The following is a 56,171-nucleotide window of genomic DNA, read 5'->3' on the forward strand; positions in this document are numbered from 1 at the left end:
TGACGGCCAGCACCGGACGGTCGCCCATGGCGGCGCGGACCTCGGCGGGAGGACGGCGCAGCCGCGCGAAGGGGCCGTGCTCGGGCTCGCCCAGCGAGGTCACCGGGCCCGCGACCAGCCCGTCGGCCGTTCGCTCCGTCACCTTCATCACGGCCACGGCCGCGCCCTCGGGGTCGCGCAGCGTCAGTTCCTGCCCGGCGGACACCGGATGGTCGTGCGGTACGGTCAGCGTCACCGGGTCGGGCCAGGGGGTGCCGTCGGCGAGCCGGCCGCTCTCGACCACCGAGGCCAGGTCGGCCGAGCCGAGGAACCCGGTCAGCGGGGCGAAGGCCCCGGACAGCAGCAATTCGAGGTCGGCGAGCTCGTGGGCGCGGGGCACCCAGTCGAGGACGGGGCCGGCGGCGGTCTCCTCTGCGTTTCCCACCGGCCCAGGATATTGGCGCGCCGCCCCCGCCACGGCCAGGGGAAGGCATAGCGGGAGGTCGTCCGCCGCGTCCATGGGCTGACATTCGACCCCCGGAGGTGATCGTGGACGTTGCCGAGGAGCGACGGTTCCGCGAGTTCGTGTCCGCGCGCTCGCCCGCGCTGATTCGGTTCGGGTTCCTCCTGACCGGCGGCGACCAGCACGCCGCGGAGGACCTGCTGCAGACGGTGCTGGTCAAGACGGCGGCCAGGTGGAGCCGCGTCGACGACCCCGAGCCGTACGTGCGGCGCGCGATGTACCGGCAGCAGGTGAGCTGGTGGCGTCTGGCCTCGCACCGGCGCGAGACCACCGTCGCCGACGCCCCCGAGGCGCCCGGCCCGTCGGCGCGCGACCACGCGGACGCGGCCGAGGTGAAGCTCGTGCTGCGCCACGCGCTGGCCCGGCTGACCCCGCGCCAGCGCGCCGCCCTGGTGCTGCGGTACTTCGAGGACCTGCCCGAGGCCCAGGTGGCCCAGATCATGGGCTGCTCGGTCGGCACCGTGCGCAGCACCGTCCACCGCTCCCTCGCCCGCCTGCGCGTCGCCGCGCCCGAACTCGCCGACCTGCGCGCCCCGCGCGACTCCTTCGAGGAGGTTCCCCGATGACTCCCGAATCGCTGCTTCCCGACACGCTCCGCGAGTGGGCCGGGGAGGCCCAAGTGCCCCACGACCTGGCCGACCGCGTCCTGCGGCGGCGCGGGCGGCGGCGTCTCACCACGGTCGTGCTGGCCACGGGGGCCACGGCCGCGGTGGTCGCCGCGGGAGTGCTGGCGCCGGTGATCGTGCGCGGCGCGGGCGGGCGTGAGGACAGGACCGCGACGGCGGTCACGCCCACCGCGTCGGCGTCCGTCTCGCCCACCGCGGTCTCGCTCGCCACGCCGCCGCCCGACCCGCTGCCCGAGGGGCCGCCGCCCCGGCCGTCCCCCGTGGAGGCCGGCGCGCTGCCCGCCTCCCTGGACGTGCGCGCGGACCCGGGGCAGGCGCCGCCGCGTGGCCTGATCGCCGCGGGCCGGATGGCCGTCTCTTCGTACTTCGTGTCGGGGTACGAGAAGACGGGCGCGCGGTCCGACCGCCGTCACGACACCTGGTACCTGTACGACCCCCGGACGGACGGGTACGAGCGGACGGACTGGTCGACGGTGGACGTGGCCCCCGGCATGCGGCTCGCCGCCGTGCTGGAACGGGACCTGCCCGCCTCCAGGGTCGGCATCCTCGACATGGCCACGCGCCAGGTGAGGTGGGTCCCGCTGGACCACCCGGTGGCGCGGGTCGCCTGGTCGCCCGACGGCACGAAGGTGCTGGCCACCGCGTACGAGAAGAACCCCGACGTCCGCGAGAAGGTGTCGGCGGACGGGACGAGCTGGGAGGAGTCCGACCCGGTCCGCACCGGGTTCCACATCGTGGAGGCGTCGTCGGGCACGGCCGCGTTCCACGCCGTGGACAAGCCGTCCGAGGCACTTCCCGGGCCGCCGGACGCCGCCTTCCAGTGGTCCTCCGACGGCACGCTGATCTCGGAGCCCAACGACCGGAGGTTCCGCGAGGAGGATCCCCAGCGGCTGTACTACGGCCTCGACGGACGCCGGGCCGGGACGCCCGCGACCGAGGAGCTCGACATCGAGCAGGCGGGGACGTCGCCGGACGGCAGGCTTTACGCCGGTCGCCGCGTCTACCCGCGCGGACCGAAGACGATGACGCCGGAGAAGGCCGAGGAATTCGTGGCCCAGCGGGTCGATGGGCCCGAGACCGTCGTGCGGGACACCGCCACCGGGAAGATCGTCGGACGGCAGTGGATGCTCCAGCTCCTGGCATGGGCGGACAACGATCATCTGATCGCGCTGCAGTGCCTCGGCGGGTGCGAGAACGAGTTCGACTCCTACCTGGCGCTGGTCACCGTGGACGGACGGCAGAGCGTCCGGCTCTCCGGCGACATGAAGGACAGTCAGCGGCCGGGAAGCTGGCACCCCGTGCTGACCTCGCGCTGACCGTGCCGGCCTCGCGACGGCCTCGCGCCGGCGCCCGCGGCCGGGGTCAGATCAGCCGGGCGAAATGGTTCTGGGGCTTGCGGATCACCAGCGTGATCTCGTCCCGCGTGGCGGGCAGGCGGTCGCCGGACAGGCGCGCCACCACCTTGCACGCCACGCGGACGAGCCGCGCGTGCGGCCCGCGCAGCGCGGGGCCCGACGTGCCCGAGTAGTCCTCGGCGATCATGAGCCCGCGCATGAGGCAGTAGGAATGGATGCCCTCGCGGGAGGCGACCTGCTCGTAGATCGCCGGCAGCGGGCCGACCGCGCCCGCGGGGGCGAACCGCGGCCACAGCAGCGCGCGGCACCAGCCGGGCAGGAGACGGTCGCAGAAGCCGTACGCCGAGGCGCGGTCGCGCATGCGGATCAGCAGGAGCCCGCCGGGACGCAGGGCGTTGACCATGCGGTCCAGCACGAGCTCGGTGTGGCGCAGGCGCTCGAGCAGGAACGCCGCGTGCACGACGTCGAACGTGCGCGGCAGCAGCGGCGCGTCGCGCAGGTCGCCGAGGAAGCGGGCGTCCAGGTCGGCGCGGTGCTCCAGCGCGGCGCGCAGCACGGGGAGGTCCTCGTCGATGCCGGTGATCCGGGTCTCGACGCGCTCCAGATCGATGCCTCCGCCGCGGCCGCATCCGGCGATCAGGATGTCGAGCCTGCGGCCGAGCTGCTCGGTTCTCAGCTCGCGGATCCGGAGGCTGAACACGTCGCCTTGGGTGGCGGGCCACCATCGAACCTCTGACATGTCACTCAGGGTAGTCATTGAACCCCCTTCTGTAGTGGATTTACTTTGCGAAAGGACGCTCCGGGGAACCGGGCCGCCGCCACAGGGGGGCGGCCGGCGCCCGGAAGGGACATTCACCGCGAGATCCGCCGTAGCGGGCGGACGGGTGGTTCCCGGCATGCCGGCCCCGCGAGGGAAGTAGCCTTGAGGGTGACCCCGGACGCGACGAACCGGGGTCGCGCGCGTCGTCGTATAGTGCGCAAGGCACCCGCGAGGGTCGTCTCCGGGTGCCGCCTGTACCGGTGCGGTGCGCGAGGTGGGTCGCCGCGTGGGGTGTTCGAACGAGCAGGGCCCCGAGGCGAACGAGAAGCCGGACCTGACCACGTGGGGGCATTTCTGATGAGTCTTTCCGGACTGCTCGACCTTGTCATCGCCGAACCGCGCCTGGCCGGGGCCCTGGAGCGGTCCGCCCAGGACGTCGACCTGATCGCCGCCCCCGCCCTGCGGCCCTTCGTGGTGGCGGCGCTGGCCCGCGAACGTCCCGTGCTGGCCGTCACCGCCACCGGGCGCGAGGCCGAAGACCTGGCCGCGGCGCTGACGGGCCTCGTCGGGGACGACGCCGTCGCCGTCTTCCCCGCCTGGGAGACCCTTCCGCACGAGCGCCTGTCGCCGCGCAGCGACACCGTCGGCCAGCGCCTGGCCGTGCTGCGCCGGCTCGCCCACCCCGTCGCCGGGGACGCCGCCGCCGGCCCGCTGTCGGTCGTCGTCGCGCCGGTGCGCGCCGTGCTCCAGCCGCTGGTCACCGGCCTCGGCGACCTCATGCCCGTGCGCCTGCGCGCCGGGGACGACGCCGACCTGGACGAGGTCGTCGAGCGCCTGGTCGCGGGCGGCTACCACCGGGTGGACATGGTGGAGAAGCGCGGCGAGGTCGCCGTGCGCGGCGGCCTGCTGGACGTCTTCCCGCCCACCGAGGAACACCCGCTGCGCCTGGAGTTCTGGGGCGACACGGTCGAGGAGATCCGCTGGTTCAAGGTCGCCGACCAGCGCTCGCTCGAGGTCGCGCAGGACGGCCTGTTCGCCGCGCCCTGCCGCGAGCTGCTGCTCACCGACGAGGTCAGGCGGCGCGCCCGCGACCTCGGCGAGCTGCACCCGGCGCTGAGGGAGACCCTCGACCAGCTCGCCGACGGCATCCCCGTCGAGGGCATGGAGGCGTTCGCCCCCGCGCTCGTGGACGGCATGGACGTGCTGCTCGACCACCTGCCCGCCCTCGCCGCCGTCCTCGTCTGCGACCCCGAGCGCATCCGCGGCCGCGCCGTCGAGCTCGTCCACACCAGCCAGGAGTTCCTGGAGGCGTCCTGGATCAACGCCGCCGCCGGGGGCGCCGCGCCGATCGACCTCGGCGCCGCGGCGTTCCGCGGCCTCGCCGAGATCCGCGACCACGCCCGCGAGCTCGGCCGGCCGTGGTGGACGGTCGCGCCGTTCGCGGCCACCGACCAGGCCGGTGACGGCGGCACGTCGCTGCCCGGCGACGACGAACTGTACGGCGCGGGCGAGGCCGTCGAGCTGCCCGCCCGCGAGGCCGAGTCCTACCGGGGCGACACCCAGCGCGCGCTCGCCGACATCAAGGGGTGGCTCGGGGACGGCCGCGCGGTCGTCCTGCTGAGCGAGGGGCACGGCCCGGCCGAGCGCATCGTCGAGCTGCTCAAGGGCGTGGACGTCGCCGCCAGGCTCGTGCCCTCGCTCGACGAGGCCCCCGGCAGGGACGTCGTCAACGTCACCACCGGCCGCGTCGAGCACGGCTTCGTCACCGACACGGTCGCCGTCCTCACCCACCTGGACCTGGTGGGGCAGAAGGCGTCCACCAAGGACATGCGCCGCCTGCCCTCCCGCCGCAGGAACATGGTGGACCCCCTGCAGCTCAAGGTCGGCGACCACGTCGTGCACGCCCAGCACGGCGTGGGGCGGTACGTCGAGATGGTGCAGCGCGCCGTCCAGGGCGCCACCCGCGAGTACCTGGTGATCGAGTACGCCAAGGGCGACCGGCTGTACGTCCCCACCGACCAGCTCGACGAGGTCACCCGCTACGTCGGCGGCGAGTCCCCCACGCTGAACCGCATGGGCGGCGCCGACTGGGCCAAGGCCAAGTCCCGGGCGCGCAAGGCCGTCAAGGAGATCGCCGGCGAGCTGATCCGCCTCTACAGCGCCCGCATGGCCTCGCCCGGCTACGCGTTCGCCGCCGACACCCCCTGGCAGCGCGAGATGGAGGACGCCTTCCCCTACGCCGAGACCGGCGACCAGCTCGCCGCCATCGACGAGGTCAAGCGCGACATGGAGCGCCCCGTCCCGATGGACCGCCTGATCTGCGGCGACGTCGGCTACGGCAAGACCGAGATCGCGGTGCGCGCGGCGTTCAAGGCCGTGCAGGACGGCAAGCAGGTCGCCGTGCTCGTCCCCACCACCCTGCTCGTCCAGCAGCACCTGTCGACCTTCGGCGAGCGCTTCGCGAGCTTCCCCGTCGTGGTGAAGCCGGTGTCGCGCTTCCAGTCCGACGGCGAGGTCAAGGCGACCCTGGACGGGCTCAGGGACGGCGGCGTCGACATCGTGATCGGCACGCACCGCCTGCTCAACCCCGACATCCGGTTCAAGCAGCTCGGCCTCATCATCGTCGACGAGGAGCAGCGCTTCGGCGTCGAGCACAAAGAGGCCATGAAGCACATGCGCACGCAGGTCGACGTGCTGGCCATGTCCGCGACGCCGATCCCCCGCACGCTGGAGATGGGCCTCACCGGCATCCGCGAGATGTCCACGATCCTGACGCCCCCCGAGGAGCGGCACCCGATCCTCACCTTCGTCGGGCCCTACGACGAGAAGCAGATCGCGGCGGCCGTCCGGCGCGAGCTGATGCGCGACGGCCAGGTGTTCTTCGTCCACAACCGCGTGTCCTCGATCAACCGGGTGGCCGGGCGCCTGCGCGAGCTGGTCCCCGAGGCCCGCGTCGCCGTCGCGCACGGGCAGATGAACGAGCAGCAGCTCGAGAAGATCATGGTCGGCTTCTGGGAGCGCGACTTCGACGTGCTCGTCAGCACGACGATCGTCGAGTCCGGCCTCGACATCCCGAACGCCAACACCCTCATCGTGGACCGCGCGGACAACTACGGCCTGTCCCAGCTCCACCAGCTCCGCGGCCGGGTCGGCCGGGGCCGCGAGCGCGGCTACGCCTACTTCCTGTACCCGCCGGAGGCCCCGCTCACCGAGACCGCGCACGAGCGGCTCGCGACGATCGCCCAGCACACCGAGATGGGCGCGGGCATGTACGTCGCGATGAAGGACCTGGAGATCCGCGGCGCCGGCAACATCCTCGGCGCCGAGCAGTCCGGCCACATCGCCGGCGTCGGCTTCGACCTGTACGTCCGCATGATGGCCGAGGCCGTGCAGGAGCAGAAGGCCAAGCTGTCCGGAGAGGCGGTCGCGGAGGACCACGCCGACGTCAAGGTCGAGCTGCCGGTCAACGCCCACATCCCGCACGACTACGTCACCTCCGAGCGGCTGCGGCTGGAGGCGTACAAGCGCCTGGCGGCGGTCGGCTCGCCCGAGGACATCGCCGCGGTGCGCGAGGAGCTGGTCGACCGGTACGGACGCCCGCCGCAGGAGGTCGACAACCTGCTGGAGGTCGCGCGGTTCCGCGTCCACGCCCGCAAGGCCGGGCTGACCGACGTCGCCCTGCAGGGCCAGCACATCAGGTTCGCCCCGGCGCGGCTGAGGGAGTCCCAGCAGGTCCGCCTGGACCGGCTGTACCCCAAGTCGATCTACAAGTCGGCCGCGGAGACCCTGCTGGTGCCGCTGCCCAAGACCAAGCCCATCGGCGGCCGTCCCCTGCGCGACCTCGAACTCCTCACCTGGTGCACGGACCTGGTGGAAGCCATGTTCCCTGCCCATGGCCTCGCTCCGCTCGGCGGCGAGGGGCGCTCTTGAGGCGGCGGTCTTCGTCGTCGTCCGGGTTCGTTCCTCACCCTCCCTCCTCCTCAGACCACCGCCGCGCCCCTGCCCATGGCCTCGCTCCGCTCGGCGGCGAGGGGCGCTCTTGAGGCGGCGGTCTTCGTCGTCGTCCGGGTTCGTTCCTCACCCTCCCTCCTCCTCAGACCACCGCCGCGCCCCTCGCGCGCAGAGTCCGTGACGAGGCGGCCGCCAGGTTTGAGTAGAGTAGGCCCGCCTCTGTTGAAGGGACCGCTTGTGAAGTCGATACGTGTGCGCGCGCCGCAGGCCGTCGCGGCCGCCGTGCTGGCGTGCCTCGCCATGACCGCCTGTTCCTCGCCCGTCCGGGTCGGCGAGGCCGCCACCGTCGGGAACGAGCGCATCAGCACCGGCGAGCTGAACGACAAGATCGCCGAGTTCCAGGCGGCGCTGAAGAAGTCGAACATCAACGAGTCGCAGCTCCAGATCCCGTCGATCCCGCGCGCGATCCTGCTCCAGCTCATCGCGATCCGCCAGTTCGACGGGTTCGCCCAGCGCAACGGCATCGCCGTCACCGACGGCGACGTCGACAAGCTGATCTCCGAGCAGGGCGGCTCCCAGCAGCTCGGCATGGCCGCGCTCGGCAAGGGCGTCGCCCCGTCGATGGCCCGCTCGTGGGTCCGCGGCGGCGTCATCTACCAGAAGGCGCTGGAGCGCTTCGGCGCCAACCTGACCGACCAGGCGTCGGTGCAGGCCGCCCAGATCAAGCTCGTCCAGCAGCTCGAGGCCGTCCCGGTCAAGATCTCGCCGCGCTACGGCGCCTGGGACAACCAGCAGGGCGGCATGGTCGACGAGGCCCGGTTCGGCAAGCCCGCCCCGAGCCCGAGCGCTCAGACCCAGCAGGACCCCTCCCAGGGAGGCGAGCTCCAGCAGGACCCGTCCCAGCAGCAGGATCCCACCGCCGGCCAGTGAGATGACCCTCGTCGTCGTCACGACCTCGCCCCGGGTGGCGCCGGGGCTGCTGAGCGGGCGGGCGTGGGCGGCCCTCGGCTCAGGCCGGGTGCTCACCGGCTCCGCCGGTCACCCGCTGCTGCCCTACCTCGCGGAAGAGGACATCCCCGTCGAGGTCGTGACGCCCGACCCGGTGGCGCTCGCCCGCGACGCCGTCGCCGAGACCATCGTGTGGGTCGCCGCCCAGGACGGCGACGAGCCCTTCATGCGGGCCGTCGGCCGCGCCGCGCTCGACCTGCCGGAGCCGCCCGTCATCGAGCTGGTCCCCGGCTCCTACGACCTGCCGGGCGCCCGCTTCCTCGACCTGGTCACCGTAATGGACCGGCTGCGGCGCACCTGCCCGTGGGACGCCGAGCAGACCCACGAGTCCCTGGTGCCGTACCTGCTGGAGGAGTCCTACGAGGTCCTGGAGACGATCGAGGAGGGCGACCACGCCTCCCTGCGCGAGGAGCTCGGCGACCTGATCTTCCAGGTCGTCTTCCACTCCCGCGTCGCCCAGGAGCGCGAGGAGGCCGACGGCGGCTTCGACGTGGACGACGTCGTGCAGGGCATCGTCGACAAGCTGGTCCGCCGCCACCCGCACGTGTTCGCGGGCGTCGAGGTGAGCGGCGCCGACGAGGTCAACGCCAACTGGGACGTGATCAAGGCGGCCGAGCGCGCCGCGAAGGGCCGCGTCTCGCTGCTGGACGGCGTCCCGATGGGCCAGCCGGCGCTGTCGCTCGCGCACGGCCTGCAGAGCCGCGCCGAGCGCGCCGGCGTCCCCGAGAGTTTGTCCCGCGCCGTCGGCCAGGGCGTCGGCCGCGAGCTGTTCGACCTGGTGCGCCGGGCCCGCGCGGCGGGCCTGGACCCGGAGGCCGAGCTGCGCGCCGCCGCCCGCGACTACCGCGACCGGGTGCGGGCCTGGGAGCGTTCGCGCGAGGCCCCCGAGAGCTGAGCCGTAGGGCGGGAGGGCGCGGCGTGCCGGGGGGCGGGGTCCCGATAGGCTCGGGAGGCAAACCGTCCGCAAGCCGCGCCGCGCACGACGCCGCGGTGATGGGTTCCGGGGGGCCCACCCCGGGCTGACAAACCTAGGAGCGCTTGGTGGCTGCCATCGAGGCCATTACCGCCCGCGAGATCCTCGACTCCCGGGGCAACCCGACGGTCGAGGTCGAGATCCTGCTCGACGACTACAGCACCGGCCGCGCGGCGGTCCCGAGCGGCGCGTCCACCGGCCAGTTCGAGGCCGTGGAGCTGCGGGACGGCGACGAACGGTACAACGGCAAGGGCGTCGAGAAGGCCGTGCTGAACGTCACCGACGAGATCGCGGAAGAGCTCGTCGGCTACGACGCCGAGGAGCAGCGCCTGGTCGACCAGGCCATGATCGACCTGGACGGCACGCCGAACAAGAGCCGCCTCGGCGCCAACGCCATCCTCGGCGTCTCCCTGGCCCTGGCCAAGGCCGCCGCCGACAGCGCCGACCTGCCCCTGTTCCGCTACGTCGGCGGCCCGAACGCCCACGTGCTGCCGGTGCCGATGATGAACATCCTCAACGGCGGCGCCCACGCCGACAGCAACGTCGACATCCAGGAGTTCATGATCGCGCCGATCGGCGCGGCCACGTTCTCCGAGGCCGTGCGCGTCGGCGCCGAGACCTACCACGCGCTCAAGAGCGTGCTCAAGCAGAAGGGCTACTCCACCGGCCTCGGCGACGAGGGCGGCTTCGCCCCCAACCTGCCGAGCAACCGCGACGCCCTCGACCTGATCCTCGTCGCCATCGAGAAGGCCGGCTACACCCCCGGCGAGGACGTCGCCCTGGCCCTGGACGTGGCCGCCACCGAGTTCCACTCCGACGGCGTGTACACCCTGGACGGCAAGGGCCACGGCTCCCAGGAGCTGATCGCCTTCTACGAGGACCTGGTGCGCTCCTACCCGCTGGTCTCCATCGAGGACCCGCTGGACGAGGAGGACTGGGAGGGCTGGAAGGCCATCACCTCCGCGCTGGGGAGCAAGGTGCAGCTCGTCGGCGACGACCTGTTCGTCACCAACCCCGAGCGGCTGGAGCGGGGCATCCGCGAGGGCGCGGCCAACGCCCTGCTGGTCAAGGTCAACCAGATCGGCACCCTGTCGGAGACCCTCGACGCCGTCGACCTGGCCCACCGCAACGGCTACCGCTGCATGATGAGCCACCGCTCCGGCGAGACCGAGGACACCACGATCGCCGACCTCGCCGTCGCCACCAACTGCGGCCAGATCAAGACCGGCGCCCCCGCGCGCTCGGACCGCGTCGCCAAGTACAACCAGCTCCTGCGCATCGAGGAACTTCTCGACGACGTAGCCCGCTACGCGGGTCGCGCCGCCTTCCCGCGCTTCCAGAGCTAGGTTTTTCCGTATGGCTTGCCCGTATTCGCGGGCAAGCCATACGGACCTGGGAGAAGCATGAACAAGAGACCGCAGCTCACGGGGAGGGCGGCGATCCTCGCGGTCGTGGTGTGCGCGATCGCGATGAGCCTCGCCTATCCTGTGCGGGAGTTCGTCGCGCAGCGGCGCCAGATCGCCCAGCTCGAACACCAGCAGGCCCAGGCGCTGAAAGACCTTCAGGAGCTCGGCGAGCGCGGCAGGCTGCTCTCCGACCCCGAGTACCTCGCGCGGCTGGCCAAGAGCAGGCTGCACTTCTGCGAGGCCGGCGAGAAGTGCATCGTCGTGCGGGACACCTCCAAGAAGGCGTCGAGCCCCAAGCCCGGCGCGACCCCGTCGCCGAGCCCTCCCTGGTACCAGACGCTGTGGGAGTCCGTCGAGGCCGCCGACCGGGGCACCGGCCGCCGCGCCGAGCCGACCCGCACCCCGGCGCCGTGACGGCGGGTACAGGCCGCACGGGCGTCGGCGCGACAGTCAGGGAGATGACGATGGTGGATCCGGCCGACCTGGCCGTGGTGGAACAGCAGCTCGGCAGGCCGCCGAGGGGGGTCCGCGCCGTGGCGCACCGCTGCCCGTGCGGGCTGCCGGACGTCGTGGAGACCACGCCCCGGCTGGCCGACGGCTCGCCGTTCCCCACGCTCTTCTACCTCACCTGCCCGAAGGCGGCCTCGGCGATCGGCACGCTGGAGTCGTCCGGGCTGATGAAGCGCATGCAGGCCCGCCTCGCGGACGATCCCGCCCTGGCCGCCGCCTACGCCCGGGCCCACGAGGGCTACGTCGAGGCGCGCGACAAGGCGGCCACCGAGGACGGCGTCGAGCCGCTGCCGCGCGGCATGCAGAGCGCGGGCGGCATGCCGGACCGGGTCAAGTGCCTGCACGCGCTCGTCGGCCACGAGCTGGCCGTGCCCGGCGCCAACCCCTTCGGCCGCGAGGCGCTCGACGCGCTGCCCGCGTGGTGGTGTGACGGCCCCTGCGTGGCCGGACCGGAAGAGGCCCACCCCGAACCCCCTCAGGAGGACGAATGACGCGGGTCGCCGCCATCGACTGCGGGACGAACTCGGTCCGCCTCCTCATCGCCGACGTCGCCGACGGCGGGCTCACCGACGTCGAACGCCGCCTGGAGATCGTCCGGCTCGGCCAGGGCGTCGACAGGACCGGCAGGCTCGCCCCCGAGGCCCTGGAGCGCACCTTCGGCGCCATGCGCGGCTACGCCAAGCTGATCAAGGAGCACGGCGCCTCGCCGGTGCGGGTGGTCGCCACGAGCGCCACCCGGGACGCCGCCAACCGCGCCGACTTCGTCACGGGCGTCCGCGAGATCTTCGGCGTCGAGCCGGAGGTCGTCACCGGCGCCGAGGAGGCCCGCCTGTCCTTCGTCGGCGCGACCACCGGGCTGACCGGCGTCGAGCCGCCCGTGCTGGTCTTCGACATCGGCGGCGGCTCCACCGAGTTCGTCCTCGGCGCCGAGACCGTCGAGAACGTGCTGTCGGTGGACATCGGCTGCGTGCGCCTCACCGAGCGCCACCTGGCCTCCGGCGTCACCCCGCGGGCGGTCGCGGCGGCGAGCGCCGACATCGACGCCGCGCTCGACCGGGTCGCGGCCGAGGTGCCGGTGGAGCGGGCGCGCACCGTCATCGGCCTGGCCGGTACGGTCACCACCATCGCCGGCATCGCCCTGGACGCCCCCGCCTACGACCCCGAGCGCAACCACGGCGCCCGTATCGAGGCCGCGCGCGTCCACGAGATCTCCCGGCGGCTGCTCGCCATGAGCCACGACGAGCGCGCCGCGATCCCGGTCATGCACCCCGGCCGCGTCGACGTGATCGGCGCAGGCGGCCTGATCCTCGACCACATCCTCGCCCGCTTCGGCTTCTCCGAGCTCCTCGTCAGCGAGCACGACATCCTCGACGGCCTGGCCTACTCCCTGTACGAGTCGTCGTCGCGCTGACCGCGCCGGGTCTCACGCCTCCCGCGCGCCGGCGTCGACGAGCGCCTCGAAGACCGGGCGCATGAGCCGCAGGACCTGGTCGGGTGACGCGTCGGACAGGTGGGCGAGCCCGAGGAGATCGCGGCCGATCCGCACGCCGAGCATGAGGGAGGCGGCCAGGTCGCCTCTCAGCCCCGCGTCGCCTCCCGGGAGCGCCGCCGCGATCCGCTCGGACTGGTGATCGAGGCCGACGCGGACCCGTTCGGTCGCCTCGGGGTGGGTCAGCATCGAGCGGAGCATCGCCATCCGCTCCCGGCCCTGGTCGTGCAGCTTGAACTCCAGGGTGTTCAGGAGCGATTCCAGGAGCGTGTCCGCTTCGGGCGTCGGCTCGGACTCGGCGGCCGTCGCGGCGTCGAACAGCCGTTGCTTGGAGCCGAAATGCTGCATGACCAAGGCGGGGTCCACGCCCGCCTGCGCGGCCACGGCTCTGATCGTGGTGCGTTCGAACCCCTTGGTCGCGAAGAGGGCGCGAGCGTGGGCCAGGATCCGCTCGTGGGTGTGGCGTCGTTGGTCCCGTCGCGGCGGGTGAGGCTCGGACATGTGGTCACTCTACGCTTGTTGAGCGGATGCCCGCTTCTGCTCTACGTTTGTTGAGCCGCCAGTCCGCGTCGAAGAAGGAGAAGGCATGCCCGAGACTCCGCGCCACCTGCTCGACCGCTTCCACCAGGCGATGCTGGACTTCTCGCCCGACTCGCTCGCCGATCTGTTCGCCGGCGAGGCGGTCTACGAGTTCGTCTTCTGGACGCCGCACCGGGGTCCGTCGCAGCGGTACGACGGACGCGAGGAGATCCGCGCCGGCTTCCGGGCGGCCTGGGCGTCGGTCTCCAGGCCGCCGCTGACCGGACTGCGCGAGGTGCGCGTGCACGAGACGGCCGACGCCGAAGTGATCATCTGCGAGGGCGAGATGGACGTCGTGAACCACGAGACCGGGCGGCCGTTCACCTCCCGCTACCTCCTGGTCCTGCGCGCCCGCGACGGCCGCATCGTCCACCTGCGGGACTATTCCGACGTGCTGCGGACCGCGGCGGGGCTCGGACGCCTGACCCGGCTCTTCGACCAGGCGCACGCCGCGTCCGCGCCGTGAACCCGGGCGCGGCCTCAGGAGCCCTCCGCCTCCCGCAGGCGGCGGCGCAGGTGGGCGCGGTCCGGCTCGGTGCCGGCCAGCCTCAGGGCCTCCCGGTAGGCCGCCGCCGCCTCGGCGAACCGGCCGAGCCGGCACAGCAGGTCCGCCCGCGCGGCCTGGTAGGGGTGGTGGCCGCGCAGCCGCGGGTCGCCCGCCAGCCCGTCGAGCAGGGCCAGCCCCGCCTCCAGGCCGTCGCGCATCGCCACCGCCACCGCGCGGTTCATCGCGACGACCGGCGACGGCGCGATGGCGAGCAGCACGTCGTAGAGCGCCACGACCTGCGGCCAGTCGGTGCCCGCGACGCCGGGAGCCTCGTCGTGCAGGGCGGCGATCGCGGCCTGGACCCCGTACAGGCCGGGCGGTCCGCCCGTCAGCGCGACGACCGCCAGCTCACGCCCCTCCTCGATCATCGGACGGTCCCACCGGCGGCGGTCCTGGTCGTCGAGCAGCACGACCTCGCCGTCCGGGCCGGTCCTGGCCGCGCGGCGCGCGTAGGTCAGCAGCATCAGCGCGAGCAGGCCCGCCACCTCCCGCTCGGCGGGCAGCAGGCGGCGCAGGATCCGTACCAGCCGGATGGCCTCCTCGGCGAGGTCCGGACGTTGCAGGTCGGGGCCCGCGCTGGCCGCGTACCCCTCGGTGAAGATCGAGTAGAGCACCTGGAGCACGCCCGGCAGCCGCCCGGGCAGCTCGTCCGCGCCCGGCACCCGGAACGGGATGCGCGCCTCGCGGATCTTGTTCTTCGCCCGCACGATCCGCTTGGCCATCGTCGCCGGAGGGACCAGGAACGCCCGCGCCACCTCCGGCGTCGCCAGCCCGGCCAGGCAGCGCAGGGTCAGTGCCGCGCGGTCCTCGTCGGGCAGCGCCGGGTGGGCGCAGGTGAAGAACAGTTGCAGCCGCTCGTCCGGCAGGTCCCCGTCGGCGTCGGCGGGCGCCGCCGGGCCCGCCCGGTCGGCCTCCACCTGCAGGACGGCGAGCCGCGCCGCGTAGACCCGGTCGCGCCGCAGCCGGTCCACGGCGCGGCGCCGCGCCGTGGTCATCAGCCACGCCCCCGGCTTGGGCGGGACGCCGTCGACGGGCCAGCGCACCAGGGCCGCCTCCATCGCCTCGGAGGCGACCTCCTCGGCCAGGTCCAGGTCGCCGAAGCGGCGGACGAGCGCCGCCAGCAGCCGCCCGCGCTCCTCGCGGAACATCGCCTCCACCGAGGCCGCGGCGCCGGCGGCCCGCTCGTCCATCGGGGTCAGCCCTCGAACTCGGCGACCGGGCGCACCACGACCGACCCGCCGTCCCGCGAGCCCGGGCAGCGCGCGGCCCATTCGAGCGCGGCGTCCAGGTCCGGCACGTCGATCACGTCGTAGCCGCCGAGGACCTCGCGGGTCTCGGCGAACGGCCCGTCGGTGGTGACCGTCCGCTCGCCGCCGGGGCCCACCCGCACCGTCGTGGCGGTGATCAGGTCCTTCAGCGCGTACCCGGACACCAGGACCCCCGCGTCCCGCAGCGCCTTGTCGTAGGCCACCCACTCCTCGTAGTCGCACCGGTCCGCCGCGTCGGCCGCGCCTGCGTAGATCAGCAGCATGTACTTCATGTCGGGCTCCTTGTCCTGTTCTCACGGCAGGGTCGCCGTACGGAACTACTACGAACGGGACACGGGCCTATGGACACGGCCCCGGAGACGTCTTCCAAACTACGGTGCCCGGCGGAGCCGCGATAACGTCACGGGCATCGCCGCGGAGCTGGCACGATCGAGGTATGAGTCACGTTCCCCCTGGTAGTGGATGGCCGGAGGACCCCGCGGAGCCGGGCACGCCGGTGGCGTCGAGCCCGGAGGAGGTGCGGGCGCTCGCGCGGGGGAGCCGCGACCTCGGGGAGCTGACCGCCCGCGAGTCCGTGTGCCGCGCCTGCCCGAGGCTCGTGGAGTGGCGCGAGGAGGTCGCGCGGGTCAAGCGGCGCGCGTTCATGGACGAGACGTACTGGGGCCGGCCGATCGCGGGCTGGGGCGAGGAGAAGCCCCGCGTCCTCATCGTCGGGCTGGCCCCGGCCGCGCACGGCGGCAACCGCACCGGACGGATCTTCACCGGGGACCGCAGCGGCGACTGGCTGTTCGCCTCGCTGCACCGCACCGGGCTCGCCGCGCGGCCGACCAGCACGCACGCGGGGGACGGGCAGCGGTTGATCGGCGCCCGCATGGTCGCCGCGGTCCGCTGCGCCCCGCCCGCCAACAAGCCGGCCGTCGAGGAGCGCGCCGCCTGCTTCCCCTGGCTGGCCCGCGAGCTGGAACTGGTCGCCGAGCCGCTGCGCGTGATCGTCGCGCTCGGCGGGTACGCCTGGCAGGCCGTCTGGCCCGCCCTGAAGGAGGCCGGCTACACGCTGCCGCGCGCCAGGCCGCCGTTCGGGCACGGCCGCGAGGCGGAGATCGCCTACGCGGGGGCCCCGATCCACCTGCTGGGCTGCTACCACCCGAGCCAGCAGAACACCTTCACCGGCCGTGTCACCGAACAGATGCTGGACGACGTCTTCACCCGCGCCGTCGAGCTGAGCGGCTGACCCGCCGCCGGAACCCACCTGCGCGCGGCCCGGGGCCGTCTCCGCAGAACGGGAGCTCAGGTGCGGACGAGCACGATCGCCTCGTTCACCGGAGGCTCCCCCTCCGCCCGCCGCTGCATCGCCGTCACCGCGGACGCGATCTCGCGGTACCTCTTGGCGACGTCCCCGCCGCCGGGCAGCCGGTCGAGCCTGCTCGCGAGCGCCAGCGCTCCGAGGCGCACGCAGGCGGCGAAGTCCGCGCCGAACGGCTCGCGCCCGTCGAGGACGGATTCTCCGATGGCCATGAGGCCCGTGGCCAGCTCCTGGACGTGACGCAGCCTTCGGTCCTCCTGGTTCGAGGCGCAGATCGACCGCACGGCCTCGGAGGTCTCGCCGAGCACCGCGACGAGGGCGGCGAACGTGGCGGGGCCGGGTGAGGAGGGCATGCGCGCGAAACAGGGGCCCATGAGCCATTCGAGCAGGACGGCCAGGGACGTATCGCGGGCGCGCCGTCCGGGCCATGGGGCGGTGGGCTGCAGCCCCAGCAGGATCGCCATGCTCCGCAGCAGGCAGTGCTTGCGCACGCGGCTGACGGCGCGGTCGATAGGGTGCCGGTGGCGGACGAACGGCGTGGGCTTCTGTCCTTCCTGGAGAGCCCGGGACAGGGCGTGGTCGAGCGTGAGGTTCAGCTTCCTGGTGGAGCTGAGCGGACGGTCCAGGGTGAGGGCGAGCGCGGTGTCCATGTCCAGATGGAACGACTCGTGGACCAGGTGCAGGTACTCCCTCAGAACGCTCTCGGCACGGTCGGCGACAGGCGTTCCCTGCTCGGCGGACTTGTTCCGCCCGGGCCGGCGGCCGGGGCCGGCGTGGTCGAGGGCCAGGTGGATCACCACGAACGCCGCGCTCGCGACCGTCAGGTCGCGCCAGTCCGCGACCACCTGGTCAAGGATCACGTCGCGGGTCGCACGGAACGGATCCGGCGCTCCGGGGGGCACCCGGGGCGCGGGAAGGCGTTCATGCGCGCTCTCCGCGCCCTTCTCGGCGTACCAGACGCCGCGCGTGCCGGTGTCGAGGACCAGGCGGAAGGCAGGATCCTCGACCTCGTCCCTGGTCGGCAGCCGGTACACCCGGTCGTCGCTGACGACGTCGTTCACCCATGCCACGAAACCGGCCACGTCGTCCGGCCACAGAGCGGCGGTGACGTCGCCGGGGTGGCGGCTTGTCCACGGCCGCACCCGTGAGGCGGGGGAGGCCAGGAACAGGCGGTAGATCGACGGGGTGATCGGCCGCGTGCAGACCCAGGTGTAATCGCCGAGACGTACCGCGTCGCGCAGGTGCCGCGTCACGGCGATCGCGTTGAACAGGCGAGTCCGCAGGCTGTGCGGGGAGTCGGCGTCCAGCGAGCTCAGGAGCAGCTTGTCGAGCTCCTGGCGAGTGGCGGGGGAGATCGACCGGCCCTCCTCCGCGCAGTCGAAGGCGAGGGCGAGCGCGGGCACGTTCCCGAGGGCCAGGCAGGCGTCCACGATGGCCGTGCAGTCGGCGCGCGCGGCGTACAGCAGGGTCGTCTCCCGCCACCAGGGGTCGTCCACCGCGGCGATGAGGATCTGCTGGATGCGGGGATGGTCGTGGATGTACGCCGCGGCGAGGTATTCCTGGAAGGTCTGGTGGGAGAAGGCGTAGAGCCCGGCCTCGTGCTCGTGCAGCAGGCCGCCGTTGCGCACGTCGGCCAGGAAGTCCTGCGGCTGGACGGCGTCGCCGGCGACCCGGCGCAGGGCCGGCCCCACCACCGCCGCCGCCTCGGCCTCCGGCAGGTCCCTGACGTTGCGCTCCATCATCGTGAAGGCCAGCTCGCGCAGCACCTGCTCCTTGCGGTCCCCGCGCAGCGTCTCCTGCTGCGCGGCCCGGCCCTTGGCCTCGGCGCGGCGCCAGAGCAGCACCTGGCAGATCTCGGCGTAGAGCTCGGCCCGCGAGCCGGGCAGCGCGCCCCGGTGCCGGTGCACGTTGGCGATCATCGTCAGCAGCAGCGGGTTGGCGGCGAGGTCGTAGAGCTGCGGGCTCTCCCTGAGCTTCTCCAGCAGGGCGCCGGCCTGGCGGGCGGCCAGGAGTTCGACGTCGGCGTCGGGCTCCCCGCCGGTGGCGAGGCGTTCCTCGGCCAGGTACCAGCCGCGGACGAACTCGGCGATCTGCTCGCCGGTGAAGCGGCGCACCTGGAGCGTGGTCGCGCTGTTCAGGGGATAGGCGTGGTAGCCGTGCGGGCGCGAGGTGATGATGAAGTCGTTGGCCGGGTACTGGGCGATCTGCCGCTCCACCCAGTCGACGACGTTCTCGCGGTCCTGCTCGCGGGCGACCTCGTCCAGGCCGTCCAGCATCACCGTGCAGCGCCCGGCGGCGAGCTGCCGGTCGAACCACCCGGAGGGTTCCTGCCCCCGTAATCGGTCCAGCCGGGAGGCGATCAGGGCGGGCAGGCCGATCGCCGGGTCCGCGTCGATCGCGGCGGCGTGGTCGCGCAGGTAGAGCAGGACGGGCAGGTCGCGGCGCCGGGCGCGCTCCCGGCCCAGGCTGAGCGCGACGTGCCGGAGCAGGGTGGTCTTGCCCGTGCCCGGCGGCCCGATGACGGCGAGGACGACGGGGGCCTCGCCGCCGAGGAAGCTCCACAGCGAGCGGCGCTCGACGTACATCTCGGCGCGGCCGGCCAGCGGCGCGCGGGCGGTTTCGTGCGGGACCCGGGGCTCCAGGCTCACGTCGACGTAGATCTTCGCCAGCTCCGGCGTGCGGTCGCTGCGGGTCGCCAGCCCTTTCTGGTCGACGAAACGGACGGCTCCCCGCACCTGGTCGCGGTAGGCGCGCTCGAAGCGGGCGGAGGTGCGGCGCAGGACGGCGTCCACGCCGTCGGCGGCGGCCTTCGCCCAGCGGTCCTGCAGGTCGCCGAAGACCTTGCCGGCGAACCCGACCGCCGCGAGCAGCAGCTCGTACCCGAGGAAGGCGGCGAGGGCGAGCCAGGGCCGCCGTTGCACGTCGGGCCAGAGTTTCGCCGCCATGAGAGGGGGTGGGACGGCCGCGAGGGTCAGCAGCGCGACGCGTCCGACGAGGGAGGCGGAACTCGAACCAGGGGGAGTCACACGAGCCTCTCAGTGGCGACATGTATTCAGATGGTTACTTCCGTATTATCCAGAGCCGCCGCGCGCGGGGCCGGGGTTCCGCACGGTTCGGTCCGGCCGGCACGGGTGCCGCGGGGGAGGGGCGGCCGGTCCGCAGAGGAGTGAAGTCGGTCACGTAGGAGAAGAAACGCGGATCTTCCCCGTGAAGGACGGCTTGGCTTGCACGTAGTAAGAAAAATCTTGATGCTGCGCACATATCCGGTTGGCGCTGAGACCCCGTCGTGACGTAAGATTGTGAATGGTTTCACAAGCGACCATGCCACGAAGGGGCACTGACGTGAACCACAAGGCCAAGCACATCCTCATCGTCGGCGGAGGGTACGTCGGCCTGTACACGGGCCTGCGGCTCCAGCGCGCCCTGCGCAGGGAGCTCGCGTCCGGCAAGGTGCGGATCACCATCGTCGACCCGCAGTCCTACATGACCTACCAGCCCTTCCTGCCCGAGGCCGCCGCGGGGAACCTGTCCCCGCGCCACGTCGTCACGCCGCTTCGCCGCGTGCTGCCGAAGGTGCGCATCCTCAACGGCAAGGTCACCAAGGTGCACCACGACTCCAAGACCGTCACCTTCGTGCCGAACGCCGGCCCCAGCGAGGAGCTCGGCTACGACGTCATCGTCATGGCCGCGGGCTCGATCTCCCGCACGCTGCCCATCCCGGGCCTGGCCGACGCCGCGATCGGGTTCAAGACGGTCGGTGAGGCCATCGCGCTGCGCAACCGCGTGCTCGCCCTGTTCGACCGCGCGGACTCCACCGAGGACGAGCAGGTCCGCCGCAGGGCGCTGACGTTCGTCGTGGTCGGCGCCGGCTTCGCGGGCGTGGAGGCCCTGGCCGAGCTGGAGGACATGGGCAGGGACGCGGTGAAGTACTACGACTCCCTGCGCGAGGAGGACCTGCGCTGGGTCCTGGTCGAGGCGAGCGACCGCATCCTGCCCGAGGTCGGCCCCGAGATGGGCCGCTGGACGCTGGAGGAGCTGCGCGAGCGCGGCATCGAGGTCAAGATGAAGACCTTGCTGAAGTCGTGCGAGGGCGGCCACGTCGTGCTGTCCGACGGCGAGGCCTTCGAGTCGGCCACGATCGTCTGGACGGCCGGAGTGAAGGCGAGCCCGGTCGTGAACTCCGGCGACCTGCCGCTGGACGAGCGCGGGCGGGTCAAGACCACGACCCGGCTGACGGTCGCGGGGGTCAAGGACGCCTTCGCCGCCGGTGACGTCGCGGGCGTCCCGGACGTGACCAATCCCGGACAGTACTGCGCGCCGAACGCCCAGCACGCCGTGCGCCAGGCCAGGGTGCTCGCCGACAACATCGTGCGCCACCTGCGGGGTCTCCCGCTGAAGGAGTACCGGCACAAGTACGCGGGGTCGGTCGCCGGCCTCGGCCTGCACAAGGGCGTGGCCAACGTGTACGGGGTGAAGCTTCACGGATTGCCTGCGTGGTTCATGCACCGGACCTACCATCTGTCCCGGGTGCCTACGTTGAACCGCAAGGTCCGCGTGGTCGCCGACTGGACGCTGGCTCTCTTCTTCAAGCGGGAGACGGTCTCGCTGGGCGAGATCGAGTCGCCCCGTGACCAGTTCAGGGCGGCCGCCGCCACAGGCTGACGGCTTGTCACCGGCGCCGTCCGGACGCGTCATGGCGTCCGGACGGCGCCGGGCGGCGTTCCGGTACGGCTCGCGCTCGACGTCTCGGGCGCGGGCCGTACTGTTCTGTGGAGGGATAACAAGGGTGACGAGGTGAATTCTGCTGAGTTGAGCGGTCTGTTGTTCATTGCCCGAGTCACGGGGGCGCGGGGCGTATACCGTTATCTTGCGCACTACGGAAGGAAGAGCAGAGACGTGGGCTCTGACCCGTTACGCAAGTGTGGTCCGTTACGTATGATTTACGGCGCCCCCGTAGCCCAATGGCAGAGGCAAACCCCTTAAAAGGGTTCCAGTGTGGGTTCGAGTCCCACCGGGGGCACCCCTGCCGACTATATGAAACGACCCGATGGCAGTAACGCTCCCGAAGAGCTATATCATTGACGGTTTGGCGCTCCTCGCCGGACATTCTCGGTAAGCCCAGAAACCCACCAAGGGGCGGACCGCTTCCCCCTCCCGAGCAATCGTTACCATCCTGTGCCATATGGCGCTCGGCCTCCTGGTGGAGGCGCTCCCGGGCGTGCGTGGCCCACCCTCCGAAGTCCACGACGCGCGGCGTGACACCGCGCGGGTGGGGCGCCGGATCGGAGACGTTCGCGGGCGGCGCGAGGAGCCGGGCGGGCGCCCGGTCAGGACGCGGTCCGGCGCGGTGCGATCGGCGCCGGCGCGGGTGTTTCAGGTCGCTCCGCGGGCGGCCCGGGGCGGAGCCCGTTCGCCGCCGCGTCGTCCCCGCCCGGCCCGCCACGTCGAGCCGCCGAGGCGGGCCGATCTCGCGCGCGCAAGGGTCTGGGCGAACCCCACGCTTCGGATGTTAATGAAAGGCGTGGAGGATCGTGTCAATCGCCCCGCGCGCCCGCAAAGCCCATCACATGCGCGCGACTCCGGCTGTCAGCGTCGGGCAACCCGCCGCGAAAGGACGCCGTGGAGCGGCAAAGCGCCGTGCGTGGAGGGCCGTCATCCGATTGGGACCCCGGGTGGACGGGGCGGGGTCTGTTTTTCGCCGGACCCGGACGTCGTGGGAGCGTGACCACGAGGCCCGAAATTTCTGGTGCGGAAAGACCGTAAAGTTCGTTTACTTCGCAGCATTACGCGAAAAGACCTTCTCTTGACCCCGAATTCCTCCGGACATAACACGCGGGGCCGCAGGCCGGGAGGAGGACGCCTCCGGTCGGAGTCCAGGTCAGACGTCCCGAGCGCCCCGCCGCCGCCCGTCGTCCCTGGTCAGTGATCGAACCGCAATGTTGGCGGCGGAACTCGGGTGCGGGGCCGGTCGTTGTACCCGTTGCCGCTGGGGGTCGGTCTTCCGTGCTCCGGCGGCGTATTACGGGCAGGCCCCGCCCGCCCGCCATGACAGATGTGAAGCCACGTGAAGCTATGCGGTACAGGCGGCACTCCCTGTGAGGCTCGACCGAACAGGCTGATCGCAGGTCGCAGTGGAGGCAGTGATGGAGAGCAGGAACCCGATCCTGAGCAGATTGGGACGGCAGAACAACCGCCAGTCCTGGGGCGCGGGCCCCAACGTGAGCCCGCAGTACCTCCAGGACATGTACAACGCCCCTTCGTACGCCCCGCCCGCTCCGCCGGCCGCGGCGCGGCCGATGACGATCGACGATGTCGTCGTCCGTGGATTCATCACCCTCGGCACCCTCGTGGTGTCCGCCGCGGTCGCCTGGTACTTCAACTTCGGCTGGGGCATCGCCGCGCCCGCGGTCCTCGTGGGGTTCGTCCTCGGCCTGATCGTCTCGTTCCGCCAGAGCACCAACCCGGCGCTGATCCTCGGCTACTCCATCGCCTACGGCATCGGCATCGGCGTGATCAGCAAGATGTACAACGAGGCGTCCGAGGGCATCGTCTTCCAGGCGGTGCTCGGCACGATGGTGGCCTTCGCGGGCGTGCTGGCGGTCTACGCGCTCAAGGTCTTCCGGCCCACTCCGAAGTTCACCAAGTTCGTGGTCGCGGCCGGCTTCGCCGCCGTCGGCCTCATGTTGCTCAACTGGATCGTCAGCATCTTCACCGACGGCGGTCTCGGCCTGCGCGGTGACAGCCCCATCGGCTGGGTCTTCAGCGTCGCGATGATCCTCCTCGGCTGCTTCTTCCTGCTGCTCGACTTCGACGCGATCGATCAGGGGGTGCGCGCCGGGGTCCCCGAGAAGTACTCGTGGCTGATGGCCTTCAGCCTCACGCTGAGCCTGGTCTGGCTCTACCTGGAGATCCTGCGCTTCATCAGCTATTTCTTCAACAACGATTAGGTCCTTCGTCCGGAAACGCCCCGCCGGGGCCCGGTGGGGCGTCATCCGGATGGCATGGTCGCCCGAGCTTTGGGTAAGCCGCACGCACTGCTACTAACGATCTACCTCGTGTAAGCGAAGCCTGGCCATTAGGGTCTTGCCATCACGGGGCGGGTGATGCAGTGTCTAGCAAAAGAGGCTTCACTCATGGAGGTGCCCATGTCGTTGAACCACTCACCGGAGATGCAGAACAAGCTGATAGCCAGGGTTCCGGACATCACCGGACGCGCACTCCCCGAGTGGTTCCAAGCCATCGACAACGGCCCGTCGTTCCTCCGATGTGACGAGCGGGCCAACTGGCTCGCCGACGAGCACGGGCTGACTCATGGCTACGCGGCCGCCATCGTCATCGAGCACGAGCGGCAGCGCCGTTCCCGTATGGGCTTCATGTAGGCCCCTACGCCCACCCCAGTGCGCCCACGCCATCGCTTGGCGTGGGCGCATCTGTCGCGAGGGCTGGGTCATCATGAAGGCATGGATCTCGACAAAGCCCGTGATTTCATCCGAAAGAACCACCGCGCGGTGATTCAAACCTGGCGCGCCGACGGCCACCCGCAGATGTCGCCGGTCCTCGTGGGCATCGACTCCGAGGGGCGCGCCCTGGTCAGCACCCGCGAGGCCGCCGCCAAGACGCGCCAGCTCCGCAACAACTCCGACGTCTCGCTGTGCGTCATGATCGACGACTACCTCGGCGAGTGGATCCAGATCGAGGGGACCGCCGAGGTCGTGGCCGGCTCCGACGCGCTGGAGCCCCTGGTCGAGTACTACCGCAGCGTCTCCGGCGAGCACCCCGACTGGGACGAGTACCGCTCGGCCATGCGGGAGCAGAAGAACGTCCTCGTCCGCATCGACCTCAAGCGCGCCGGCCCCGACTACATGGGCTGACGCCTTCCGGCCGCGCCCGCCGCGCGGGGCGGGCGAGATCGGCCGGATGCACGCCGCCGCGACCGGCGGCGATTCACGACTCCTTCGGCGCGTCAGCTGAGCCGTTCCAGGATCATGGCCATGCCCTGGCCGCCGCCCACGCACATCGTCTCCAGGCCGATCGCCTTGTCGTGGAAGCGCAGGCTGTTGATCAGCGTCGAGGTGATGCGCGCGCCCGTCATGCCGAACGGGTGCCCCACGGCGATCGCGCCCCCGTTGACGTTGAGCCGGTCGAGGTCGATCCCGAGCTCCTGGTACGACGGGATGACCTGCGCGGCGAACGCCTCGTTGATCTCGACGAGATCGACGTCCCCGATCGCCATGCCGGCCCGGGCCAGTGCCTGCCGGGACGCCTCGACGGGACCGAGGCCCATGATCTCCGGTGAGAGCCCGCTCACGCCGGTCGAGACGATGCGCGCCAGCGGCGTGACGCCCAGCTCCGCCGCCTTAACGTCGCTCATCACGACCACCGCGGCCGCGCCGTCGTTCAGCGGGCAGCAGTTGCCCGCCGTTACCGTGCCATCGGGACGGAACACCGGCTTGAGCTGCGCGACCGCCTCGTAGGTGGTGCCGGGCCGCGGGCCGTCGTCCCTGCTCACCACCGAGCCGTCCGGCAGCGTCACCGGAGTGACGTCCAGCTCCCAGAACCCGTCGGCGAGGGCCTTCTCGGCCAGGTTCTGCGACCGGACGCCGAACTCGTCCTGCTCCCTGCGGCTGACGCCCTTCAGCTCGGCGACGTTCTCGGCGGTCTGCCCCATCGCGATGTACACGTCGGGCAGCCGCCCCGTCTGGCGGGGGTCCTGCCATTCCGGGGCGCCGCTCTCGGCGCGGCGGGCGGTGCGCTCCTTGGCGTCGAGGAACAGGGGGTTGGCGGTGTCCGGCAGGGAGTCGGAGCTGCCCTTGGCGAAGCGGGAGACGCACTCGACGCCCGCCGAGACGAAGACGTCGCCCTCGCCGGCCTTGATGGCGTGGAAGGCCATGCGCGTCGTCTGGAGCGAGGAGGAGCAGTAGCGGGTGACGGTCGTGCCGGGGACGCCGTCCAGGCCGAGCAGCACCGCGACCACCCGGGCCATGTTGAACCCCTGCTCGCCGCCCGGCAGGCCGCAGCCGAGCATCAGGTCGTCGATGTCGTTCGGGTCGAGCTGGGGCACCTTGTCGAGCGCGGCCCTGACCATCTGGACGGTCAGATCGTCGGGGCGGATGTCCTTGAGCGACCCCTTGAAGGCACGGCCGATGGGCGAGCGCGCGGTCGCGACGATGACTGCCTCGGGCATGTGGCTCTCCTGGTTCGTGGCAGGCGGGGCTGGTCCCTCTGCGGAGGTTACCGCGCGGTAGGCCGATTGCCACGTGGTGGAGGCCAAGGAACGGCAGCGGCCGGCGCCGTGCACGGCAAAGGCCCCGCGGCCGGAGGGCCGCGGGCCGGTCAGCCGTACATGCCGGGCGCGCTGCCCGTGGCGTCCTGGACGGCGTTCACCGCGCCGTTCTCGTCCCGCCAGAGACGCCAGCCGTCCTGGCTGCCGGTGAACCAGGCGGGCGGGGGGCCGGCGGCGGGCGCCCGCCTGCCCGTGGCCAGGTCGAACTCGCACAGCGAGGCCACCGAGTAGAAGCCGCGGGCGCCTCCGGCCAGGGGCAGGGGCTTGGGGTCGGTGACGCAGAAGGACCAGCCGCGCCGGCCCTGGACCGGCGCCGCGCGGCCCGAGGGCAGCTCGAAGGCGGCGCCGGCCCCGCCGGGCTTGAGGAAGTCGAGCCGCGCCATGTCGCCGGGGAAGGCCAGCCACCACCCGGCGCCGGGGACCTGGCCGGCGGTGATCTGGCCGACCACCCGTCCGGAGCCGGGGTCGAGCCGGGCGAAACCGCCGTACTGCCCGTGCTCGTCCACCGGGCGCACCACCGGCGCGTAGCCGGGGCTGCCGCTGGGGTAGACGCGGACGACGGACGGGCGCAGCCAGTTGACCGTGCCGTCGGCGAGCTTGACCGAGAACAGGCCGAAGGAGGAGGTCTTGTGCTGCTTGGGGTTGGTGTACGGGGCGACGTACCCGACGAGATCGCCGCCGGATGCGCCGAACGCCCAGCCGCCCGACAGGTCGACGCCCGGGGCGAGCGCCCGCTCGACGGGAAGCCGCCAGACCGGTCTGCCCGTGGCGAGGTCGTGGGCGGCGAGCACCGGATGCCCGGCGAGGTGCAGCATGACGACCCGGGCGGCGTCGGACCACTCGACCTCGGCGATGCCCGGCTCCTTCCACCGCACCGCGCCGGTCAGCGGGTCGAGCACGACCAGCCGCGCCGAGGACAGCGCGGTGTTCTCCGACAGGCACAGCAGGCGGCCGCACCGCTGCGGCCCGAACGTCGAGTGGACGGGACGGCTCCACAGCGGCCGTCCGGTACGGGCGTCGTGGGCGACCAGGGCCGCGTTCCCCGCGCCGTGCCCGCCGGGCTTCGGGGCGACGGCGGCCACGATCGCGTGGCCGGGGGAGGTCTCGACGGCGGCGGGGGCCTGCACGCCCATGCCGGGCAGCCGCCCGGCGATGGCCGCCGGATGGGCCCAGAGCCTCTTCCCGCCGGCCAGGTCGAGGGCGGCGGTCTCCAGGGAGCCGTCGGGCCTCAGGGAGGTCACGGCGGCCACCCCCGCGGCCACGACGGCCTTGCTGACGGCGTTCACCTCGGCGTTGCGCCAGGTGGCGTGGTGCGCCTGCTCGGTGGCCGCCCTGCTGGTGGAGCACGCCGCCAGGGCGAGCACCCCGGCGAGCGCCAAGGCCGGTTTCGTGAGGGGCCGGAACACGGGCATTGCACTCCAATGTGGGCAGAGTGACGACTCTGCCGCGGAGGGTGACCGTGGCCGGCCGCTACGAGGCGACGGCCCCCGGCCGGCGGCGAAGGATCGCGGCCCATCGTCCGGGCAGGCCGGTCGCGCGGCCGGCGACGCGGGTCGCGGTGACCTCGGTGCCGGGCTCCTCCGCGGCGATGGCCGCCGCGAGGTAGATCGATTGCGATGCCTCGCCACGCTCGGATTCGGGCTCGGGCCACAATCCCAACGCAGCACATACAGACGGTAGCACTACGTTAGCGGCCTGTTGGTAGCCTCGGGCAGATGGGTGGTATCGGTCGGGTCCGAACATCTCGCCCGGATATGTCGCGAATTCCGGGCCGAGGACGTCGGCGAACGCCACCGTCCTGCCGCCCTCGGCCACCACGCCGACCGTCTGCGCGGCGGCGAGCTGGCGGCTCCAGCGCCGCGTCATCCAGCGCAGCGGCTGCCCGATCGGCCGGACCGTCCCCAGGTCGGGACAGGTGCCCACCACGACCTCCGCGCCGGCCTCCCGCAGCCGCCGCACCGCGTCCCGCAGGTCCGCCACGGCGTCGGCGGGCTTGGTCTGGGTCGTGACGTCGTTGGCGCCGACGAAGATCACCGCGAGGTCGGGGCGGGCCCGCAGCGCGCGGTCCGCCTGGAAGGGCAGGTCCGCCGAGACCGCCCCGGAGCGCCCGAAGACCTGCAGGCGCACCGGCCGCTCGGCCACGGCCGCGAGGCCGGTCGCCAGCATCACGGCGGGCGTCGCCGCCGGGTCGGTCATGCCGAGGCCCACCGACGTGGAGTCCCCCAGCATGGCCATCGTGATCGGCTCGGCGTCCCCCTCGCCCGCCCAGGCCCCGTAGACGCCGTCGGACGACGGTCCCTCCATGCCGTGCGGCCGGCCGACCGCCTTGCGCGCCAGCGTGGCCTCGGTCAGGAGCAGGCCGTACAAGGCGGCCCCCAGCGCCGTGGCGCCTCCGCCCCCGAGAGCCGCCGCGGTGGCGATGCGGCGGGCCGCCCTCGCGGTCCCCGGCGTCCAGATCACCATCCCCGTGCATCCCCTTCTCTGCAGTTGTCCTTCGTCCCAGCCCTCTGTTCTGGTTTCAGTGGCGCGACTCGCGGGCGGCTGTCCGTGTCATCAGCATGTCGTCGTCATCGTGACGGTACGGTGAGAAAGGACCGCTGGACGACCACGGGATCTCCTCGGAACTCCGGCACTGGTAAGGGTGACAAGGCACGGCAGATGAGGTGTTATTCCCGGTGCGCGTACATGACTCTCTGATCGAGCTCATGGGCAACACCCCGCTCGTCCGGCTCCGCAAGGTCACGGCGGGCGTGCAGGCCCAGGTGCTCGCCAAGGTGGAATATTTCAACCCCGGCGGCTCGGTGAAGGACCGCATCGCGCTGCGCATGGTGGAGGCCGCGGAGCGGTCGGGGGCGTTGCGTCCCGGCGGGGTGATCGTCGAGCCCACCTCGGGCAACACCGGCGTGGGGCTCGCCATCGTGGCCCAGGACAGGGGCTACCGCTGCCTGTTCGTCGTGCCCGACAAGGTGGCGCAGGACAAGATCGCGGTGCTGCGGGCGTACGGCGCCGAGGTCGTCGTCTGCCCGACCGCGGTCTCGCCCGACCACCCCAATTCCTACTACTCGGTCTCCGACCGCCTGGCGCGCGAGATCCCGAACGCCTGGAAGCCCGACCAGTACTCCAACCCCGAGAACCCGGCCAGCCACTACCACTCGACGGGGCCGGAGATCTGGGAGCAGACCGAGGGACGGGTCACCCACTTCGTGGCGGGCGTCGGCACGGGCGGCACGATCAGCGGCACCGGCCGTTACCTGAAGGAGGTCTCCGGCGGGCGGGTGCGGGTCATCGGCGCCGACCCGGAGGGCTCGGTGTACTCCGGCGGCTCGGGACGGCCGTACCTGGTGGAGGGCGTGGGCGAGGACATCTGGCCCGCCACCTACGACACCACGGTCGCCGACCGCGTGATCGCCGTCTCCGACAAGGACTCCTTCGGCATGACCCGCCGCCTGGCCCGCGAGGAGGCCCTGCTCGTCGGCGGCTCGTGCGGCATGGCGGTCGTGGCGGCGCTCAAGGTCGCCGCCGAGGCCGGTCCCGACGACGTGATCGTCGTCCTGCTGCCGGACGGCGGGCGCGGCTACCTGTCGAAGATCTTCAACGACGACTGGATGGCGGACTACGGCTTCCTGACCACCTCGACTGAAGAGAACCTGGTCCGCGACGTGCTCGGCCGTAAGACGCCCGGCATGCCGGAGTTCGTCCACACCCACCCGCACGAGTCGGTGAACACGGCGATCTCGATCATGCGCGAGTACGGCGTCTCGCAGCTCCCCGTGATGAAGGAGGAGCCCCCGGTCATGGCGGCCGAGGTGGTCGGCTCGATCGTCGAGCGCGACCTGCTGGAGGCCCTGTACCGGGGCAAGGTGTCCGGCGGCGACCCCATCCAGGACCACATGTCGGCGCCGCTGCCCATGGTCGGCGCCGGCGAGCCGCTCTCGGTGGCCATCGAGGCGCTGGAGAAGGCCGACGCCACGGTCGTCCTGGACGACGGCAAGCCCGCGGGCCTGGTGACCCGGCAGGACCTGCTCGCGTTCCTGGCCGGGGCCAACGGGGCCTGACCGGCGTTCAGGCGGTCCGCGCCGGAGGGAACCAGGCGCGGACCTCCCAGGCCCCCTCGGGGGTGGGGCCGGCGAACAGGTGGCCGCCGACCGCGGTGACCCGCTCGGTCATGCCCACCAGGCCGTATCCGCCGCCGAGCCGTGAGACGCGCGGGTCGGTGGCCGAGCGGTGGTTGCGGACGCGCAGCACGACGCCGCCGTCGCCGTGCTTCAGGTCGGCCTGCACCCAGCCGGTGCCGGGGGCGTGCCTGCGGATGTTGGTCAGCGACTCCTGCAGCACGCGGTGCAGGGTGGTGAGCACCTCGGGGGCCAGCGACGCCTCGGTGATCCCCTGGCCGATGTCGAAGGCCACCGGCGGCCCTCCGGTCGCGAAGCGCTCGACCAGCAGCCGCATGTCGTGGAACGTCACCCCGGGGTTGCGCGCCGGGTCGTCCTCGGCGCGCAGCACGCCCACCAGCCGCCGCATGGACGTCAGCGCCTCCGTGCCCGCCCCGGCGATCGCGTCCAGGGCGGGCATGACGGTGTCGGGCCGCTGCGCGGCGACGGTCCTGGCCGCCTGCGCCTGCACGACGATGCCGGTGATGTGGTGGGCGACGAGGTCGTGCAGCTCCCGGGCGAGTTCGAGCCGTTCGGCCCGGCGCACGGCGTGCACGGTGCGTTCGCGCCGGTCGATCTGGTAGCGCAGGTAGCTGCCGATGCCGACCGCGGTGGCCCAGGCGACGAACAGCATGAAGCCGATCGGCAGCGCCGGGGGCCCCGCGACGCGCATGCCGCTCGCCACCTGCAGGGTGAGCATGGACAGCAGCGAGAGCACGACGGCGGTGTGCAGCGGGCGCACCCAGCGCAGCACGCCGATGGTCAGCAGGAGCAGGGACCCGGTCTCGGCGAGGCCGGGGAAGCCGTGCCACCCCACAGCGACGAGCGTGATGGACACCGCCCCCGAGGCGGCCATGACCAGGACGAAGCCCTCGACGCGGAACCGGCGCCGCAGCAGGTAGGCGATGATGCCGAGCAGTCCGATGGCGGCGACGGCCATGCCCTGGGAGCCGGTCGAGGCGCTGAACGCGAGGTCGCCCATGAGGCACAGCGCAAGGCAGCCGACCAGTGCTATCTCACTGAGCCGCTGAATCCACCAGATGACTCGGGGGCCGTCTCTCACAGACATCGAGGGTAAACCGGACGGCTGACTACAGGATCGGCCATTCGGACGACCGGCGGGCCGGCGGATCGGACTTCCTGGCGAGGCGCGGCCAGGGCGCCGTGGGCGACGCTGGTATCACGAATGGAGGGGAAAATGACGTTCCTCACGGTGTTCCTGCTCATCCTGGCCGTGTCCGCGTTCGCACTCCTGGCCCTCGCCGACCCGCTTCTGCTGTCCCGGATCCGAGGTAAGGATCGTCCGGCCCATCCGTCTCCCGCCGAGTAGCCTGCCGGGGCTCCTCCGGTTCCCCGAGGCCCCCGAGCCTTCCGGCGTCCTCGACACCGGGGTCCCCGGGCCTGCCCGGCTCGCGCGGCGCGGGGCCGTCCCCGGAGGCGACGTCCGGCCACCACGCGCGGCCGCCCAGGATCGCGGCGAGCCCCGGCACGACGACCAGCGCCAGCGCCGCGCCCCCGGCCACCAGGTACGCGCCGGCGAGCGGCTCGTGGGCGCCCCCGGCGAGCGCCCCCGCCGCCACCAGGGCGGCCATCGCCGGCGGGCCCGCGTACTTGACCGCCAGGGCCGAGCAGGTCCTCGGGTCGCGGCCCGCGCGGGCGGCCCCGCGCACCCGGGCCAGCACGAGCAGCGCGGCCGACACGGTCGCGACCAGCGTGAACAGGAACACGGTGATCTGCTCGCCGGGCCGCGTGGCCGCCGTCCCCGACGCCCACGCGGTGAGCACGCCGCCCGCCGTGAGGTAGACCGGGGCGATCAAACTGCGCAGGGCGAGCGCGAGCACCAGCGCGACCAGCACCGCGGCCACCGCCATCACCGTGAACGCCGGCGGTTCCCGCGACTGCAGGGGCCCGGCCGCCCCCAACGCGGTGACGAGCACCGCCGCCGCGGCGGTCCAGGCGCGCGGGCGGGCGGCGACGGCCCGGCCCAGACGGTCGAGGACCGTTCGCCGTCCCACGCGGCGCCGCCGGGGCCACCCGATCAGGCCGGGCAGCGCGGCCGTCAGGGACGGCACGAAGGCGAGGACGACCAGCATCTCCACCGCGGAGGTGAGGGCCAGAGCGGGGCCGAGGCCCGCGGGGAACGCGCCGAGCGGCAGCGCGGCGCAGGCGGCCATCCACGCCGCGCCCGAGGTCGCGACGACCCCGCCCACCTGCTCCAGGGCGGTGACGACCGCCTGCGCGGCGGGCTCCCCGGCGTTCCTGCGCTCCCGGAAGCGGTGGAGCAGCATCGCCGTGGACGCGAGCGTCGTGCCGTAGGCGAAGACCGCGGGCGCCTCGGGGAGGCCGAGGCCGGAGACCAGGGCGGTGGACAGGAGGTCCACGGCGACGGCGGCGGCCGCGGCCGTCAGCGCCGCGCCGGGGGACCGCAGCGCCACCGCCAGCGCGAGCGTCACCAGGACGGCGCCCACCGCTCCGGGGACGCCGGCCGGCAGCGGGCCGTACCCGTCCGGCAGCGTCCCGGGCCGGCCGGCGGCGACCGCGGCCAGCAGCGCGAGCCAGGCCGGGAGCAGCCACAGGACATGGCGGGTGGTGAGCCTGCCGATGACGTCCAGCATGGTCGGGGGTCCCGTCAGCCGTCGCGGCCGGAAGCCGCCTCCGCGTGATCGCGCCGTCCGCGATGGCCACGTGCGACGCCCGTGCGATCTACCACGATCCCCCTGACGATAGGCGCGTTCACCGCCCCTGCCATCGGACCATCGGCCGATCCAGGGCTCGTCCTTCCGCCGTAGGGGCCTGAGCAGGGGCTCGTCCCAGGGGAGGGGATATAGCGTGGGGCCATGACAGATGGCTTCGAGACTTTGGCGATCCACGCGGGCCAGGAGGCCGACCCCCACACCGGCGCGGTGGTCCCCCCTATCTACGCCGTTTCCACCTACAAGCAGGACGGCGTCGGCGGTCTCCGGGCCGGGTACGAGTACAGCCGCTCGGCCAACCCCACCAGGACCGCGCTGGAGGAGTGCCTGGCCGCGCTCGAAGGAGGGACGCGGGGCCTGGCGTTCGCCTCCGGCCTGGCGGCCGAGGACGCGGTGCTGCGCGCGGTCTGCGGGCCCGGCGACCACGTGATCATTCCGGGTGACGCCTACGGCGGCACCTACCGCCTGTTCGCCAAGGTGCTCGCGCGCTGGGGGCTGCTGTTCGACCCGGTCCCGCTCGGGGACCTGGACGCGGTGCGCGCGGCGGTGCGCCCGGAGACCAAGGTCATCTGGGTCGAGACCCCGACCAACCCGCTGCTCGGCGTCGCCGACATCGAGGCGCTGGCCGCCGTCGCCCACCAGGCGGGCGCGCTGCTGGTCGTGGACAACACCTTCGCCTCGCCGTACCTGCAGCAGCCTCTGGCGCTCGGCGCGGACGTGGTCGTCCACTCGACCACCAAGTACGTGGGCGGGCACTCCGACGTGGTCGGCGGCGCGCTGGTGGCCCGCGACCGCGAGCTCGGCGAGCTGCTGGCCTTCCACCAGAACGCCATGGGCGCCGTGGCCGGGCCGTTCGACGCGTGGCTGACGCTGCGCGGGATCAAGACGCTGGCCCTGCGCATGGAGCGCCACTGCGACAACGCCGAGCGGGTCGTCGAGCTGCTGCGCTCCCACCCCCGGGTCACCGAGGTCCTGTACCCGGGCCTGCCGGGGCACCCGGGGCACGAGGTGGCCGCCAAGCAGATGCGCCGGTTCGGCGGCATGGTGTCGTTCCGCGTGGCGGGCGGCGAGGAGGAGGCCGTGCGGCTGTGCGACCGCACCAGGATCTTCACGCTCGGCGAGTCGCTCGGCGGCGTCGAGTCGCTGATCGAGCACCCCGGGCGCATGACCCACGCGTCGGTGGCGGGCTCGGCCCTGGAGGTCCCCGCGGACCTGGTGCGCCTGTCGGTGGGCATCGAGACCGTGGACGACCTGCTGGCCGACCTGAGCCAGGCCCTCGGCTCCTAGCGGCTCACGGGTTGAACCAGACCATGAGCACGAGGACGACCAGCCAGATCAGCGCCGTGATGCCGGAGAGCATGGCGATGCGGCCGGTCTGCACCTTGGCGTCGTCCTCCTGACTCTCGTTCGACAGCACGCGGATGGCGGTGCGCTGGTCGCGGTCGATCATGACCAGCAGCACCGCCGCGACGATGAACAACGTCATCGAGACCGACAGATACGGCTTGCCGAGGTTGACACGCCCGAGGGCGATGCCGAACAGGAACACCCCGAGCGTCAGAATTCCGAAGATCCGCGTGGTGCGGTGCAAATGCCGCAGCACACCGACGTCACGCGCCCGGATGTACCGCGGGGTGAAACTGGTGGCGGCGGTCACCGGGCCGATCGCGAAGATCGCGAAACCGATGTGCAGCCAGAGCAGGACCTTGTCCGCAAACGACATGCGTTGACATTATCGTCTCGCCGATCAGCGGGGGAACGCCGCCGGCCGTGGACACGGACCGAAGCGGTCCGGCTCAGCGGCCGGGCGCGCCCGAGGAGCCGCTGGTGGCGGACTCGCCGGCGACGTCGTCGCCGGTGACCGGCGGCTTCGGGGGATGCGGCCGGTTGTTCACGGTGAGCTCGAACATCGTGATGGTGAGGATCATCACGAAGAGGAGAGCGACCGCCGCGAGCATGGCACCCTCCTTTCACGACGGACGGAAGCGGGCCTCCCGTCTCTGGGGCCGTCGCGGGCACTTACCCATCAATATCCTCCGCGCTTGCAATTCGATCGGCAAGCGATTAACGCGGGCACGCGGAATGGCGACATTTCAAGCGTGCCCACATCTTGGCCACGATAAGGCCATTTGTCGGCAAATCCAGGACGGGTCAGCGGGCGCGGCGGGACCGCAGGAAGTCGCTGACGACGTACTCGCCGAGGCTGTCGGCGCTGGGGGAGAAGACCCGGCCGCCGTTGCGCCGCGCGACCTCGTCCACGAAGTCCTTGAGGCGCTCGTCGGTGGCCAGCATGAACACGTTGATCGTCGCCCGGCGGCGGGTCATCTTGTCCACCTCGGCGAGCGTCAGCTCCAGCGTCTCGCGCGAGGGCGGCCACTCGAACCAGTAACGGCCGTTGCGCGTGAGGTGGGCCGTCGGCTCGCCGTCGGTGACGACGATCACCACGGGCTCGAAGTCCGGGTGCCGGTCCAGGTGGCGTCCGGCGATCAGCAGGGCGTGGTGCAGGTTGGTGCCCTGGACCATGTCCCACTCCAGGCTCGCCAGCTCCTCCGGCTGGAGCACCCGGGCGTAGTTGGAGAAGCCGATGATCTGCACGGCGTCCCCGGGGAACTTCGAGGAGACCAGCGCCTGCAGGGCCAGCGCGGTCTGCTTGGCCGGCGCCCAGGTCTGGCGCAGCGCCATCGAGTACGACAGGTCCACGAGCAGGCACACCGCCGCCGCGCTGCGGCGCTCGGTCTCCGCCACCTCGAAGTCGTCCACGGACAGCGACACCCGGCCGCCCGCGCCGCCGCGCCGCACGCCGTTGACGAGCGTGCGCACCACGTCGATGGGCTGCTCGTCGCCGAAGCGCCACGGCCGTGAGGAGCCGGTGAGCTCGCCCGCGGCGCCGGCGTCCCGCTGGTCGTGGTCGCCGCGCCGCCCGCCGTCCAGCGAGTCGAAGACGCGCCGCAGGGCGGTCTCGCCCAGCCTGCGGACGGCCTTGGGCGTGAGCTCCAGCTTGCCGCGCTGCCGGCGCAGGTAGCCCTGGCGCTCCAGCTCGCGCTCGATCTGCCGCAGGGCCTCCAGGTCGTCCACGGCGGAGCGGCCGAGCGCCCGGCGGATGGCGGCCTCGTCCACGTCGTCCAGGCGCGCGCCGGGGTAGTCCTGCTGCAGGGCGGACTCCAGCTCGTTGAGGTCGGCGAGCTCCTCCAGCACGGTCACCGCGTCGCCCATGCCGAGGCCCTGCTCGCCGTCCACCCGATCGGGCGTGTCCCAGGCCAGGTCGGGGCGGCGGGCGTAGAGCGAGCGGCTCAGGCGGGCCATCTGGTCGGCGAGGCCGGCGTCCTGGAGGGTCTGGTCGATCAGCGACTGGAGCTCGGCGCGCTGCTCGGGGCTCATGGAGGCGAGCATGCGCTGGGCGGCGGCGGCCCGGCGGGCGAGGACGTCGACCAGCTCATCGAGATTACGGGGGTTTTCCGGAAAGAAATCCCGATATTTCTCCATGAACTGCTCAAAGGCCTCCTGGGTGTGCTCGCCGCGGGCGTCCCGGTCCAGCATGTCGTTCAGATCCGACATCATCTCCCGGACGCGGTTCATCGCCTCCGGGTCCGGATCGGCCAGCGCCTCCCGCATGCCGCGGAACCGGCTGTCCAGCACCTCCCTGCGCAGCAGGTCGCGCAGTTCCTCGAACGTCCGCCGCGCCGCCGCCGAGCGCCACTCGTACGAACCGAGCCGCTGCACGGCGCTCGCGGCGTCGGACGGCACCGAGTCCAGCTCGGCCTCGCGCATCCGCGCCTCGTCGGAGGGGTCGGGGAACAGCTCGGCGCGCTCCTGCCCGATCGCCTTGTCCAGCAGCGCGCGGGCCCGGTCCAGCGTGCCGGAGAGGTTGCCGCGCTCGCTCAGCTCACGCCGGCGCCTGCGCACCTCGCGCAGCAGTTCGTCCAGCCCGCGCCGGTCCGGGGCGCCGGGCAGGCCGCGGCGCAGCAGGTCGCGTAGCGAGTCGGCGGGGGTGGAGCCCTGCAGGATCGCGTCGCCCATCTCGTCGAGCGCGGCGCGCACGTCGTACGGCGGGGCCAGTGGATCGGGACCGTCGTGGTACTCGCCGTATCGGTATCCACTCATCTTTTGGCAGCCTAATCGTGACGGGTCCGAGGTGCGGCGGACGGCCGGATCATGGACGCCCCGCGCGGACGGCCGTCCGGCCGCCCGCGCGGGCGCGTGGTCTCAGGTGCGATAGACGGCTCCGCCGTCCACCTCGTCCTTGGACAGGCGCCGCAGGAGGTACAGGCCCTCCAGCGCGAACTCCAGCGCCGCGGCCGCGTGCCCGGGGGACTCGTCGCCCTCGCCCATGCCCACGGCCGACATGATCTTCGCCAGGCCGTTGACGGGACCGATGCGCTGGAGCAGGTCGGTCGCGGTGGTCAGCTCGCCGGACTCGATCTGCGCGCCCTCGCTGAACTTGTCCAGCAGCGCCGACAGGTCCATGCCGCCGAGCGTGCCGCGGAAGGTCTCGGCGGTCGCGCGGCGCAGCAGGTGGGCGAGCACCTCGACCTCGCGGCCCTCCTCGCTCACCTCGAACTCGACCTTGCCGCGCAGCGTGGGCACGACCCCGGGAAGGTCGCACACCCGGGTCACCGGCCGCTCCTCGCCGGTGATCGCGGCGCGCCGCACCGCCGAGGCGGCGGCGGTCTCGGCCGCGGCGATGGCGAAACGGGCCGAGACGCCCGAGCGCGAGTCCACCGCGGTCGACTCGCGGACCAGGCGGGTGAACCGGGCGAGGATCTCGACGACGTGGTCGGGCAGCTCCGCGCTCAGCCCCGTGCCGTCCGCGCCGTTCGCGTCCTGGATCTTCCAGTTGAGCTCCGCCTCCTGGCGGATGAGCGCGAGCTCGTCCTCCAGCGACAGCGGGTAGTGGGTGCGGATCTCGGCGCCGAAGCGGTCCTTCAGCGGCGTGATGATGCGGCCGCGGTTGGTGTAGTCCTCGGGGTTGGCGCTGGCGATCAGCAGCAGGTCCAGGGGAAGGCGCAGGTTGTAGCCGCGGACCTGGACGTCCCGCTCCTCCAGCACGTTGAGCAGGGAGACCTGGATGCGCTCGGCGAGGTCGGGCAGCTCGTTGACCGAGAACACGCCGCGGTTGGTGCGCGGCACGAGGCCGTAGTGCACGGTCTCGGGGTCCCCGAGCGTGCGGCCTTCCGCGATCTTGATGGGGTCGACGTCGCCGATCAGGTCGCCGACCGAGGTGTCGGGCGTGGCCAGCTTCTCGCCGTAACGGTCCTCGCGGTGCTTCCAGGCGATCGGGAGGTCGTCGCCCAGTTCACCCGCGAGCCGGCGGCAGCGCACGCAGGCGGGGGCGTACGGATGGTCGTTGATCTCGCATCCCTCGACGACCGGGGTCCACGTGTCGAGCAGGCCGGTGATCGTGCGGATCAGGCGCGTCTTGCCCTGGCCGCGCTCGCCGAGCAGCACCAGGTCGTGTCCCGCCAGCAGCGCCCGCTCCAGGTGGGGCAGCACGGTCTCGTCGAATCCGACGATGCCCGGGAATCTCGGCTCGCCCGCGCGTAGTCTGGCGAGCAGGTTCTCGCGGATCTCCGCCTTGACCGTGCGATAGGTGTGTCCACTCTCGCGCAGCTCACGGAGAGTGCGGGCCTGTGGGGTTTCACTTCGCGGTGTGGGCGATTCATGCACGGGAACGAGACTACGTCGCGGGGGAAGCTTGTGGCAGCTTATACACATTTCGGATCTTGACCATTGTGTGACGCTACGCGCGCGTTGTTACTCCCGTAGTGGGGAGAATCCGGCCAAGAGGGTCAAACTCGTAGCGACACACTACGACTCGCACAGAAGGGGAGGCGAGGCGTGTGGCAGTGCTGACGAGCCGGTTCGCGGACGGTCTCGCCGTGGACTCCGACCTGGTGGTGGCGGCGGAACGCGCCGTGCGCCAGGCGCTCTCCGGCCTGTCGGGTCCCCCCGACCTGGTGTGCTTCTTCATCTGCGGGGAGGACCCCGAGGAGGTCACCCGCGCGGGCCTGCGCGCCATGCGCATGGCGCCCGGAGCCGAGGTCATCGGCTGCAGCGCGACCGGCGTCATCGGCGACAGCCAGGGCGTCGAGCACACGTCCGCCGTCAGCGCCTGGGCCGCCAGCCTGGACGGCGGCCGCGCGACCACCTTCGTGCTGGAGACGCTCCGCATGGAGGACCGGTTCGTGATCATCGGCCTCCCCGACCGCGACCCCGACGACCAGGTGGCCGTCCTGCTCGCCGACCCGTACAGCTTCCCCACCGACGCCTTCGTCGAGCACTCCTCCGACGTGCTCGGCGACCTTCCGCTGGTCGGCGGCCTGGCCAACGGCATGCGCGGCCAGGGGTCCGTCCGCCTGTTCGCCCGCGGCGAGATGTACAGCGAAGGGGCGATCGGCGTCATGCTGAGCGGCCCCGTCAACGTGAGCACCGTGGTCAGCCAGGGCTGCCGCCCCATCGGCCCCACCATGGTCGTCACGCGCTCCGAGGACAACCTGCTGCTGGAGCTCGCGGGCCAGCCCGCGCTCGCCCGGCTGGAGGACATCGTCAGCGGCCTCGACGAGGACGACCGCGAGCTGGTGGCCTCCGGCCTGCAGATCGGCATCGCGATGGACGAGTACGCCGAGAGCCACGAGCGGGGCGACTTCCTCATCCGCGGCATCCTCGGCATCGACCCCGAGCGCGAGGCCGTGGCCGTCGGGGACGTCCTCGACGTCGGCCAGAGCGTCCGCTTCCAGGTCCGCGACGCCGCCGCGGCCGACGAGGACCTGTACGAGCTGCTCGACGCGCACGCCGAGGAGCGCGGGCGCATCGACGGCGCGCTGCTGTTCTCGTGCAACGGCAGAGGCTCGGCGATGTTCGGCAGCCCCGACCACGACGCGCTCGCCCTGCACGACACGCTCGGGCCGATCGGCATGGCCGGGTTCTTCGCCGCCGGCGAGGTCGGCCCGGTCGCCGGCCACAACCACGTGCACGGCTTCTCGGCCTCGATCCTGGTGTTCTCCAGCGCCTCCGGCCGCCCCGCCGGCGGCGAACGCGCCGCGCGCAGGGTCTGACCTGACGCGCGTGGCCGGCAGGGGCCGGTGTCCCGCGCGGTCGCCGGTCGGGCACGCGCTGGGCGGCGGGCCCGGTGACCGCGACCACGGCGGCGTGTGATCCTGGTACATCCCGGCCCAGGGGCGGTCGTGGTGGACGAAGGCGGTGGGCGGCGTGGCGTCGCGTGAATCCGGTGCGGTGCTGGCGATCGACATCGGCGGCACCAAGTTCGCCGCGGGCCTGGTCGGCGCGGACGGCGAGATCATCGTGGCCCGCCGCGTCGCGACCCCGCCGGGCGGCGACGCCGAGACGCTGTGGACGGCCCTGACCGGGCTGGTGGACACGGTCGTGCGCGAGGCGGACGAGCCGGTGACCGGTGTGGGCGTCGGCTGCGGCGGGCCGATGACCTGGCCGGACGGCGAGGTGTCCCCCCTCAACATGCCCGGGTGGCGCGGCTTCCCGCTGCGCGAACGGCTCGCCGGGCGCTTTCCGGGGGTGCCGGTGCGCGTCCACAACGACGCGGTGTGCGTGGCGGTCGCGGAACACTGGCGCGGGGCCGGGCGGGGCAGCGCCGACATGCTCGGCATGGTGGTCTCCACCGGCGTCGGCGGCGGCCTGGTCCTGGGCGGCCGCCTGATCGACGGCGGCACGGGCAACGCCGGCCACATCGGCCATGTCGTGGTGGACCCGGAGGGCCCCGCCTGCGAGTGCGGCGGCCGCGGCTGCCTGGAGGCCATCGCCCGCGGCCCCGGCCTCGCCGCCTGGGCCCTCGCCCAGGGCTGGCTCCCCGGCCACACCCAGCCCCACGGCCCGGCCGCCGCTGTCCCGGGCGGCGCCGGTGTCCAACGGCCGGAAGCGCCTGGCGAGGACCTTCTGCGGTCCGGGGTGCCAGGTGAGGACGTTCTGCGCTCCGGAATGCCTGGTGAGGACGTTCTGCGGTCCGGGGCGCTGGATGAGGACGTTCTGCGGTCCGGGGTGCCGGGGGAGGACGTCGAGGGGGCCGGGGTGGTCTCCTCGCGCCCAGAGGGCGACCGGGGATCCGAGGTGCTGTACGTGGAGGCCGAGCGGGCGAGCGGGCGCAGGCTGGCCGAGGACGCGGCGGCGGGGGACCCGGTCGCACGGGCCGCCTTCGCCCGCGCCGGCCGGGCGCTGGGCATCGCCATCGCCTCGGCGACTCACCTGTGCGACCTGGACGTGGTCACCATCGGCGGCGGCCTCTCCCAGGCGGGCCCGCTGCTCTTCGACCCTCTGGAGCGCGCCCTGCGCGAGCACGCGCGCCTGGCCTTCGCCGCCCGCGTCCGCGTCGTCCCCGCCGCCCTCGGCCAGGACGCCGGCCTGATCGGCGCCGCCGCCCTGATCCTGGCCGAAGACCACTACTGGACCGCCCCGAACCTGGGCTGACCTCCGCCGACGCCCCGGCGTTCTCGGATCGCCGGCGGCCGGCCAGGTTCTCGTGCACGGCGGGGGGCGAGCCGTCCGGGCCGGAGAGAGACGGCATCCTCCCGGCGGTTCAGGTTCCCGGGGTCGTTCGGTACCGCTTCGGTACAGGACGGCGAGCCGTTCGGTGCAGCGGGGCAGGTCATTCGGTATGGACCGACAAGCTGTCCCTTTGGGGCTGGGAAGAGTTCACCGGAGCTTTAGCGATCTTTGCCTTGGTTTGACCCTTTTCCGCGGCGATCCTGACGGGTGTCGGTCACTCTCGGGCTGACAACCCACGGATCCCCGCATGGAGGCCTCGTGCACACCCCGCGAAACGCCCGCCCGTACTGGCCCGTACGGCTCCTCGTCGTGCTCGCCGCGCTCATCTCCATGGTCGCCCTGGTCGGTGTCACGCCCGCCGGCGCGTCCGTGTACGGCTCCTGCACCATCGCCCGGTGCGACGACGCCCGTTACGCCCGTTCCGTCTGGGCGGGCAAGGGCTTCCCCACCTCGGCCGGCTGGTACTCCTGGCCGGACGGCAAGTACAACTACACCGGCGGGCAGTTCTACAACCGGGAGGGCCAGCTTCCCAGCGGAGCCACCTACAACGAGTACGACGTGTACTCTCGGGCGCGCGGCGCCTCCCGTGACGCGTACCGCATCGTCGTCAACCGCAGCACCGGCGCCACCTGGTTCTCGCCGAACCACTACACCGACTTCTACCGCCTCTAGGGGACGGCTCCCCGCGACGGAAGCCCGCGGGGACGTCGCCGCCTCAGGACCCCGAAGGAATCGCGTATGCCCTCGCGCCCGCTGCCGCACTGGCTGACGGTCTCCACCGACCCCGTCCCCGTGGTCGCCGACGGGCGCGCCTGCGAGACCCGCGCCGCCTTCTTCACGGAGGTGGCGCGGGTCCTCCGCCTTCCCGGCCATTTCGGCCACAACTGGGACGCCCTCACCGACTGCCTGCGCGACGCCACCGCCGCGGGCAAGGTCACCCTCGTCGTCGAGCACGCCGAGAGCCTCCTCGCCGCCGAGCCGCCCGAGCAGTTCGCCGTCTTCCTGGACGTCATGGCCACCGCCGCCCCCGACGGCCTGAGCCTCACCCTCTGCACCGTCCCACCCCACGAGCCCGCCCTTCTCGACCGCATCGCCACCGCCCGCTCCTGATCCCACGCCCCTCGCCGTCCAGGACGGCCCGGCGGCGTTCGTAACGGTTCGCGGCCCTTCGTCCAAGCAGGGATGTACAGACGGACGACGAAGGGAGCGAGGCCGGTGCGCCTGAAACGACCGGGGCCGGCGGGGTTACCCGGTGATCCGGAGGCGTTCGAAGCCTTCTACCGGCGCCACCTCGACGAGGTGACCCGATTCCTGGCCCGCCGCGTCGACGACCCCCACATGGTCGCGGACCTCGTCGCGGAGGTCTTCATGGCCGTGATCGATTCGGCGCACACCTACCGTCCCGCCCTCGGCAGCGAGACCGCCTGGTTGTACGGCGTGGCGCGCAACATCCTGCTGGCCGAGCGGCGCCGTGCCGCGCGGGAACTGCGCGCCGGAAGCCGTATCGCCGGCCGCAGGCTGCTCGACGCCGACGACGTCGCGCGCCTGGAGGAGCGGATCGACGCCGAGAGCTCCGCGCGCGAGGCGCTCCTGGCCATGCGCGAGCTGCCGGACGGCGAGCGCGCGGTGCTGGAGCTCGTCGTGGCCGACCAGCTCACCCTCCCCGAGGCCGCCGCCGCGCTCGGCATCCGGCAGGGCACCGCCCGCGTACGGCTCCACCGGGCCAGGCGCTCGCTGCGGCGGGTCCCCGGCGTCGTGCCGCCCCTCTTGATGGAAGGACAGCCATGAACGGCACATTCGACGAAAAGCTGCTCGGCGAGCTCAAGGCGTACATGGCGGAGCGCCAGGCCGCGGGACGCGCTCCCCGCAGGACGGGCCGCAGGCTGGTGATGGCCGTGGGCGCCGTCGGAGTCGCCGCCGCGGCGGCGGTGACCATCCCCATGGTCACCGGCTCGGCGACGCCCGCCTACGCCGTGACCAAGAACCCCGACGGCTCGGTGACGCTGACCATCCGCGAGTTCCGCGACCCGGACGCCGTGGAGAGAAGCCTGGCGGCCGTGGGCGTGCCCGCCGACATCGCGTACATGCCGCTCGGCAAGTGGTGTGACCGCAACCGTTACCGGCCCCTGCCGGAGGACGTGGCGGCCATCCCGACCGAGGAGGAGGCGAAGAGCGACGACCCACAGATCGGGCCACGACTCCGCAAGAGGATGGAGAACTCCCCATCGAAGAAGGCGATGCGGCTGAAGTACGGCATCACGATCTATCCGCGGTACATCCGGCCAGGCCAGACACTGGTGATCGACATCGCCGAGAACGACAGGCGGGCCGCCGATGAGCCGGGCGTCATCATGAAACTCAGAGGCGGCCTCACCGAGGGGCCCGTCCAGCCGTGTCGGCTGGTCGACGACGTTGACGCCTTCGAGGTCGGCGACGCCACACCCCCTCCCGGCGAGTGACACCGCCCGTCTCCTGTCTGTGACTGAGCCCGTCTTCCGCTCCTGACGCGGATTCCCGCCGCCTCGTGACGACGTCCTAGACGAGAGCCGTAACGCCGTCCTTTCCGCGTGCTTGGACACCCCATTGGCGGACATGATTCTCGATGGTGGGCCGGTAGCGTGCGCGTACCGGGATGAGTGGGAGACTGCGGGCATGGCACGCCCTGAGGTGACCTACGACGACGTGGTCGCCGCCCGCGAACTGCTGGACGGTGTGATCGTCCCGACGCCGCTGCTGCATTCCCGGGTCCTCTCGGAGATGGTCGGCGGGCCGGTGTACCTCAAGTGCGAGAACCTGCAACGGGCGGGCTCGTTCAAGGTGCGCGGGGCCTATGTCCGCATCGCCCGGCTGTCCGAGGAGGAGCGGGCGCGGGGCGTGGTGGCCGCGAGCGCGGGCAACCACGCCCAGGGGGTCGCGCTGGCGTCGGGGCTGCTCGGCTGCAAGGCGACGGTGTTCATGCCGCACGGCGCGCCGCTGCCGAAGGTCGAGGCCACGCGCTCCTACGGCGCGGATGTGATCTTCGCGGGCACCGTCGTGGACGAGGCGCTGGCCGCCGCGCGCGAGTACGCCGAAGAGACCGGGGCCGTCTTCATCCACCCCTTCGACCATCCCGACATCGTCGCGGGTCAGGGCACGGTCGGCCTGGAGATCGTCGAACAGCTTCCCGAGGTCGGGACGATCACCGCGGCCGTGGGCGGCGGCGGGCTCGCGGCGGGGGTCGCGCTCGCGGTCAAGTCGATGCGCCCCGGCGTCAAGATCGTCGGGGTGCAGGCCGAGCGCGCCGCCGCCTACCCGGCCTCGCTCGCCGCCGGGCACCCCGTCGCGGTGGACCCCGCGTCCACGATGGCGGACGGCATCGCGGTCGGCCGCCCCGGCGACATCACCTTCGAAATGATCCACTACCTGGTCGACAGCGTGGTCACGGTCTCGGAGGAGACGCTGTCCCGGGCGCTGCTGCTCTGCCTGGAGCGCACGAAGCTCGTGGTCGAGCCCGCGGGCGTGGCCGGGGTGGCGGCGCTGCTGGAGCTGCCCCGGGCCTTCGAGCCTCCCGTGGTCGCCATCCTCTCCGGCGGCAACATCGACCCGCTCCTGCTGTCGCGGGTGCTGCGCCACGGCCTTTCGGTCGCCGGCCGTTACCTGGCCTTCAGGATCCGCCTCCCCGACCACCCCGGCGCCCTGGCCACCCTGCTCGCCCGCCTCGCCGACCTGGGGGCCAACGTCCTGGACGTCGGCCACGAACGCGTCAACCCCCGCCTCCACCTCGACGAGGCCGAAGTCCTCCTCCACCTGGAAACCCGCGGCCCCATCCACTGCGACGAGGTCCTCACCGGCCTCCGCCGCTTCGGCTACAAACTCATCTTCACCTGAACAAAGCCGCTCCGGAGTCGATATACAGGGCGATATGGAGTGAATGCCGGTCAGGTGGCCCTTACTGATATTCCATTGCCGTCCTGGCGTATCGCTCGACCGCATGGCCGTCAGGTCGCGATGAAGTTACCCTGTGAGAGCAGCCTGACCTACCGGCATGAGAAGCCAGAGGCCACGTGAGTATTGATCAGCGCATTACCGGCCTTTCCGGTCGACTGAGTGGCCTGGACGACAGGTGGCGCGCTGCGTTTCACGCTGTGCCGCGTCACCTGTTCATTCCCGAAAGGGCCTGGTATCACTCACCTGACGGCCCTGACCATCTCATCGACAGGAGTGTCGATCCTGACGCGTGGATGGACGCCGTCTATTCCGACGCGCCGATCGTCACGCAACTCGACGACGGTGCGACCGATATAGCGGAAGGCAAAGGTGCCTTCACCTCGTCATCGTCCATGCCCAGTGCCGTCGCGGCGACCTTGCGACCGCTCGACCCGTACGACGGCGACGAGGTACTGGAGATCGGCACGGGCACGGGCTGGACGGCGGGACTGCTGGCGCATCGTCTCGGGGACGAGCACGTGACGAGCATCGAAATCGACCCGGCCGTGCACGCCGTGGCCGCCGAGAACCTGCGAAGGTCCGGGCACTCGCCCAGGCTGGTGCTGGGGGACGGAGCCGTCGGGTACGCCGACGGTGCGCCCTACGACCGGGTACACGTGACCTGTGGTGTTTCCGAAGTGCCCTACCCGTGGATTGAGCAGGCTCGTCCCGGCGGGGCGATCGTGCTGCCTTGGACGCCTCGCCGGCAAGGCGGATACCTGACCGTGCTCACCGTGGTCGGAGACGGTACGGCGGTGGGCAGGTTCCACGGGGGCGTCGGCTTCATGCCGCTACGGTCGCAGAGGTGGGCCCGTCCCCAGCTTGAAGGCGACCATCGCAGATCATCGACCTCCCTCGATCCGCGCCGGGTGGTGAGGTCCTCGACCGGAGCCGACATCGCCGTGGCGGGCCTGCTGCCGGATGTGTACGTCACGCACGCGGACCAGGAGGACGGCGGATTCCACCTCTCCTTATGGTCGGACCGGTCTGACGCCCAGGTTCACTACGCGCCCGACCACAAGCGCGTCGCAGTCCTCCAGAGAGGACCTCGCGATCTCTGGGACGAGGTCGAGGCCGCCTATCTGCGGTGGGTCTCCTGGGGCACCCCCTCCAAGGAACGCTTCGGAATGACCGTCACCCCCCAAGGCCAGCACATTTGGCTGGACAGCCCCCAAAACCCGCTCGGATAGGCACACGGAGAGCCCGAGAATCGGGGCGGCTCCGCCCGGTAATGGTCCCTCGCTCTGCTCGGGGCTGTTTTCTGGGGCCTCCGGCCCGATGGGCCTCGCCTTCGGGCTCGGACTGTGTTTCCCAGGGGCCTGGCGGTCCTTCACAGCCTCGCGTCCTTCGGAGAGAACACGCGGCAGACCGGGCGAACGCCGGGATACCAAGAGCGACCCGCGGAACTCGCATTGATCACCGACAAGCAGTGGCTGGGGTGAGTTTCCCCCACCCGTGCCGCACCGTCGTGGTCGCCCACCGTGAGCCCACCCATCAACGCTCGGCCCGCCGCCCAGGTGGTGCACCCCGTCATCTGAACCCGTCGGTTTTCAGGCCCCTGATGAAGTGCTGCCACGCCTCGCCGGACGAACGCAGGAACGCTGCGCCAGGCTTCTTCGAGTCCCGAATGATCTTCGGCAACTAGTGGCTGGGGTGAGTTGCCCCACCCGTGCCGCTCCGTCGTGGTCGTTCGCCGTGAGCCCACCCATCAACGCTCGGCCCGCCGCCCAGGTGGTGCACCCCGTCATCTGAACCCGTCGGTTTTCAGGCCCCTGATGAAGTGCTGCCACGCCTCGCCGGACGAACGCAGGAACGCTGCGCCAGGCTTCTTCGAGTCGCGAATGGCTCTGCCCCTGTCGGGGAGGATGGCGACTTCCACGCAGTTGTCGTTTGAGGTGCTGCGAATACTCTTACGCCAGGTGAGTGGGGCGCTGCGATCCACGTTACAGGCCTCTATTCGTGCTGGAGTTTTCCATGAAGTTCCAACAGGTGCCGCACCGATTCATCGGGAGACATCGCCGACGCCTGCGCCTGGCTGTAGGTGAGGGTGAAGCGCCGGATCTCCTCGGGAGTCTCCAGCCAGAGACTGTCGGTGAGCGTTGACAGGTGGACAAGGCTCGGGTCGTCGGGGGACGGAAAGTCCAGAATAACGAATGGTCCGTCCAAGGCCGGATGTGCGCCCACGGAGTTCGGGAGAACCTGGACAGTGATGTGCGGCTGACCGGCCATCTCCACCAGGTGTTTCATCTGGTCTCGCATGACAGCCGGGCCGCCGATGTTTTTCAGGAGAGCCGCTTCGTCGATCACCGCGACAAGTGTGGGCGGGTTCCGGCGGCTGAGGATCTCCTGGCGCGCGAGCCTGGCTTCGACGTGCCGCTCGAACAGGGACTCGTTGAGCACCTGTCCGCCACGGAACACGGCGACCATGTAGGCGGCGGTCTGCAGCAGACCCGGTACGACTACGGCCTCGTAGGTTCGGATCATTGAGGCGCCCGCCTCGAAGTCGGGCAGCGAACTCCGGAAGACGTCTTGGTAGTCGGCCCACCAGCCGCGCTGCCGCGATTCTCTCGCCAGCGTTATCAGGGCTTCCCGTCGGCGCTCGTCCGTTACTCCGTAGAGGTCGAGCAACCCTCGGATGTCGTGCGGGGCCGGGCGCTTCCACTCGTCACGCTCCATCCTCGTGATCTTGGACGGATCCCAGTCCAATCTCTTGGCTGCTTCTGCCGCGGTCAGTCCTGCTTCGAGGCGCAGTTGGCGGAGGGCGGCGGATAGGCGTCGTCGCTTGACGGTCGGGCTGCTTGTCATCGCTCTCCCTGTATCGACACGTATTAACAGATCCGCGCCAAACGACTCAAAGTGCGTAAGTCAACTTACGTCTTGCAACTTGAGTCCTGGGCCATCACTATAGTCACACGGATCGTCGCCCACAGTAACGACAAAGGGGTGGCAAGAGACGGGGCTCGCCACGGCGGTGCAGGCCGGGCGAGCCCCTTGAATCGGACAACGGAGGTCCGAATCCATGCGCGACTCTAGTAGCGCCCGAGGGATCATCCGAACGTGCCGGCGCGCCGACCGGCGCCCTTGGCCGCACGGCCGGAGACCACACCGGCAGACGGCAGCCGTATGAGCAGGCCTGGCCACGGGACACGAACGGAAGGGCGTCATCGCCGGGGAAAGGCTGCGGAGAGGGTCGTCCCGCGACGATGGGACGCTGCCGAGCGGGCCGCTGCTCGGCGGTTCGACCAGATGGAGCCCGCGTGGTGCGTCATGTACGGCGTGGGCAGTAGACGGTTCTACGCCATCGCCACGTGGCACGTGCTGCGACCGCTCATCGTTCAGGCGCGTGCCGTCGAGGAACTGCGCACGCTGATGCGGGAGGCCGAGCGGGCCGCGGCTTCCCCGCCGGTGGTGCCGTCCTTCGTACCTTCTCAGACGTCTGTCACGGCGCGGCGTACCCCGCCATCCCTTCCAGGAGCACCTATGCCCGCTACGCCGGACGGCTTGCGTACCGTCTGCTGGGATCTTCCCGACGATCTTTCAGTGATCGGCGAGGCTCGCCGACTCGTGGGGCGCACCCTGGCGGCCTGGCGACTCGGGCACCTCACGGACGACGTGATCCTCGTCGTCGACGAGATCTTGGCGAATGCCGTGACCCACGGCGAGCCGCCGATCAGGCTCTCTCTCTGGGGCACCTCGGCGGAGCTGTGCGTCCGTGTCACCGATCACGGTTCTGATCTGCCCCGTCACCTTGATCTCGGGGTCGATGCCGTGCACGGCCGTGGGCTGATCATCGTCGCCGCCGTGGCCGACGAGCATGGTGTCACCCCGCTGGCGGATGGTCCCGGCAAGAGCGTCTGGGCTCGATGGCGGCAGATCACACGAACCGTGGGCGAGTCCCACGCGGCCCCGGCCACGCGTACGGTCGAGGCGCCGTCTGCGGACAATGTCTGACGCGCTGTTGTTCTCACTGAACAGGGCGAGGAGAACGGGTCAGGGGCCTGACCCGCACGATGGTCAGGCCCCCGGGTGGTCCGCTCGCACGATCCCCGCCCGGTGAGGCACCTCGATCCGGTACGGCGTCCGCGACACCCTAGGACACGGCTCAGCCGCCGTTGCTCAGGCAGAACCAGCCGTTCTGGACCCAGCCGTCGGCGTTCACGTAGCCGTAGGCGTGGCCGCGGACCCATTCCGGGCCGAGGAGGTCGTGGCCGGAGTCGTAGATGGTGAACGACTGGGCGGGGCCGGACTGCGGGCCGTACAAGGTTCCGATCACCCGGCCGCCGGGAGCGTCCCGGACGGTGAGGGTCTCGGCGCACACGGTCCAGCGCTTGCCCTGGTCGTCGCCGTTGGCGTACAGCAGGGGGCCGCCCGCGTGGGCCGCGACGGCGGTGCCCGCCAGGACGGCGGCGGTGACGGCGATGCCGAGGCCGGCACGCGCGACGGTCTTGCGCACAGCCATTCGCACGGACATGGAGAGAACCTTTCTCGTGGACTTCGCCCGGGGTGGGCGGTTCGGACGGAAGAATCTTGTTGCCCGATGCGTCTGGTGGGCCAGCGGTGGCGGGACAATGCCCAAGAATGCGAATCGCAGGCTTCTCACCAGCGATGATGCGAGGGGAGATGCCAAGCGATGCGTGACCGGCGGGGCGAGGCGGAGCGGCGGCCGGCGATGGCGGAGCTCGCCGCGATCATCGCGGATCTGCTCGACCAGGTCGGCGGGGAGCCCGCGGAGCAGGCGGCCAGGCTCGGCGTCGACGTCGCCACGGTGTACCGGTGGCGCAAGGGGGCGAGGCGTCCGCAGCGGCAGCCGTTCGAGACGCTGCTCCGGGTGGCGGAGGTCCCACCCCGGCAGAGGGAGCTGTACCTCAGGAAGTGGGAGCTGGCCGGGCAGAGCGCTCGTGCTTCCGCTGCCGCGAAGCGCTCCTCTGGATCCTCGGGTGAGGACGGCCCGGCGACGTCACCCTCAGCCCGGTCGGTCGTGTCGGCCTCTGGGGAACGTCCTCAGCCGGTGACCGTGACGTTGCCGGTCGCCCCGGCCGCTCCGGGGACGGCCGCGCCCGAGCCATCGCCGGCGTCCGCGTCCGAGGCGACGCCGATGCCTGCGACCGAGGCGCGCTCGGTGCTCGTGGCGGAGTCGTCCGCTGCGCCCCGGGTCGCCAGGCGTTTCAGGAAGGTTCTTCCGATCGCTGTCGCCGTCGTCGTGGTGCTGGCGGCCGGGGTCGTGTGGCTGGTGGTTCCGGACGCGGTGGACAGGGCCGGTCTGAGGGATCAGGTGCGGGAGCGATTAGGGGAGAGCGCCGACATTCAGCCCACCCTGCGCTACGAGGACCCGGGGTTCGAGCTGCTCCTGCCGTCGGGGGCGCGGTTCACCGCCGAGCAGGAGAGCGTCTTGCGGCGCTGGACGCAGGAGGATCTCGGCCGGGATCGGATCGGCCTCGGGCCGCTGGTCGACGGGCTGCGCGCGGGCGGCGCGGCGACCCCGGTGGCGCTCAACCTGGTGCTGACCCTGAAGAGCCGGCGGGACCAGGTCATCCACGTGGACGACGTGCGGCCGGTGGACGTCCGGCGCGCGGCCCCGTACGCGGGCACGTTCCTGTTCGTCCCCCCGCAGGGGCCCGGGGAGACGGTCAAGATGATGTTCGACTTCGACGACGTGGACCCGCGGGCCCGGCTGGCGCGGCCGGTCGACGCCGACACCGCGTACGAGCCCGGCGGGCCGTTCTTCGCGGAGAAGACGTTGACGATCGACGGCGGCGCCGAGGAGGTGCTGTCGCTCAAGTCGGTCACCACGCGGGACGCCGTCACCTTCCGGGTGCGGATCGACTACCGCGTCGGGGACGGCCCTGTGGAGCATCTCGTGATCGACGACAGGGGCCGTCCCTTCGCGCTCTCTCCGGTGAGCTGCCTGGACCGCACGCGTGGTGACGTGATGGGTCACGCCAGGTACGAGCGGGTCTGGGCGATGAAGGGGTTCCGGAGCATCGAGCCGGTGAAGGACCCGCGGCGCTTCGAGGTGGGGCCCCCGTACTGCTGACCGGCCTGGGAAACGTCACCCCCCGGCCTCACCGCAGCGTCGGGCGTTCGGGCTTGTAGAGCCAGGCGTTGAAGAGGTCGTGGAGGTTCTGGCCGGACTTCGACTCGGCGAGCTTGATGAAGTCGTCGGTGGTGACGGTGCCGTATTTGTGCTGGGACGTCCAGGTGCGGATGAGGTCGAAGAAGGTCTTGTCGCCGATGCGGTCGCGGAGGACCTGGAGGGTCATGGCGCCGCGGGTGTAGACCGAGGTGTTGAAGAGGTCGTCCCGTTGGGCGATGCCGGGCGGGTAACGCCACATCGGGGCGTTCCTGGCGGCGTAGTAGTCCTCGAAGGTCTTGGCGGCGGCGGGGCCGCCGTTCTGCTCGGTCCAGAGCCACTCGGCGTAGGTGGCGAAGCCCTCGTTGAGCCAGAGGTCCTTCCAGCGGGCGATGCTGAGGCTGTCGCCGAACCACTGGTGGGCCAGCTCGTGGGCGATGATGCTCTGGTCGGGGTCGAAGCCGCCGTACATGGGCTTGGTCTGGTTCTCCAGGGCGTAGCCGGAGGAGAAGTCGTCGATGACGCCGCCGGTGGAGGAGAACGGGTACGGCCCGAAGACCGTGGACCAGTGGTCGGTGACCCTGGCCGAGGTGGTGTAGAGGAAGTCGAGCTGCCTGCGGAAGGCGGGGTCGGTCGCGGCGTACACCGGGATGCCCCCAGCGGTCCTGCCGGTCTTGACGTCGAACCTGCCGAGGGTGATCGTCGCGAGGTAGGTGGCCATGGGGTGGGACTCGCGCCACGAGAAGGTGGTGGTGGGCCCGCCGTTGACCGGGGCGGCGCGCAGCTCGCCGTTGGCGATGACCGTGAGCCCCGTGGGGACGGTGACGTCGAAGTCGAACGTCGCCTTGTCGGCCGGGTGGTCGTTGCACGGGAACCAGGTCTTGGCGCCGTTCGGCTCGCTGGTGACGAACGCGCCGTCCCGGGTGGGGATGAACCCGTACGTCCCGAGGTTGGAGGAGTTGCGCACCGGGTCGGGCCTGCCGCCGTAGTCCACCGCGACCTGGAACGCCGCACCGTTCTTGATCGCCGTGGCGGGGCTGACGGACAGCTCGTCGCCGTCGCGGGCGAAGGCGGCCTGCCTGCCGTCGACGGTCACGCGGCGCACGGTGAAGCCGTGCAGGTCGAGGTTGAACCGCGTGAGGTCCTGGACGGCCTTGGCCGTGACGTTCGCCACGCCGGAGAGGTTCTTGGTGGGCGGGTCGTAGGCCAGCTTGAGCCCGTAGTGGGCGACGTCGTAGCCGCCGTTGCCGTCCTTGGGGAAGTCGGGGTCGCCGATGCCCGCCGCGCCGATCGTGTCGCCGGCGCCGGTGGCGGCCCGCGTGCCGCTCGCGGCAGGGGCCGCCGAGGGCATCGTGGCGCCGTCGGAAGGGGCACAGGCGCCCGCTCCGATCACGGCGGCGGACAGCACGGCCGTGGTGAGCCTCATGGGCCGCTTGAGCTGCATGTCCCGCAGCCTACGCGAGAAAGCGCAGGTCATCAGGCATCTACGACGATGGTAGAGGCTGCTTTGTCATGCAAAGCATGCTTCTTTCCATCGAAGAGAATCCACAAAAGGTCCAGTAGACCGAGGCAACACACCGCGCTGAAGATGCCGTACACCGCCTCGCGGACGGCGGCCTGTCCGGGGGTGACCGGCTCCTGTGTCGGGTCCTGGACGACCCGCAGGCGCATGAGCCTCTTGCCGAGGGTCTGCCCGCGCCAGAACGCGGTCAGCAGCCAGAAGTAGAGGAACCAGATCAGCGCGATCAGCAGCCCGTTCCTGGTGTGCACGGCGGCCAGGGCGCCGCGGGGGGTGCGTTCGATCGCGGTGGTGGAGAACGGCGAGGTCAGCAGGCCGACGATGACCAGATCGAGCACCCCGGCCACCAGGCGCCGCCCCCGGCCGCCGAGCGGCGCCGCCCTGCGGCCGTACGGCGGGTCGTCCCTGCCGTAACCGTACGGCGGGGTGTGGCCGCCGTACGGTGGATCATCCGATTCCCCGTACGGCGGCCCGGTCCCGGCTGCCTCCATGAGGCGGTGATCACCAGTGGGCGCTCACCGCAAAGCCGGGGCCGTGCAAAGTTCGATCACAGGTTGCCGCGGCGCTCCTGCTCGCGCTCGATGGCCTCGAACAGCGCCTTGAAGTTGCCCTTGCCGAAGCCCAGGGAGCCGTGCCGCTCGATGAGCTCGAAGAACACGGTCGGACGGTCCTGGACGGGCTTGGTGAAGATCTGCAGCAGGTAGCCGTCCTCGTCGCGGTCCACCAGGATGCGGTGCTTCTGCAGCTCCTCCACGGGGGCGCGGACCTCGCCGATGCGGGCGCGCAGCTCGGGGTCCTCGTAGTAGGAGTCGGGCGTGTCGAGGAACTGGACGCCCGCGGCGCGCATCCGCTCGACCGTGCCGATGATGTCGTTGGTGGCGAGCGCGATGTGCTGGACGCCGGGGCCGTAGTAGAAGTCCAGGTACTCGTCGATCTGGGACTTCTTCCGGCTGATCGCCGGCTCGTTGAGCGGGAACTTGACCTTGCGGGTGCCGTTGGCGACGACCTTGGACATCAGCGCCGAGTACTCGGTCGCGATGTCGTCGCCGACGAACTCGGCCATGTTGGTGAAGCCCATGACCCGCTTGTAGAACTCCACCCACTCGTCCATCTTGCCGAGCTCGACGTTGCCCACGCAGTGGTCGATGGCCTGGAAGAACCGCTTCTCCGGCGGGGCCACGATCGGCTCGGCCGCGACGTAGCCGGGCAGGTAGGGGCCGCTGTAGTTGGACCGGTCGACCAGGGTGTGCCGGGTCTCGCCGTAGGTCGCGATGGCCGCCACCACGACCTTGCCGTGCTCGTCCTCGATCGTGTGCGGCTCGACGAGGCCGCGCGCCCCGGCCGCCACCGTGTGCGCGTAGGCCGCCTCGACGTCGGGGACGTCCAGGGCGAGGTCGATGACGCCGTCGCTGTGCCGCGCCACGTGGTCGGCGAGCTCGGTTCCCGGCCGCAGGGAACCCTTCAGGACGAAGCGGGCGCTGCCCGAGGTGAGCACGTACGCCGCCTCGTCGCGGCTTCCCGTCTCCGGCCCCTTGTAGGCCACCAGACGCATGCCGAACGCCGTGGAGTAGTAGTGGGCGGCCTGCTTGGCGTTGCCCACCGCGAAGACGACCGAATCCATGCCATGTACGGGAAAGACATCGCTCATGTGGCCAACTTTCAGATGTGATGGCCTTTATGTGCAAGTGTTACTAATTTTGGTAGACAAGTTGCCTAGTCATGCATGGTCCGGATCGGTAATCCTGTACAGCATGACGATCGACCCTCTGGACGTGCGCCTGATCTCCCTGTTCGCCGCGGAACCACGCGTCGGCATCCTGGAGGCGTCGCGCCGGCTCGGCGTCGCCAGGGGCACCGTCCAGGCGCGGCTCGACCGCATGGTCGAGAACGGCGTGATCAAGGGGTTCGGGCCGGACGTGGACCCGGCCGCGCTCGGCTACCACGTGACCGCCTTCGTCACCCTGCAGATCCGGCAGATCGCCGGGCACGACCCCGTGACCGGCCCGCTCGCCCGGATCCCCGAGGTGCTGGAGGTCCACACGATCACCGGCGGCGACGACCTGCTGTGCCGGGTGGTCGCGCGCAGCAACGCCGACCTGCAGCGCGTCATCGACCTGATCGTGGACGTCGACGGGGTGATGCGCACCTCCTCGGTGATCGCGCTCGACACGCCGGTGCCCTACCGCGTGCTGCCCCTGGTCGCCGACACGCCCCGGCACCACGTGCCGTAGCCGTCTTTCTGGCGAAACCCTGACGTCGGGCAGGCGCGCCGCGTACCCGCGACGGGTAGGCGCGCGTGTGTCCGTATGCGCCGGGCTGGGAGCCGGTGAACCTGTTCATACGCGGATCGGCCGGTCACTCGACGCGCGCGAAACCCGCCTCTATGGTTTATCGTGGACGATCCGCCCAGGTGACGGGGGTTCCCGGGCGGTAGATCGGGGGTACGCCGTGCGGGACGCAGAGAAGAAGCGCCGGCCGAGGCGCCGTCTTCTCCACCGATTCCTCGTCGCCGGTGGCATCGTGATCTTCGGGATCGCCGGAATCCTCGCGATCGCGTGGTTCCTGACGCCGATCCCGGACACGACCCAGAAGCTCGCGACCGCGCAGGGGTCGGTCTACTACTACCGGGACGGCAAGACCGTCCTCACGCGGCAGGGCGTCAACCGGAAGAGCGTCCCGCTCGACAAGGTGCCGTCGGTGGTGCGCGACGCGGTCATCGCCATAGAAAACCGGACTTTTTACCAGGACCGCGGCGTGTCCCTCCAGGGCACGGCCCGCGCGATGTGGTCCACCTTCACCGGCAACCAGGTGCAGGGCGGCTCGACCATCACCCAGCAGCTCGTGCGCAACTACTACAGCGGCCTGAGCCAGGAGCGCTCCGCCGTGCGCAAGCTCAAAGAGATCATGATCTCGCTGAAGGTGGACCAGTCGAAGTCCAAGTCCTGGGTGCTGGAGTCGTACCTCAACACCATCTACTTCGGCCGGGGCGCCTACGGCGTCCAGGCCGCGGCCCAGGCGTACTTCGGCAAGGACGTCGACAAGCTCACCGCCTCCCAGGGCGCCTACCTCGCCGCGGTGATCCAGCAGCCGTCCCGGTTCGCCTATCCCAAGGGCGCCGACCTGGAGGCCGCGAAGGCGCGCTGGCGCACGGTGGTCGACGCCATGGTGACGACCAGGGCGATCACGCCCGAGCAGGCCGCCGGCATGACGTTCCCGGAGTTCGCCAAGCAGAAGCGCCCGTCCTCGGTCACCGGCCAGAAGGCGTACATCCTCGCCCAGGTCGAGGCGGAGCTGAACCGGCGCGGCTACTCCGACGAGGACATCCAGCAGGGCGGGCTCAAGATCACGACCACCTTCGACAAGAAGCTCATGGCCGCCGCCCGGCGCGCCGTCACCGACACCCTGCCCGAGGACACCTCCGGCAAGGTGCGCACCGGCCTGGCCGCCGTGGACCCGGCCACCGGCGAGGTCGTCGCCTTCTACGGCGGCAAGGACCCCGACAACCAGTACGACAACGCCTTCTCGGCGAAGGTGCAGGCCGGGTCCACCTTCAAGCCGTACACCCTCGCCGCCGCGCTGGACGACGGCCTCGGGCTCGACACCCGGGTGGAGGGCAACTCGCCGATCCGCGTCGCCTCCGCCAAGGACCCGATCCCGAACTCCGGCGGCGCCTCCTACGGCGCGGCCATCGACCTGGTCGA

50 protein-coding genes and 1 tRNA gene (2 of these 51 running past the window's edge) are annotated in these 56,171 nt (G+C 71.7%); 30 read left to right on the forward strand and 21 right to left on the reverse strand.

Annotated elements, in window-relative coordinates; genetic code table 11:
* Positions 1-424, reverse strand: partial view of an adenylyl-sulfate kinase gene (cysC, locus tag BJ981_RS15000; RefSeq protein WP_239139506.1) — the beginning only. It extends 830 nt beyond the left edge of the window; the window shows 424 of its 1,254 coding nt (coding positions 1-424); it begins with the start codon at positions 422-424; the stop codon falls past the left edge of the window.
* 104 nt (positions 425-528) lie between these two features.
* On the opposite strand from cysC, the gene BJ981_RS15005 reads away from it, so the two are divergent.
* A complete protein-coding gene (locus BJ981_RS15005) occupies positions 529-1,068 on the forward strand; it encodes a SigE family RNA polymerase sigma factor (RefSeq protein WP_184611837.1) in 540 nt (179 codons plus the stop codon).
* Positions 1,065-2,444: a hypothetical protein gene (locus tag BJ981_RS15010; RefSeq protein ID WP_184611839.1), complete on the forward strand. Its 1,380-nt coding sequence runs from the start codon at positions 1,065-1,067 to the stop codon at positions 2,442-2,444. The genes BJ981_RS15005 and BJ981_RS15010 overlap by 4 nt, the downstream gene beginning before the upstream one ends.
* Positions 2,445-2,490: 46 nt before the next feature.
* Here the strand turns inward: BJ981_RS15010 and BJ981_RS15015 are convergent, their stop codons facing one another.
* Positions 2,491-3,222, reverse strand: coding sequence for a class I SAM-dependent methyltransferase (locus BJ981_RS15015; RefSeq protein WP_184611842.1), 732 nt, complete (start codon positions 3,220-3,222; stop codon positions 2,491-2,493).
* 378 nt (positions 3,223-3,600) lie between these two features.
* Between BJ981_RS15015 and mfd the strand changes: the two genes are divergently transcribed.
* From mfd to BJ981_RS15050, 7 genes are all read left to right on the forward strand, one after another.
* Positions 3,601-7,173, forward strand: coding sequence for a transcription-repair coupling factor (mfd, locus tag BJ981_RS15020; protein WP_184611844.1), 3,573 nt, complete (start codon positions 3,601-3,603; stop codon positions 7,171-7,173).
* A 258-nt stretch (positions 7,174-7,431) separates the two neighbouring features.
* The gene (locus BJ981_RS15025) at positions 7,432-8,124 is read left to right on the forward strand and encodes a SurA N-terminal domain-containing protein (protein ID WP_184611846.1); all 693 of its coding nucleotides are present in this window, start codon (positions 7,432-7,434) and stop codon (positions 8,122-8,124) included.
* A gap of 1 nt (position 8,125) precedes the next feature.
* Positions 8,126-9,097: a nucleoside triphosphate pyrophosphohydrolase gene (locus tag BJ981_RS15030; protein WP_184611848.1), complete on the forward strand. Its 972-nt coding sequence runs from the start codon at positions 8,126-8,128 to the stop codon at positions 9,095-9,097.
* Positions 9,098-9,243: 146 nt separating this feature from the next.
* Positions 9,244-10,521: a phosphopyruvate hydratase gene (gene eno / locus BJ981_RS15035; RefSeq protein WP_184611850.1), complete on the forward strand. Its 1,278-nt coding sequence runs from the start codon at positions 9,244-9,246 to the stop codon at positions 10,519-10,521.
* Between the two features lie 57 nt (positions 10,522-10,578).
* Positions 10,579-10,995 carry an FtsB family cell division protein gene (locus BJ981_RS15040; RefSeq protein WP_184611852.1) on the forward strand — a complete coding sequence of 139 codons (417 nt, stop codon included), beginning with the start codon at positions 10,579-10,581 and terminating at the stop codon, positions 10,993-10,995.
* A 50-nt stretch (positions 10,996-11,045) separates the two neighbouring features.
* Complete coding sequence (locus BJ981_RS15045) at positions 11,046-11,582, forward strand: DUF501 domain-containing protein (protein ID WP_184616096.1); 537 nt, start codon at positions 11,046-11,048, stop codon at positions 11,580-11,582.
* Positions 11,579-12,502, forward strand: coding sequence for a Ppx/GppA phosphatase family protein (locus tag BJ981_RS15050; RefSeq protein ID WP_184611854.1), 924 nt, complete (start codon positions 11,579-11,581; stop codon positions 12,500-12,502). The genes BJ981_RS15045 and BJ981_RS15050 overlap by 4 nt, the downstream gene beginning before the upstream one ends.
* A gap of 12 nt (positions 12,503-12,514) precedes the next feature.
* On the opposite strand, the gene BJ981_RS15055 is transcribed toward BJ981_RS15050, so the two are convergent.
* Complete coding sequence (locus BJ981_RS15055; RefSeq protein ID WP_184611856.1) at positions 12,515-13,081, reverse strand: TetR/AcrR family transcriptional regulator; 567 nt, start codon at positions 13,079-13,081, stop codon at positions 12,515-12,517.
* Positions 13,082-13,166: 85 nt separating this feature from the next.
* On the opposite strand from BJ981_RS15055, the gene BJ981_RS15060 reads away from it, so the two are divergent.
* Complete coding sequence (locus BJ981_RS15060; protein WP_184611858.1) at positions 13,167-13,625, forward strand: nuclear transport factor 2 family protein; 459 nt, start codon at positions 13,167-13,169, stop codon at positions 13,623-13,625.
* Positions 13,626-13,639: 14 nt separating this feature from the next.
* Here BJ981_RS15060 and BJ981_RS15065 read toward each other — a convergent pair whose 3' ends face one another.
* Both BJ981_RS15065 and BJ981_RS15070 read right to left on the reverse strand, forming a co-directional pair.
* The gene (locus BJ981_RS15065) at positions 13,640-14,896 is read right to left on the reverse strand and encodes an RNA polymerase sigma factor (protein WP_184611860.1); all 1,257 of its coding nucleotides are present in this window, start codon (positions 14,894-14,896) and stop codon (positions 13,640-13,642) included.
* Between the two features lie 5 nt (positions 14,897-14,901).
* Positions 14,902-15,246, reverse strand: a complete 345-nt coding sequence (locus BJ981_RS15070; protein ID WP_184611862.1) for a YciI family protein — start codon at positions 15,244-15,246, stop codon at positions 14,902-14,904.
* A gap of 164 nt (positions 15,247-15,410) precedes the next feature.
* Here BJ981_RS15070 and BJ981_RS15075 point away from each other — a divergent pair, with 164 nt between their 5' ends.
* Positions 15,411-16,205, forward strand: a complete 795-nt coding sequence (locus BJ981_RS15075) for a uracil-DNA glycosylase (protein WP_184611864.1) — start codon at positions 15,411-15,413, stop codon at positions 16,203-16,205.
* A gap of 56 nt (positions 16,206-16,261) precedes the next feature.
* On the opposite strand, the gene BJ981_RS15080 is transcribed toward BJ981_RS15075, so the two are convergent.
* Complete coding sequence (locus BJ981_RS15080; protein WP_184611866.1) at positions 16,262-19,222, reverse strand: NACHT domain-containing protein; 2,961 nt, start codon at positions 19,220-19,222, stop codon at positions 16,262-16,264.
* A gap of 358 nt (positions 19,223-19,580) precedes the next feature.
* On the opposite strand from BJ981_RS15080, the gene BJ981_RS15085 reads away from it, so the two are divergent.
* The 5 genes from BJ981_RS15085 (at position 19,581) to BJ981_RS15105 (ending at position 24,148) form a co-directional block, all read left to right on the forward strand.
* Positions 19,581-20,939, forward strand: a complete 1,359-nt coding sequence (locus BJ981_RS15085) for an NAD(P)/FAD-dependent oxidoreductase (RefSeq protein ID WP_184611868.1) — start codon at positions 19,581-19,583, stop codon at positions 20,937-20,939.
* Between the two features lie 285 nt (positions 20,940-21,224).
* Positions 21,225-21,297 (forward strand) — tRNA-Leu (locus tag BJ981_RS15090).
* A 1,123-nt stretch (positions 21,298-22,420) separates the two neighbouring features.
* Positions 22,421-23,224 carry a Bax inhibitor-1/YccA family protein gene (locus tag BJ981_RS15095; protein ID WP_184611870.1) on the forward strand — a complete coding sequence of 268 codons (804 nt, stop codon included), beginning with the start codon at positions 22,421-22,423 and terminating at the stop codon, positions 23,222-23,224.
* 198 nt (positions 23,225-23,422) lie between these two features.
* A complete protein-coding gene (locus tag BJ981_RS15100; RefSeq protein WP_184611872.1) occupies positions 23,423-23,656 on the forward strand; it encodes a DUF4287 domain-containing protein in 234 nt (77 codons plus the stop codon).
* An 81-nt stretch (positions 23,657-23,737) separates the two neighbouring features.
* Positions 23,738-24,148: a PPOX class F420-dependent oxidoreductase gene (locus BJ981_RS15105; protein WP_184611874.1), complete on the forward strand. Its 411-nt coding sequence runs from the start codon at positions 23,738-23,740 to the stop codon at positions 24,146-24,148.
* Positions 24,149-24,240: 92 nt separating this feature from the next.
* Here BJ981_RS15105 and BJ981_RS15110 read toward each other — a convergent pair whose 3' ends face one another.
* From BJ981_RS15110 to BJ981_RS15120, 3 genes are all read right to left on the reverse strand, one after another.
* Positions 24,241-25,461, reverse strand: a complete 1,221-nt coding sequence (locus BJ981_RS15110; RefSeq protein WP_184611876.1) for an acetyl-CoA C-acetyltransferase — start codon at positions 25,459-25,461, stop codon at positions 24,241-24,243.
* A 149-nt stretch (positions 25,462-25,610) separates the two neighbouring features.
* Positions 25,611-26,972, reverse strand: coding sequence for an outer membrane protein assembly factor BamB family protein (locus BJ981_RS15115; protein WP_184611878.1), 1,362 nt, complete (start codon positions 26,970-26,972; stop codon positions 25,611-25,613).
* Between the two features lie 58 nt (positions 26,973-27,030).
* Positions 27,031-28,023, reverse strand: coding sequence for an SGNH/GDSL hydrolase family protein (locus BJ981_RS15120; protein ID WP_184611880.1), 993 nt, complete (start codon positions 28,021-28,023; stop codon positions 27,031-27,033).
* A gap of 212 nt (positions 28,024-28,235) precedes the next feature.
* On the opposite strand from BJ981_RS15120, the gene BJ981_RS15125 reads away from it, so the two are divergent.
* Entirely contained in the window at positions 28,236-29,615 is a 1,380-nt protein-coding gene (locus tag BJ981_RS15125) for a cystathionine beta-synthase (protein WP_184611882.1), read from the forward strand.
* A 7-nt stretch (positions 29,616-29,622) separates the two neighbouring features.
* On the opposite strand, the gene BJ981_RS15130 is transcribed toward BJ981_RS15125, so the two are convergent.
* Positions 29,623-30,693: a sensor histidine kinase gene (locus tag BJ981_RS15130; protein WP_239139505.1), complete on the reverse strand. Its 1,071-nt coding sequence runs from the start codon at positions 30,691-30,693 to the stop codon at positions 29,623-29,625.
* Positions 30,694-30,934: 241 nt separating this feature from the next.
* Positions 30,935-32,326, reverse strand: coding sequence for an MMPL family transporter (locus BJ981_RS15135; RefSeq protein WP_184611886.1), 1,392 nt, complete (start codon positions 32,324-32,326; stop codon positions 30,935-30,937).
* A 222-nt stretch (positions 32,327-32,548) separates the two neighbouring features.
* On the opposite strand from BJ981_RS15135, the gene BJ981_RS15140 reads away from it, so the two are divergent.
* Positions 32,549-33,691, forward strand: coding sequence for a cystathionine gamma-synthase (locus BJ981_RS15140; RefSeq protein WP_184611888.1), 1,143 nt, complete (start codon positions 32,549-32,551; stop codon positions 33,689-33,691).
* Between the two features lie 4 nt (positions 33,692-33,695).
* Here BJ981_RS15140 and BJ981_RS15145 read toward each other — a convergent pair whose 3' ends face one another.
* The 4 genes from BJ981_RS15145 to BJ981_RS15160 all read right to left on the reverse strand — a co-directional run bounded on the left by BJ981_RS15145 (position 33,696) and on the right by BJ981_RS15160 (position 38,068).
* A complete protein-coding gene (locus BJ981_RS15145; RefSeq protein ID WP_184611890.1) occupies positions 33,696-34,127 on the reverse strand; it encodes a hypothetical protein in 432 nt (143 codons plus the stop codon).
* A gap of 73 nt (positions 34,128-34,200) precedes the next feature.
* Positions 34,201-34,362 carry a hypothetical protein gene (locus tag BJ981_RS15150; RefSeq protein ID WP_184611893.1) on the reverse strand — a complete coding sequence of 54 codons (162 nt, stop codon included), beginning with the start codon at positions 34,360-34,362 and terminating at the stop codon, positions 34,201-34,203.
* Between the two features lie 193 nt (positions 34,363-34,555).
* The gene (locus BJ981_RS15155; RefSeq protein WP_184611894.1) at positions 34,556-36,505 is read right to left on the reverse strand and encodes a vWA domain-containing protein; all 1,950 of its coding nucleotides are present in this window, start codon (positions 36,503-36,505) and stop codon (positions 34,556-34,558) included.
* Positions 36,506-36,607: 102 nt separating this feature from the next.
* Positions 36,608-38,068, reverse strand: a complete 1,461-nt coding sequence (locus tag BJ981_RS15160) for a sigma 54-interacting transcriptional regulator (protein WP_239139504.1) — start codon at positions 38,066-38,068, stop codon at positions 36,608-36,610.
* A 173-nt stretch (positions 38,069-38,241) separates the two neighbouring features.
* On the opposite strand from BJ981_RS15160, the gene BJ981_RS15165 reads away from it, so the two are divergent.
* The 8 genes from BJ981_RS15165 (at position 38,242) to BJ981_RS15200 (ending at position 46,071) form a co-directional block, all read left to right on the forward strand.
* Positions 38,242-39,456 carry an FIST signal transduction protein gene (locus BJ981_RS15165; RefSeq protein ID WP_239139503.1) on the forward strand — a complete coding sequence of 405 codons (1,215 nt, stop codon included), beginning with the start codon at positions 38,242-38,244 and terminating at the stop codon, positions 39,454-39,456.
* A 154-nt stretch (positions 39,457-39,610) separates the two neighbouring features.
* Positions 39,611-40,837 carry an ROK family protein gene (locus BJ981_RS15170; protein WP_184611898.1) on the forward strand — a complete coding sequence of 409 codons (1,227 nt, stop codon included), beginning with the start codon at positions 39,611-39,613 and terminating at the stop codon, positions 40,835-40,837.
* A 336-nt stretch (positions 40,838-41,173) separates the two neighbouring features.
* Entirely contained in the window at positions 41,174-41,587 is a 414-nt protein-coding gene (locus BJ981_RS15175; protein WP_204070492.1) for a ribonuclease domain-containing protein, read from the forward strand.
* A 66-nt stretch (positions 41,588-41,653) separates the two neighbouring features.
* Positions 41,654-42,025 carry a barstar family protein gene (locus tag BJ981_RS15180; RefSeq protein WP_184611900.1) on the forward strand — a complete coding sequence of 124 codons (372 nt, stop codon included), beginning with the start codon at positions 41,654-41,656 and terminating at the stop codon, positions 42,023-42,025.
* Positions 42,026-42,130: 105 nt separating this feature from the next.
* Positions 42,131-42,703 (forward strand): RNA polymerase sigma factor, encoded by a 573-nt coding sequence (locus tag BJ981_RS15185; protein ID WP_239139502.1) that lies wholly within the window; start codon positions 42,131-42,133, stop codon positions 42,701-42,703.
* A complete protein-coding gene (locus tag BJ981_RS15190; protein ID WP_184611904.1) occupies positions 42,700-43,374 on the forward strand; it encodes a hypothetical protein in 675 nt (224 codons plus the stop codon). Before BJ981_RS15185 ends, BJ981_RS15190 begins: the two co-directional genes overlap by 4 nt.
* A gap of 193 nt (positions 43,375-43,567) precedes the next feature.
* A complete protein-coding gene (gene ilvA, locus BJ981_RS15195; RefSeq protein WP_184611906.1) occupies positions 43,568-44,782 on the forward strand; it encodes a threonine ammonia-lyase in 1,215 nt (404 codons plus the stop codon).
* A 176-nt stretch (positions 44,783-44,958) separates the two neighbouring features.
* Positions 44,959-46,071 (forward strand): methyltransferase domain-containing protein, encoded by a 1,113-nt coding sequence (locus tag BJ981_RS15200; protein ID WP_239139501.1) that lies wholly within the window; start codon positions 44,959-44,961, stop codon positions 46,069-46,071.
* 554 nt (positions 46,072-46,625) lie between these two features.
* Here the strand turns inward: BJ981_RS15200 and BJ981_RS15210 are convergent.
* Together BJ981_RS15210 and BJ981_RS15215 are read right to left on the reverse strand one after the other, a co-directional pair.
* Positions 46,626-46,823, reverse strand: coding sequence for a DUF397 domain-containing protein (locus BJ981_RS15210; protein WP_184611911.1), 198 nt, complete (start codon positions 46,821-46,823; stop codon positions 46,626-46,628).
* 11 nt (positions 46,824-46,834) lie between these two features.
* Positions 46,835-47,686, reverse strand: coding sequence for a helix-turn-helix domain-containing protein (locus tag BJ981_RS15215; RefSeq protein WP_184611913.1), 852 nt, complete (start codon positions 47,684-47,686; stop codon positions 46,835-46,837).
* A gap of 462 nt (positions 47,687-48,148) precedes the next feature.
* On the opposite strand from BJ981_RS15215, the gene BJ981_RS15220 reads away from it, so the two are divergent.
* Positions 48,149-48,832: an ATP-binding protein gene (locus BJ981_RS15220; protein ID WP_204070491.1), complete on the forward strand. Its 684-nt coding sequence runs from the start codon at positions 48,149-48,151 to the stop codon at positions 48,830-48,832.
* A gap of 151 nt (positions 48,833-48,983) precedes the next feature.
* On the opposite strand, the gene BJ981_RS15225 is transcribed toward BJ981_RS15220, so the two are convergent.
* Complete coding sequence (locus BJ981_RS15225; protein ID WP_184611914.1) at positions 48,984-49,352, reverse strand: hypothetical protein; 369 nt, start codon at positions 49,350-49,352, stop codon at positions 48,984-48,986.
* Positions 49,353-49,511: 159 nt separating this feature from the next.
* Between BJ981_RS15225 and BJ981_RS15230 the strand changes: the two genes are divergently transcribed.
* Positions 49,512-50,915, forward strand: coding sequence for a helix-turn-helix domain-containing protein (locus BJ981_RS15230; RefSeq protein WP_184611916.1), 1,404 nt, complete (start codon positions 49,512-49,514; stop codon positions 50,913-50,915).
* Between the two features lie 28 nt (positions 50,916-50,943).
* Here the strand turns inward: BJ981_RS15230 and BJ981_RS15235 are convergent, their stop codons facing one another.
* From BJ981_RS15235 to hppD, 3 genes are read right to left on the reverse strand one after another with little or no spacing between them, the layout of a single operon-like run.
* The gene (locus BJ981_RS15235; protein WP_239139499.1) at positions 50,944-52,395 is read right to left on the reverse strand and encodes a M1 family metallopeptidase; all 1,452 of its coding nucleotides are present in this window, start codon (positions 52,393-52,395) and stop codon (positions 50,944-50,946) included.
* Positions 52,396-52,427: 32 nt separating this feature from the next.
* Positions 52,428-52,961 (reverse strand): RDD family protein, encoded by a 534-nt coding sequence (locus tag BJ981_RS15240; protein WP_184611918.1) that lies wholly within the window; start codon positions 52,959-52,961, stop codon positions 52,428-52,430.
* Positions 52,962-53,017: 56 nt separating this feature from the next.
* Positions 53,018-54,091 carry a 4-hydroxyphenylpyruvate dioxygenase gene (gene hppD, locus BJ981_RS15245; RefSeq protein WP_239139498.1) on the reverse strand — a complete coding sequence of 358 codons (1,074 nt, stop codon included), beginning with the start codon at positions 54,089-54,091 and terminating at the stop codon, positions 53,018-53,020.
* A gap of 130 nt (positions 54,092-54,221) precedes the next feature.
* On the opposite strand from hppD, the gene BJ981_RS15250 reads away from it, so the two are divergent.
* Together BJ981_RS15250 and BJ981_RS15255 are read left to right on the forward strand one after the other, a co-directional pair.
* Positions 54,222-54,701, forward strand: a complete 480-nt coding sequence (locus BJ981_RS15250) for an Lrp/AsnC family transcriptional regulator (RefSeq protein WP_184611921.1) — start codon at positions 54,222-54,224, stop codon at positions 54,699-54,701.
* Positions 54,702-54,990: 289 nt separating this feature from the next.
* Positions 54,991-56,171 carry the 5' portion of a transglycosylase domain-containing protein gene (locus BJ981_RS15255; protein ID WP_239139497.1) on the forward strand. Its footprint extends 898 nt past the window's final position, so 1,181 of the gene's 2,079 nt are visible here — the first part of the coding sequence; it begins with the start codon at positions 54,991-54,993; the stop codon falls past the right edge of the window.

Source organism: Sphaerisporangium krabiense (assembly GCF_014200435.1).
GTDB classification, from domain to species: Bacteria; Actinomycetota; Actinomycetes; order Streptosporangiales; family Streptosporangiaceae; genus Sphaerisporangium; species Sphaerisporangium krabiense.

Excerpts from the sequence above, each read along its gene's own strand:
- BJ981_RS15085 (WP_184611868.1), top strand. The coding sequence starts at position 19,581 with ATGGTTTCACAAGCGACCATGCCACGAAGGGGCACTGACGTGAACCAC.
- BJ981_RS15065 (WP_184611860.1), bottom strand. The coding sequence starts at position 14,896 with ATGGACGAGCGGGCCGCCGGCGCCGCGGCCTCGGTGGAGGCGATGTTC.
- BJ981_RS15050 (WP_184611854.1), top strand. The coding sequence starts at position 11,579 with ATGACGCGGGTCGCCGCCATCGACTGCGGGACGAACTCGGTCCGCCTC.
- BJ981_RS15115 (WP_184611878.1), bottom strand. The coding sequence starts at position 26,972 with ATGCCCGTGTTCCGGCCCCTCACGAAACCGGCCTTGGCGCTCGCCGGG.
- BJ981_RS15070 (WP_184611862.1), bottom strand. The coding sequence starts at position 15,246 with ATGAAGTACATGCTGCTGATCTACGCAGGCGCGGCCGACGCGGCGGAC.
- BJ981_RS15230 (WP_184611916.1), top strand. The coding sequence starts at position 49,512 with ATGCGTGACCGGCGGGGCGAGGCGGAGCGGCGGCCGGCGATGGCGGAG.
- BJ981_RS15045 (WP_184616096.1), top strand. The coding sequence starts at position 11,046 with ATGGTGGATCCGGCCGACCTGGCCGTGGTGGAACAGCAGCTCGGCAGG.
- BJ981_RS15095 (WP_184611870.1), top strand. The coding sequence starts at position 22,421 with ATGGAGAGCAGGAACCCGATCCTGAGCAGATTGGGACGGCAGAACAAC.
- BJ981_RS15100 (WP_184611872.1), top strand. The coding sequence starts at position 23,423 with ATGTCGTTGAACCACTCACCGGAGATGCAGAACAAGCTGATAGCCAGG.
- BJ981_RS15135 (WP_184611886.1), bottom strand. The coding sequence starts at position 32,326 with ATGCTGGACGTCATCGGCAGGCTCACCACCCGCCATGTCCTGTGGCTG.
- BJ981_RS15190 (WP_184611904.1), top strand. The coding sequence starts at position 42,700 with ATGAACGGCACATTCGACGAAAAGCTGCTCGGCGAGCTCAAGGCGTAC.
- BJ981_RS15215 (WP_184611913.1), bottom strand. The coding sequence starts at position 47,686 with ATGACAAGCAGCCCGACCGTCAAGCGACGACGCCTATCCGCCGCCCTC.
- BJ981_RS15235 (WP_239139499.1), bottom strand. The coding sequence starts at position 52,395 with ATGCAGCTCAAGCGGCCCATGAGGCTCACCACGGCCGTGCTGTCCGCC.
- BJ981_RS15105 (WP_184611874.1), top strand. The coding sequence starts at position 23,738 with ATGGATCTCGACAAAGCCCGTGATTTCATCCGAAAGAACCACCGCGCG.
- BJ981_RS15225 (WP_184611914.1), bottom strand. The coding sequence starts at position 49,352 with ATGTCCGTGCGAATGGCTGTGCGCAAGACCGTCGCGCGTGCCGGCCTC.
- BJ981_RS15130 (WP_239139505.1), bottom strand. The coding sequence starts at position 30,693 with ATGGGCGACCTCGCGTTCAGCGCCTCGACCGGCTCCCAGGGCATGGCC.
- BJ981_RS15180 (WP_184611900.1), top strand. The coding sequence starts at position 41,654 with ATGCCCTCGCGCCCGCTGCCGCACTGGCTGACGGTCTCCACCGACCCC.
- BJ981_RS15155 (WP_184611894.1), bottom strand. The coding sequence starts at position 36,505 with ATGAGTGGATACCGATACGGCGAGTACCACGACGGTCCCGATCCACTG.
- hppD (WP_239139498.1), bottom strand. The coding sequence starts at position 54,091 with ATGGATTCGGTCGTCTTCGCGGTGGGCAACGCCAAGCAGGCCGCCCAC.
- BJ981_RS15240 (WP_184611918.1), bottom strand. The coding sequence starts at position 52,961 with ATGGAGGCAGCCGGGACCGGGCCGCCGTACGGGGAATCGGATGATCCA.
- BJ981_RS15080 (WP_184611866.1), bottom strand. The coding sequence starts at position 19,222 with ATGGCGGCGAAACTCTGGCCCGACGTGCAACGGCGGCCCTGGCTCGCC.
- BJ981_RS15010 (WP_184611839.1), top strand. The coding sequence starts at position 1,065 with ATGACTCCCGAATCGCTGCTTCCCGACACGCTCCGCGAGTGGGCCGGG.
- BJ981_RS15040 (WP_184611852.1), top strand. The coding sequence starts at position 10,579 with ATGAACAAGAGACCGCAGCTCACGGGGAGGGCGGCGATCCTCGCGGTC.
- BJ981_RS15060 (WP_184611858.1), top strand. The coding sequence starts at position 13,167 with ATGCCCGAGACTCCGCGCCACCTGCTCGACCGCTTCCACCAGGCGATG.
- BJ981_RS15055 (WP_184611856.1), bottom strand. The coding sequence starts at position 13,081 with ATGTCCGAGCCTCACCCGCCGCGACGGGACCAACGACGCCACACCCAC.
- ilvA (WP_184611906.1), top strand. The coding sequence starts at position 43,568 with ATGGCACGCCCTGAGGTGACCTACGACGACGTGGTCGCCGCCCGCGAA.
- BJ981_RS15145 (WP_184611890.1), bottom strand. The coding sequence starts at position 34,127 with ATGTCGTTTGCGGACAAGGTCCTGCTCTGGCTGCACATCGGTTTCGCG.
- BJ981_RS15030 (WP_184611848.1), top strand. The coding sequence starts at position 8,126 with ATGACCCTCGTCGTCGTCACGACCTCGCCCCGGGTGGCGCCGGGGCTG.
- BJ981_RS15250 (WP_184611921.1), top strand. The coding sequence starts at position 54,222 with ATGACGATCGACCCTCTGGACGTGCGCCTGATCTCCCTGTTCGCCGCG.
- BJ981_RS15075 (WP_184611864.1), top strand. The coding sequence starts at position 15,411 with ATGAGTCACGTTCCCCCTGGTAGTGGATGGCCGGAGGACCCCGCGGAG.
- BJ981_RS15220 (WP_204070491.1), top strand. The coding sequence starts at position 48,149 with ATGTACGGCGTGGGCAGTAGACGGTTCTACGCCATCGCCACGTGGCAC.
- BJ981_RS15110 (WP_184611876.1), bottom strand. The coding sequence starts at position 25,461 with ATGCCCGAGGCAGTCATCGTCGCGACCGCGCGCTCGCCCATCGGCCGT.
- BJ981_RS15015 (WP_184611842.1), bottom strand. The coding sequence starts at position 3,222 with ATGTCAGAGGTTCGATGGTGGCCCGCCACCCAAGGCGACGTGTTCAGC.
- BJ981_RS15120 (WP_184611880.1), bottom strand. The coding sequence starts at position 28,023 with ATGGTGATCTGGACGCCGGGGACCGCGAGGGCGGCCCGCCGCATCGCC.
- BJ981_RS15150 (WP_184611893.1), bottom strand. The coding sequence starts at position 34,362 with ATGCTCGCGGCGGTCGCTCTCCTCTTCGTGATGATCCTCACCATCACG.
- mfd (WP_184611844.1), top strand. The coding sequence starts at position 3,601 with ATGAGTCTTTCCGGACTGCTCGACCTTGTCATCGCCGAACCGCGCCTG.
- BJ981_RS15140 (WP_184611888.1), top strand. The coding sequence starts at position 32,549 with ATGACAGATGGCTTCGAGACTTTGGCGATCCACGCGGGCCAGGAGGCC.